Origin of the sequence: Streptomyces ficellus (assembly GCF_030406405.1) — a bacterium.
In the GTDB taxonomy this organism is placed as follows: domain Bacteria; phylum Actinomycetota; class Actinomycetes; order Streptomycetales; family Streptomycetaceae; genus Streptomyces; species Streptomyces ficellus_B.
Genome location: NZ_JAUEPL010000002.1, coordinates 57672 through 115342, shown reverse-complemented (window position 1 = coordinate 115342; position 57671 = coordinate 57672). Strand labels below are relative to the sequence as shown.

Annotated in this window: 47 protein-coding genes (1 of these 47 only partly in view); 21 read left to right on the top strand and 26 right to left on the bottom strand. The window is 71.0% G+C overall.

Going from position 1 to position 57671, the window contains the following annotated elements; all coding sequences use genetic code 11:
- Window positions 1–243 precede the first annotated feature (243 nt).
- Window positions 244–1188 (top strand): NHL repeat-containing protein, encoded by a 945-nt coding sequence (locus tag QWM81_RS01940; protein ID WP_290109626.1) that lies wholly within the window; start codon window positions 244–246, stop codon window positions 1186–1188.
- A 112-nt stretch (window positions 1189–1300) separates the two neighbouring features.
- Here the strand turns inward: QWM81_RS01940 and QWM81_RS01935 are convergent, their stop codons facing one another.
- Window positions 1301–2107 carry a bestrophin-like domain gene (locus tag QWM81_RS01935; RefSeq protein WP_290109625.1) on the bottom strand — a complete coding sequence of 269 codons (807 nt, stop codon included), beginning with the start codon at window positions 2105–2107 and terminating at the stop codon, window positions 1301–1303.
- Between the two features lie 570 nt (window positions 2108–2677).
- Between QWM81_RS01935 and QWM81_RS01930 the strand changes: the two genes are divergently transcribed.
- Window positions 2678–3646 carry a hypothetical protein gene (locus QWM81_RS01930; protein WP_290109624.1) on the top strand — a complete coding sequence of 323 codons (969 nt, stop codon included), beginning with the start codon at window positions 2678–2680 and terminating at the stop codon, window positions 3644–3646.
- 134 nt (window positions 3647–3780) lie between these two features.
- On the opposite strand, the gene QWM81_RS01925 is transcribed toward QWM81_RS01930, so the two are convergent.
- From QWM81_RS01925 to QWM81_RS01915, 3 genes are all read right to left on the bottom strand, one after another.
- Window positions 3781–4854, bottom strand: a complete 1074-nt coding sequence (locus QWM81_RS01925; RefSeq protein ID WP_290109623.1) for a carboxymuconolactone decarboxylase family protein — start codon at window positions 4852–4854, stop codon at window positions 3781–3783.
- 194 nt (window positions 4855–5048) lie between these two features.
- Window positions 5049–6704: an FAD-dependent oxidoreductase gene (locus QWM81_RS01920; RefSeq protein ID WP_290109622.1), complete on the bottom strand. Its 1656-nt coding sequence runs from the start codon at window positions 6702–6704 to the stop codon at window positions 5049–5051.
- Window positions 6701–7270: a DUF5987 family protein gene (locus tag QWM81_RS01915; RefSeq protein ID WP_290109621.1), complete on the bottom strand. Its 570-nt coding sequence runs from the start codon at window positions 7268–7270 to the stop codon at window positions 6701–6703. Before QWM81_RS01915 ends, QWM81_RS01920 begins: the two co-directional genes overlap by 4 nt.
- A gap of 384 nt (window positions 7271–7654) precedes the next feature.
- Between QWM81_RS01915 and QWM81_RS01910 the strand changes: the two genes are divergently transcribed.
- Window positions 7655–8368, top strand: a complete 714-nt coding sequence (locus tag QWM81_RS01910) for a helix-turn-helix transcriptional regulator (protein WP_290109798.1) — start codon at window positions 7655–7657, stop codon at window positions 8366–8368.
- 45 nt (window positions 8369–8413) lie between these two features.
- Here the strand turns inward: QWM81_RS01910 and QWM81_RS01905 are convergent, their stop codons facing one another.
- From QWM81_RS01905 to QWM81_RS01895, 3 genes are all read right to left on the bottom strand, one after another.
- Window positions 8414–9679, bottom strand: a complete 1266-nt coding sequence (locus QWM81_RS01905) for a cytochrome P450 (RefSeq protein WP_290109796.1) — start codon at window positions 9677–9679, stop codon at window positions 8414–8416.
- Between the two features lie 95 nt (window positions 9680–9774).
- Window positions 9775–10752 carry a DUF1702 family protein gene (locus QWM81_RS01900; protein WP_290109620.1) on the bottom strand — a complete coding sequence of 326 codons (978 nt, stop codon included), beginning with the start codon at window positions 10750–10752 and terminating at the stop codon, window positions 9775–9777.
- A 45-nt stretch (window positions 10753–10797) separates the two neighbouring features.
- Window positions 10798–11787, bottom strand: coding sequence for a DUF1702 family protein (locus QWM81_RS01895; protein WP_290109619.1), 990 nt, complete (start codon window positions 11785–11787; stop codon window positions 10798–10800).
- A 181-nt stretch (window positions 11788–11968) separates the two neighbouring features.
- Between QWM81_RS01895 and QWM81_RS01890 the strand changes: the two genes are divergently transcribed.
- The 6 genes from QWM81_RS01890 to QWM81_RS01865 all read left to right on the top strand — a co-directional run bounded on the left by QWM81_RS01890 (window position 11969) and on the right by QWM81_RS01865 (window position 23398).
- The gene (locus QWM81_RS01890) at window positions 11969–12769 is read left to right on the top strand and encodes a TIGR03084 family metal-binding protein (RefSeq protein ID WP_290109618.1); all 801 of its coding nucleotides are present in this window, start codon (window positions 11969–11971) and stop codon (window positions 12767–12769) included.
- A gap of 717 nt (window positions 12770–13486) precedes the next feature.
- Window positions 13487–15433 (top strand): CRTAC1 family protein, encoded by a 1947-nt coding sequence (locus tag QWM81_RS01885; RefSeq protein WP_290109795.1) that lies wholly within the window; start codon window positions 13487–13489, stop codon window positions 15431–15433.
- Window positions 15430–16431, top strand: coding sequence for a hypothetical protein (locus QWM81_RS01880; RefSeq protein WP_290109617.1), 1002 nt, complete (start codon window positions 15430–15432; stop codon window positions 16429–16431). Before QWM81_RS01885 ends, QWM81_RS01880 begins: the two co-directional genes overlap by 4 nt.
- Window positions 16428–22313, top strand: coding sequence for a type I polyketide synthase (locus QWM81_RS01875; protein WP_290109616.1), 5886 nt, complete (start codon window positions 16428–16430; stop codon window positions 22311–22313). The genes QWM81_RS01880 and QWM81_RS01875 overlap by 4 nt, the downstream gene beginning before the upstream one ends.
- A gap of 7 nt (window positions 22314–22320) precedes the next feature.
- Window positions 22321–22839 (top strand): acyl-CoA thioesterase, encoded by a 519-nt coding sequence (locus QWM81_RS01870; protein ID WP_290109615.1) that lies wholly within the window; start codon window positions 22321–22323, stop codon window positions 22837–22839.
- A 4-nt stretch (window positions 22840–22843) separates the two neighbouring features.
- Window positions 22844–23398, top strand: coding sequence for a flavin reductase family protein (locus tag QWM81_RS01865; protein WP_290109614.1), 555 nt, complete (start codon window positions 22844–22846; stop codon window positions 23396–23398).
- A gap of 277 nt (window positions 23399–23675) precedes the next feature.
- Here QWM81_RS01865 and QWM81_RS01860 read toward each other — a convergent pair whose 3' ends face one another.
- The gene (locus QWM81_RS01860) at window positions 23676–24323 is read right to left on the bottom strand and encodes a TetR/AcrR family transcriptional regulator (protein WP_290109613.1); all 648 of its coding nucleotides are present in this window, start codon (window positions 24321–24323) and stop codon (window positions 23676–23678) included.
- Between the two features lie 80 nt (window positions 24324–24403).
- Between QWM81_RS01860 and QWM81_RS01855 the strand changes: the two genes are divergently transcribed.
- Window positions 24404–25747, top strand: a complete 1344-nt coding sequence (locus QWM81_RS01855) for a carotenoid oxygenase family protein (RefSeq protein ID WP_290109612.1) — start codon at window positions 24404–24406, stop codon at window positions 25745–25747.
- A 44-nt stretch (window positions 25748–25791) separates the two neighbouring features.
- Here QWM81_RS01855 and QWM81_RS01850 read toward each other — a convergent pair whose 3' ends face one another.
- From QWM81_RS01850 to QWM81_RS01805, 10 genes are all read right to left on the bottom strand, one after another.
- Window positions 25792–26250 (bottom strand): hypothetical protein, encoded by a 459-nt coding sequence (locus QWM81_RS01850; protein WP_290109611.1) that lies wholly within the window; start codon window positions 26248–26250, stop codon window positions 25792–25794.
- Window positions 26251–26302: 52 nt separating this feature from the next.
- Entirely contained in the window at window positions 26303–26863 is a 561-nt protein-coding gene (locus tag QWM81_RS01845; protein ID WP_290109610.1) for a hypothetical protein, read from the bottom strand.
- A gap of 238 nt (window positions 26864–27101) precedes the next feature.
- On the bottom strand, window positions 27102–27647 hold the full coding sequence (locus QWM81_RS01840) for an SDR family NAD(P)-dependent oxidoreductase (protein WP_290109609.1): 546 nt from the start codon (window positions 27645–27647) through the stop codon (window positions 27102–27104).
- Between the two features lie 494 nt (window positions 27648–28141).
- Window positions 28142–28750 carry a DUF2306 domain-containing protein gene (locus QWM81_RS01835; protein WP_290109608.1) on the bottom strand — a complete coding sequence of 203 codons (609 nt, stop codon included), beginning with the start codon at window positions 28748–28750 and terminating at the stop codon, window positions 28142–28144.
- 164 nt (window positions 28751–28914) lie between these two features.
- On the bottom strand, window positions 28915–29688 hold the full coding sequence (locus QWM81_RS01830; protein WP_290109607.1) for an SDR family oxidoreductase: 774 nt from the start codon (window positions 29686–29688) through the stop codon (window positions 28915–28917).
- Between the two features lie 21 nt (window positions 29689–29709).
- Entirely contained in the window at window positions 29710–31233 is a 1524-nt protein-coding gene (locus QWM81_RS01825; RefSeq protein WP_290109606.1) for an FAD-binding oxidoreductase, read from the bottom strand.
- On the bottom strand, window positions 31230–32198 hold the full coding sequence (locus QWM81_RS01820) for a class I SAM-dependent methyltransferase (RefSeq protein WP_290109605.1): 969 nt from the start codon (window positions 32196–32198) through the stop codon (window positions 31230–31232). The genes QWM81_RS01825 and QWM81_RS01820 overlap by 4 nt, the downstream gene beginning before the upstream one ends.
- Complete coding sequence (gene hppD / locus QWM81_RS01815) at window positions 32188–33510, bottom strand: 4-hydroxyphenylpyruvate dioxygenase (protein ID WP_290109604.1); 1323 nt, start codon at window positions 33508–33510, stop codon at window positions 32188–32190. The genes QWM81_RS01820 and hppD overlap by 11 nt, the downstream gene beginning before the upstream one ends.
- Window positions 33488–35287 carry a non-ribosomal peptide synthetase gene (locus QWM81_RS01810; RefSeq protein ID WP_290109603.1) on the bottom strand — a complete coding sequence of 600 codons (1800 nt, stop codon included), beginning with the start codon at window positions 35285–35287 and terminating at the stop codon, window positions 33488–33490. The genes hppD and QWM81_RS01810 overlap by 23 nt, the downstream gene beginning before the upstream one ends.
- Before the next feature lie 22 nt (window positions 35288–35309).
- Entirely contained in the window at window positions 35310–36884 is a 1575-nt protein-coding gene (locus QWM81_RS01805) for a 4-hydroxyphenylacetate 3-hydroxylase family protein (protein WP_290109602.1), read from the bottom strand.
- A 208-nt stretch (window positions 36885–37092) separates the two neighbouring features.
- On the opposite strand from QWM81_RS01805, the gene QWM81_RS01800 reads away from it, so the two are divergent.
- Entirely contained in the window at window positions 37093–38418 is a 1326-nt protein-coding gene (locus QWM81_RS01800; RefSeq protein ID WP_290109600.1) for an extracellular solute-binding protein, read from the top strand.
- A 44-nt stretch (window positions 38419–38462) separates the two neighbouring features.
- Here the strand turns inward: QWM81_RS01800 and QWM81_RS01795 are convergent, their stop codons facing one another.
- Entirely contained in the window at window positions 38463–39848 is a 1386-nt protein-coding gene (locus QWM81_RS01795) for a condensation domain-containing protein (protein WP_290109599.1), read from the bottom strand.
- 179 nt (window positions 39849–40027) lie between these two features.
- Between QWM81_RS01795 and QWM81_RS01790 the strand changes: the two genes are divergently transcribed.
- From QWM81_RS01790 to QWM81_RS01765, 6 genes are all read left to right on the top strand, one after another.
- Window positions 40028–41266 (top strand): acyl-CoA dehydrogenase family protein, encoded by a 1239-nt coding sequence (locus QWM81_RS01790; RefSeq protein ID WP_290109598.1) that lies wholly within the window; start codon window positions 40028–40030, stop codon window positions 41264–41266.
- Between the two features lie 40 nt (window positions 41267–41306).
- Window positions 41307–42692: an FAD-binding oxidoreductase gene (locus QWM81_RS01785; protein WP_290109597.1), complete on the top strand. Its 1386-nt coding sequence runs from the start codon at window positions 41307–41309 to the stop codon at window positions 42690–42692.
- Between the two features lie 114 nt (window positions 42693–42806).
- Complete coding sequence (locus tag QWM81_RS01780; RefSeq protein ID WP_290109596.1) at window positions 42807–43166, top strand: YciI family protein; 360 nt, start codon at window positions 42807–42809, stop codon at window positions 43164–43166.
- 92 nt (window positions 43167–43258) lie between these two features.
- The gene (locus tag QWM81_RS01775) at window positions 43259–44455 is read left to right on the top strand and encodes an acyltransferase family protein (RefSeq protein ID WP_290109595.1); all 1197 of its coding nucleotides are present in this window, start codon (window positions 43259–43261) and stop codon (window positions 44453–44455) included.
- Window positions 44456–44486: 31 nt separating this feature from the next.
- Entirely contained in the window at window positions 44487–45704 is a 1218-nt protein-coding gene (locus QWM81_RS01770) for a cytochrome P450 (protein WP_290109594.1), read from the top strand.
- Window positions 45705–45714: 10 nt separating this feature from the next.
- Entirely contained in the window at window positions 45715–45912 is a 198-nt protein-coding gene (locus tag QWM81_RS01765; protein WP_290109593.1) for a ferredoxin, read from the top strand.
- Window positions 45913–45984: 72 nt separating this feature from the next.
- On the opposite strand, the gene QWM81_RS01760 is transcribed toward QWM81_RS01765, so the two are convergent.
- The 7 genes from QWM81_RS01760 to QWM81_RS01730 all read right to left on the bottom strand — a co-directional run bounded on the left by QWM81_RS01760 (window position 45985) and on the right by QWM81_RS01730 (window position 54006).
- Complete coding sequence (locus QWM81_RS01760; RefSeq protein ID WP_290109592.1) at window positions 45985–47544, bottom strand: MFS transporter; 1560 nt, start codon at window positions 47542–47544, stop codon at window positions 45985–45987.
- 117 nt (window positions 47545–47661) lie between these two features.
- Window positions 47662–48915, bottom strand: coding sequence for an RNA polymerase sigma factor (locus QWM81_RS01755; protein WP_290109591.1), 1254 nt, complete (start codon window positions 48913–48915; stop codon window positions 47662–47664).
- Between the two features lie 188 nt (window positions 48916–49103).
- Window positions 49104–49892, bottom strand: a complete 789-nt coding sequence (locus tag QWM81_RS01750; protein ID WP_290109794.1) for an SDR family oxidoreductase — start codon at window positions 49890–49892, stop codon at window positions 49104–49106.
- A gap of 86 nt (window positions 49893–49978) precedes the next feature.
- The gene (locus QWM81_RS01745; RefSeq protein WP_290109589.1) at window positions 49979–50344 is read right to left on the bottom strand and encodes a YciI family protein; all 366 of its coding nucleotides are present in this window, start codon (window positions 50342–50344) and stop codon (window positions 49979–49981) included.
- A gap of 167 nt (window positions 50345–50511) precedes the next feature.
- Window positions 50512–51528 (bottom strand): alcohol dehydrogenase catalytic domain-containing protein, encoded by a 1017-nt coding sequence (locus tag QWM81_RS01740; protein WP_290109588.1) that lies wholly within the window; start codon window positions 51526–51528, stop codon window positions 50512–50514.
- Complete coding sequence (locus QWM81_RS01735) at window positions 51525–52793, bottom strand: cytochrome P450 family protein (RefSeq protein WP_290109587.1); 1269 nt, start codon at window positions 52791–52793, stop codon at window positions 51525–51527. Before QWM81_RS01735 ends, QWM81_RS01740 begins: the two co-directional genes overlap by 4 nt.
- A gap of 37 nt (window positions 52794–52830) precedes the next feature.
- A complete protein-coding gene (locus QWM81_RS01730; RefSeq protein ID WP_290109586.1) occupies window positions 52831–54006 on the bottom strand; it encodes an acyl-CoA dehydrogenase family protein in 1176 nt (391 codons plus the stop codon).
- A 207-nt stretch (window positions 54007–54213) separates the two neighbouring features.
- Between QWM81_RS01730 and QWM81_RS01725 the strand changes: the two genes are divergently transcribed.
- The 4 genes from QWM81_RS01725 to QWM81_RS01710 form a co-directional block, all read left to right on the top strand.
- The gene (locus QWM81_RS01725) at window positions 54214–54630 is read left to right on the top strand and encodes an SgcJ/EcaC family oxidoreductase (RefSeq protein WP_290109585.1); all 417 of its coding nucleotides are present in this window, start codon (window positions 54214–54216) and stop codon (window positions 54628–54630) included.
- Between the two features lie 43 nt (window positions 54631–54673).
- Window positions 54674–56068, top strand: a complete 1395-nt coding sequence (locus QWM81_RS01720) for an FAD-dependent oxidoreductase (RefSeq protein ID WP_290109584.1) — start codon at window positions 54674–54676, stop codon at window positions 56066–56068.
- Window positions 56069–56080: 12 nt separating this feature from the next.
- Window positions 56081–57238, top strand: a complete 1158-nt coding sequence (locus QWM81_RS01715; protein ID WP_290109583.1) for an epoxide hydrolase family protein — start codon at window positions 56081–56083, stop codon at window positions 57236–57238.
- An 82-nt stretch (window positions 57239–57320) separates the two neighbouring features.
- On the top strand, window positions 57321–57671 hold the beginning of the coding sequence (locus tag QWM81_RS01710) for an outer membrane protein assembly factor BamB family protein (protein ID WP_290109582.1). The gene runs 1263 nt beyond the window's last position; only the first 351 of its 1614 coding nucleotides appear in the window; it begins with the start codon at window positions 57321–57323; its stop codon lies beyond the right edge, outside the window.

Genomic DNA, 57671 nt, shown 5'->3' with positions numbered 1-57671 from the left:
AGGACTCGAACCGCGGAGGAACCCATGGACCGTCGTACGTTTCAGCGAGGGATCATCGCACTCGGCGCCGCGGCAGGCGCCGGTGCCACACTCGGTCCGCTCCCCGCGGCGGCCACTACCCCCGGTCGCCCCATCACGCCGGACCGCAGCACGCCCCACGCGCCCCAGCGCCAGTCACTCATGGAGTACGCCCTGCCCAAAGCCGGGCAGACCCACGAACCGGTGAAGGTACCCGGCGCACCGATGCTCCTCATCACCCAGTGGTACCCCAGCCGCCTGCTCAAGCTCTCACTGGATCCGCGCACCGAACAGGTCACCGGGCTCGCCCAGTTCCCGCTGGGGGACGACACGGACCTGCCACACGGCCTGGCCGCCTCCACCCGCTACCCGGGCCGGATCTGGGCCACGCTCGAAGGAGCACACCATCTGCTGCTGCTGGACCCGGCCCCCCACTCGCTGAAGGCGGCGCCACGGGTGCTGCGCGACATCCCGATCCCCGACGGGGGAAAGGGTCCCCACTATGTGGGGGAGTACGGCGACCTGCTGTGGGTCAGTCTCAAAGGCAGCAACCAGGTGCTGGCCATCGACCACCGCCACCCCGAACGCCACTGGTTCTTCGACGCCCGCTCCCAGCCGATCTTCGTCGGCCGCCACCCCGCGAGCGGGGAGTTCTACGCGAGCCAGGACAAGGCCAGTTCCCTGCTGCGGATTCCCTTCCCGTCCGGCCGCACACGGCAGATCGCGATTCCGCCGGAGCGCGGCGCCACCCCGGTCGGGGTGATCGCCGGTCTGGGCGCGCTGTGGGTGGCACTGCTCGGCACCGAGCGCGGCGGCACAGGCACCTTCGGGCGAATCGACGAGCACGGCCGGATCACCTGGTACCGCCTGTCCTCTCCCATGGCACGCTCGGCCGGCCTGCTGCACATCGCCTTCGACCCTCCCGCATCCGGGCGGCGCCCGGGCCTGTGGCTCCTGGGCTCGTCCATCATCAGCGACCGCGTCCTGGACCTGATCGTGCGGGTGGAGCTGGACCGCTCGCACCGGCACATCGTCTCCGAGGAGGCGGTGGCGCTGCCCACCCAGCTGTCCAAGGCCCACCGCCTGCTGGTGACGCGGCGCAGCGTCTTCGCCACCGAGATGCACACCTCGGCGCTCGCCCAACTGGCAGTCCCCCAAGGCCACCGCTGATCCGCTCGGCAGGGTGCTGATCCGCTCAGCCAGGGCTCCTCGTCCGGCAGGCGTCTGAGGATCGTTTCAGCGGGCGTTGTGCCGGTGTGAGCCACCCCGAGTCAGTGGCCAGTCATGCAGAGGTGCTCAGTCTGGCGCCATCGCGGTCGCAGGGCAGGCGGCCGGAGCCGTAGGCGGCGGTGTAGTCGTCGGCGATGTCGGTTTCGGTCCCTTTCATTGCGGTGGGGGAGACGCGGATGACGCCGCTGAAGGGCCGCTCGATGTCCCTGATGACGAGAAGCACCGTGGTCAGCAGGGCGGTGAGGACGACCAGGCCGCCGGTGACCAGAGCAGTGTTCGTGCGCGGCAGGCACAGGCCCAGGGTGACCACGAGGAAGGCCAGGGCGGCCAGCATGAGCCAGTACACGGCATCCGGAATGGCCGGGGTGGACTCGGCGATGCGCGTCTGACGCGCCTGGGAGCGTTCTTTGTCGGTGGACACCAGCATGCCGAAGGCGGCCGCGTCGGCGCCCATCTGCTGCATCCCCGCGCGGAAGTCCGTCGTCCAGACGCTGGGTTCCTTCGCGCCCTGGCCATGGGCCATCGCCGGCCACTCGTATGCTCTGACGGCGCGTGCGTAGCAGACGACGTCCCCCTGGAGCCGCTGCCGCTGCGCGGCGGGGGCGTACTCGGCGACCTCGAACATGTGGTCCACCAGCCCGGCCTCGTTGCGGGCCGCCTCATCCGCCTTGCCGTTCGAGGTCGAGGCGGTCACGAGGACGAAGGCCAGGACGAAGACGGTCAGAGTCTGCAGGGGCAGGACGAAGTCGCGGACCGTCAGGGCCGGCGTCTCACCCGCCTCAAGACGGCCGCGAAGCACCCAGTGCCCCACGACCCCGGCAACCAGCGCCAAAGCGGCCACGATGATGGTGATGATCACGAAGGACCTGCCTGTTTCGATTTCCGCCCGCGGTTGTCGGTGCGCATTTCCCCTGGCACGGACAGGGGGTGGCATGCCGTGTCGTGCCGTGCTGGAGGTGGTCCCCTCCATCCCAGCCGTAGTGCACGCGGACCGCAGTACGGGATACTCCGAGCGGCCGACACGGCCACCCTTTCCCTCCCTCTTTCCGCGCCGATAGGTGCACTCAGTTGGACTTCCAACCAGCTGCTGTGGCTCTGTGCCGCCCCTTGTGTTGGTGGGTGGGCCGTTTGGAAGGACTGTCCGATGGCGAGGACTCTGCCGACGTCATACGGGGCGGCTCGGTGCCGGGTCCTTGCCGACGTGGCCGGTCGGGGCCGGGCCGACAGCCGCTCCTGGCGCTCAGCCCGTCGTAGAACCCGTCCCGGAAGCGTGACGTTTCCGCGAATGCTTCCTCGTTGACGAGGATGCCGATGACGGAGAAAGCGGGGAAATTCCGGAAAGGCAAGCTGGAAGTAGCTTCGACAGCATCCTTCGCCCCAGACTCGGCAGTCATGACTTGCCTATGCCGGGCCACAGGAGGGCATTCGCGTGAGTGAGACGGCCCCAGTAGCGGCGCCCACCGAGTCGCGTGCGACGTCCCTGTTCGTCGCCGACAGCTTTCCGCGGCGGCGGGGGCTCGTCGTATTGCTCAGCCTGATCGCCGGATTCCTCGCCGCTTACGCCTGGTCTGCCCAGTTCGTGGACCACGAGATCGGTTTCAACACCGCCGACGCGCTGCTGGGGCACAATCCGGAGACCACACCGATCGGCGGTGTGGCCGCCGGAGTGGTCTTCGCCTTCGTCACTGGCTTGGCGGGTTCCTTCACGGCATGCAACATCGCGGTCTTCGGAGCAGTCGGGCCGCTGGTCGGGCAGAAGGAGTCGCGACGGAAGCGCCTCCTGCACACGGTCAAGCCACTGGGCTGGATGGCCGTCGGCATGATTCCGGTATCCGCCTTGTACGGGGTGATAGTGGGCCTGGCCGGCACCCATATGCCGCAGTTCTCGGCCACCCGGGGGGCCACCGGAGAGCTCTCTCCCCGGATTGCCCAGGCAATGATCACTTTCGGTTCCATAGGGCTCGTCATGATCCTGCTCGGCCTGGCCGCGCTTGGTGTCATCAGGGATCCATTGGCCGCCGCCTCCCGGCGGTTCCGGAACGCGCCGCTGGTGCTGATGGGTGTGCTGGCCGGCGCTTTCCTGATAGGGCGCCCTTATCCTCTGTTCCGCAATCTTTTCCGGCACGCCGCGACCACGCATGATCCGCTGTACGGTGCGGTCGCGTTCACCTTGCAGTCCATCGGCAACGTCCTTGTCATGGCGGTGCTGTTCATCCTGCTGTCCTACGGACTGGGTGGGCGACTTCAGCGTTGGCTCGCCGCCGAACCGGGCAGGGCGGCCACGCTGACCGCCTCGGCATTCCTGGTGACCGGTTTCTTCACGCTGATCTACTGGACCGTGCGCATTCTCGGCAGGCTCGATTACATCTGGTTCCCGACCGCTCCCTGGAACAACTGACAGGGACGCCGCCGCGCGAGGCGGTGCCCTTGCCTCGTGGTGCGTCAATCTCGCGGCTGGGGCCGGGGAGCACGCCCGCGACCCGGGCGAGGGCGCCGAGTGCGAAGGCCGCCCCGCGCCGGACCGTCCTGCTGTCATTCGCGCCCATGCTTCTCGGCGACGGGCGCGGCCGGTCGCGGGGGCCGGAGGAGAAGAGTGCCCGCGCGGAGCGCGGCGGTGAAGGCCGACCAGGCGACCAGCGCCACGAGGTCGCCGTCGTCCGCCCCGCTCTCCCGCACCGGGGTGACGACGGACTCGTCCACCCGGTACGAGGCGCACGCGGTGAGCAGGGCGAGTCGGCCGACAGCGCGGTCACCCCTCGGCAGTGCCGTCACCGCGGTGTCGAGCCAGCCGAGGCCGAGCCCCTTGTGGCCACCGTCCCAGCCGGCCAACTCGGCTTCGACGAGCGCGCGGACGGCGGCCGGGACCACGCGATCGGCCGCGGCCGAGACGGCCGCCGCGGCGCGGGCGAACGCGCCGGCGACCGTGGGTGTGCCCTGGGCCCACCCGAGGACGGCCGGGAGCGGAGCGGCCGGCAGCAGGTCGAGGGAGCGGCCCGGCTCCCGGTGTGCCCGGGCGCTCTCGCTCAGTGCCCGGGCGAAGAGCCGGGAGGCGGTGCGCCGGGCAGCCGAAGGGAGCCGGGCCGGGAGCGGTGACGGGCCGAGGAACACGTTCACCATGCGGTTGAGGTAATGGAAGGTCACGGCCACACCGAGGGCCTCGGGCAGTTGGCGCGTGGCGGGCGGCGGGGCGGGCCGCCCGCCCCGTGAACCCTCGGCCCAGGCGGCGAGCCTTCGCAGCTCGCCGTCCCGTACGCCCGGATCGGCGCCGCCGGCGGGCGCGGCGGCACCGGCCCCGGGCACCACGCCGTTCAAGGCTGCCCCCGGCACCAGGCCGTTCAGCGTCGTCCCGTGCACATGGACGCAGTACGGGCAGGAGTTGGCGTGCGAGACCGCGGTGGCGATGGCCTCCTTACGGGCGCGCTCCAGCTCTCCGGTGGCGACGAGCGTCTCGCGGAGCACCATCCACGCGGCGGCCAGCAGAGGTGGTTCCGGGGCGTGCAGCGCGACGGGGGGAGCGAGCACGCCGAAATCTCGCTCGATCTCCTCGTAGACGGCCGCGACCAGACCGGTCGCGGCGGCCGGCGGGACGCTCCGGACGTGTCGCACGTGCAGGAGTGACCGCCGCGTGGCCGGACGGACGAGCGAGTACGGCATCGTTCCTCCCCCTACCTTTCCAGGTCTCGCCGCTGTGGGGACCAGGGCGCGTCTTTCGGGCCTGCCGGGCTCGCGTGCCCGCGGTGACACCAGCCGCTGCCGCGGCGGGCCCCTTTCCTGATCCGGCCTGGTCCCGAGGACACGCCCTAGTCGCGTGTGAGGTACGGAAGCTGCGTCCGGACGCCGCGTCGGCCGGCGCTGCCGCCGTCCGGCGCCGGCGCGCCGTAGGTGACGTCGACGCCCCGGTCACGGGCCGCCTGGACGATCCCGGGCATGGCGCGTTCGGCGAGCGCGGAGATGGTGAGCGCCGGATTGACCGTGAGCGCGCCCGGAACCGCCGAGCCGTCCGTCACGAAGATGCCGGGGTGGCCGCGCAGCTCGTGCCGGTCGTCGAGGGCGGAGGTGTGGGGGTCGTCGCCGATGCGGCACGAGGCGAGCGGGTGGACCGTGTAGGCACCCACCACGTCATTGGTCCAGGGCATCACCCGGGCCAGTCCGTCGCGTTCCAGGATGTCCTTGACGACCTGGTCCGACTCGGCCCAGCCCCGGAGGGTGTTGGCGGTCGGCCGGTACTGGATCGGGCCCCGGCCGAGCATCTGCTGCGAGATCCGGACGGCGTTCCCGGTGGGTGGCGGCGGGCCGAAGACGCCCTCGTTGTCGTCCTCCACCATCGTGAAGATCGTCAGCCAGGAGCGCCACTGCCGGACCAGCTCGGTCTTCTCCACGCCGAACCAGGTGGGGCCCTGGGATTCGGGCACCTGGGCGAGGATGGTGCCGAAGCCGGGCGGGAAGTAGAGCTGCTCCAGGGAGAACCGGGAGTGCTCGGGCAGCCGGCCGTCGAGATTGTCCCAGCTCGCCACGACCGGGCCCTTGCCGATCTGGTTGGCGAGGTAGGCCGTGCCGTCGCCGCGGTCGAGGCCGAGGAGATCGCGGGCGCGGTCCTCGTCGACGACGGCGGTGTTGAGGCGCTCGCCGTTGCCGGAGAAGTAGCGGCCGACGGCGTGCGGCATGGCGCCGAGGTCGGCGGCGGAGCGTTGCAGGATGACGGGGGTGGCGCCGGCTCCGGCGGCGAGGATGACGATCTTGGCATCGATGACGCCGCTGCCGGTGTGCACCCGGTAGTCGGTGTCGTCGATGACGTTGTAGTGCACCCGGTAGCCGCCGTCGTCGGTGCGGGTGAGCTTCTGCACCTCGTGGAGTGGCCGGATCTCGGCGCCGTGGGCCAGCGCGGCGGGCAGGTAGTTCAACAGCAGCGATCGCTTCGCGTCGAACCGGCAACCGGCCATCATCCAGTTGCAGTTGGTGCACTTCGCGGTGTCGACGGCGGTGGGAACGGGGTTTGCCGTACGCCCCGCGTGGTCGCAGGCGGCGGCGAACAGGCCACCGGCATAGGTGACGTCCTGCCAGCTCTGGGTAGTGACCGGAAGTGCCTCGCTGACCATGTCGTACCAGGGGTCGAGCGTGTCGCGGTTGATCGAGGCGGGCCACATGCGGCGGCCGATGCTGCCGGTGCGGTCGAAGACGAACCGCGGCGCACGGGGCATCGCCGCGAAGTAGACGACGCTGCCGCCGCCGACGCAGTTGCCGCCGAGCAGACTCATGCCGTCGCCGACGACGAAGTCGAAGATGCGGGTGTAGGAGGAGCCGAGGAGGAAGTCGTGTTCGAAGTCCTGGGATTCCAGCCAGGGCCCCCGCTCCAGAACGGTGACCTTCGCTCCGCCCGCCGCGAGGTGGTACGCGGCGATGGCGCCGCCGAAGCCGCTGCCCACGACGAGTACGTCGGTCCGTCCGGAGCCGCTCATGCCAGGCTCCCGGAGGGCGCGGTGTCGGGGTGGAGGCGGGCGAGCGGACGACCGTAGGAGAAGTCGGGGAAGCGCCACAGCCCGTCGGGGTCCGGGGCGGTGAAGCCCATGGCGGCCAGCCCCGGGTGCCCGGCGGCCATCGCCTCGGCGGTGTGCAGGTGGGCGGCGGTGTCGAAGGCCATGTTGCTGAACAGGGCGAGGAGGACCCAGAGGTCGCGCTCGGGATGGCCGTGTGCCGTCAGCACGGTCACCAGGCCGGTGCGTTCGGCGAAGGGCAGGGCGACGAAGGGGGGCACCGCGGGATCGAGTGCGATCGCGCGCTCGGCGGCATGGGCCTGGGCGTGGGCGTTCAGGGCGCGGACGAGCTCGTCCAGGGACTCCGTCAGCCCGGTCGCGGGATTCTGGAGCAACTGGAGGGCGCCGGCCGCCACGGCGCCCGGTCCGGAGGTGGCGCCGGCGACCGCATGGTCGTCCGGATTTCGCTTCTCACCCGGGACTATGGTGTCGGCAAAGGCTTCCAGTGTGCTAATTGTGTCCGGTTTCGGGCTTGGTTGATCCAGTCTCATCGCTGCACCTTTTCGGCCGGTGGGACGTGAAAGCATCGCTGGATTGGCACACGTGAATCCATCAGGTGTTCCGCTGCTGTCGATCGTCCACCGTCAGGGCGGCTGCGGCATCTCTGTCATTGCTGTCGGCGACTACCGGACAGAGTGGCGGTATATTCCCCGCGCATGTACCGGTCAAACATTGAGGGCCTCCTTGTTTGAATCGTAAGCCAACGCTAATAATGACGTTCGGCCGAGCAACTTCCGCTTGAGTGTGGTTGGTGCAAGTGCCACCGGCCCATGTCATGTCTACCGGCTTTTCGTCTCGACTTCGGAGGAAGAATGGCTAGTAATGGGCGTGCGATAACAGGGATCGAGAAGGCGGTGGAGCGGTCGATCGAGGACATGAAAAGTAGGCTCTCCGAGCCCCTGAGCATTGATGACATGGCACGTTTCGCCATGTACAGCAAGTTCCACTTCTCTCGCGAGTTCCAGCGGATCACAGGCATCTCGCCCAGGCGTTTTCTCTCCGCCCTGCGGATACAGGAGGCCAAGCGGCTCCTGCTGACCACGGGCATGACCGTGACGGAGATCAGCTCCACAGTCGGTTACAGCAGCGTCGGCACATTCAGTTCGCGCTTTGCGAGCAGCGTAGGGCTGCCGCCTTCGATGTACCGCAAATTAGGTGGGTTCGTTCGCAAGGTGAACGCCGAGGAAAAGAGCGGGGTTGGCGGCTCGGTATGCGGCTCGGCGAGCGCCCCGGTGGGTGCCGATCCGGGCCTCATATATCTCGGTCTGTTTCCTACCAGAGTTCCCGAGGGGAAACCCGTGAGCTGTACCGTGTTACATCGCCCGGGACGCTTCGAAATGCGGGACGTGCCCATGGGTTCATGGTATTTACTGGGGCACTCGGTGCCGGCGGCGGCGCATGAGGCGCTGACCGACGACCAGGCGGTTCACGTCGGTTCTGTCGGCCCCCTGGAAATCCGCCACCGGGCGGTCCGTGACATCGACTTCCGGCTGCGGGAAGTGAGCGTTCTCGACCCGCCGGTGCTGATGGCGCTCCAGCAGGTGCGGACGGCCACCTTCACGGCCCAGCTGGTGAAGGCGGCGGGGTGACCGGCCCGGTGCGATGGGAGGGGTCCCATCGCACCATACGGTCCATCACCCCACCGTACGGACCGTCACCACCAGCCCGCCGCGCACCCCGAGCGACAGCATCGGCTCCGGGGCCACCCGAAGGCCGGCCACCTTCTCCAGGCGAAGCTCCCGGCACAGCAGCGCCACGGTGAACACGGCCTCCATCAGGCCCAGGCTGCTGCCGACGCACACCCGAGGGCCTGCCCCGAACGGGATGTGGGCGTACCGCGGGCGGTCGCCCCGCTCGCCGGGCGAGAACCGCTCGGGCCTGAATTGCCCCGGGGCCTCCCAGAAGTCCGGGTGCCGGTGAAGCGTGTAGGGGCAGATCAGGACGTCCGCCCCGGCCGGGACGCGGTAACCGCCGATCTCGTCGGCGGCCTGCGCCTGCCGAGGCAGGATCCACACCGGCGGATACAGCCGCATGGCCTCCTCGACCACCGTGGCCGTGTAGCTCAGGCGGCGCAGATCCTCGTAGCGGGGGAGCCGGTCGCCCAGTACCTCCACAGCCTCCTCGCGCACCCTGTCCCAGACCTCCGGGTGACGGTCCATCAGATAGCAGGTCCAGCCGAGGGTGGAGGCGGTGGTCTCGTGGCCGGCCAGCAGCAGGGTGATCAGCTCGTCCCGCAGCCGCCGGTCGCCGCTCCGCGGGTCGCGCTCCCCCCGCACGGACGCGATCAACCGCGAGAGGGCGTCGTCCCCCTGCCCGATCCCGCCGCGTGCGACGCGCTGCGCGGCCAACTGCTCGACCACCCGCTGCAGACGGACGCGGGCCCGCCGGAAACGCATCTGGTGGGGCAGCGGGATCCACATCGGCACCGCGCCCATGGTGATCATCTCGAACATGGCCTGCTCCTGGACGGCCTCGAACGCATGGCCGAGGTCGGTGAACCCGTCCAGGCCCGTGTCGAGCAGCGTGCGGCCCAGCACGCCCAGCGTCAGCCCCGTCAGTTCCCGCGTCAGGTTGACCGGTCCCCGCCCTTCGTACCCGCGCAACCGCTCGACCAGGGCCGCCGCCTCCTCGGCGACGGCGCTCGCCTGCTGGGCGATGCGCCGGTGCTGGAAGGCGGGCTGGATGACCTTGCGCTGCCGGTGCCAGAGCTCGCCCTCGCTGGTCAGGAGGCCGTCTCCGAGGGCGCGCCGGGCCTGGGCCAGGCCGACGCCCTTGTGGTAGTTGGGGGCGTTGTCCGCCAGAACGTGCTTGGCGTGGTCGGGGTGGTTGAAGAAGTACAGCGTCTTCGGTCCGAGGGAGAGCCGCACCGCGTCGCCGTAACCGGCGGCGGCCGTCATCATCCCCAGGCGGTCCCCGGCCAGCTGCCGCACCAGGGACGGCACGGCGCGCAGCGGCGGCGACGGGGGCACCCGCCGGACCTGGCGTATCGGGGCGATCACCGGCGCTCCGTCTGGGCCGCGATCCGCTCGGCGATGGCCTGCCGCCACAGTTCGTACGCCGGCAGCGAGCCCGTCCCGGTTTCCCGCGGCCGGACCTCTTGGGGGATGCGGGCCGCCTCCTCCGGCTCCAGCCCGCAGAGCACCCGGGTGGCCGTCGCGGTGTGCGGCACCAGCAGCCCGGCGCGCAGCCGGGCCTCCGCGGCGAAGGCGCTGCCCTGCGCCAGCGCGTCCCGATGGGGTCCCGCCTTCTCCCGCAGCACCATCAGCTCTGTCTCGTCGCCGCCGCCGGCGTACGTGGCCGCGAGGCCCGCGCCGCTGTAGAGGTCCGAGCGGCGGGTCTCGGGGAACGTCTCGATCGTGGTGGCGACGAGCCCGGGGTCGGTGCCGCACACGAACCACAGGGCACGGCCGATGCCCTGGTCGATCGCGCGACCGGTGTAGTCCGGGAAGTCGTGCGCGGGCCAGGGGAACCGCTCGTCCCGGTACTGCCGGTGCACGTACCGGTCGGTGCGGAAGTACGCCTGGTGGAAGCCGTACCCGTCCAGGACCAGCCAGCGCAGCAGGGGATCGAGGGCCTCGACGTCCGCCCACCGGAAACGCGGCAGCCGGCCCATGGCCCAGCCGATGCCGACGTACACCATGTAGATGTGCGCACCGCCGCGGCCGGCCAGCAGACGGCCGACGCCGTTCCTGCCGCCTCCCGGTAACCCGTCGAGCACGGCGTACGCCATGCCCGCGCCCTCGTAGGCGAAGCCGCGGAACCGCTCCGGGATCGCCTCCAGTCGCGCCTCGGCCTCTGCCGTGGTGCCGGCGGCCATGGCGTGGCCGTAACCCTCCAGGAACCGGCGACCTATGGTTTCCAGCAGTTGCTGGGCCTCGGGTGTCTTCTTGTGGAAGCCACGGGTATCCAGCAGGGTCTCGGTCACGCTCGGCGTCAGTAATCGGCGTCGCAGCCTGCCCATCGTGCTCGGCATGGAACTCCCCTTCTGTCGGCTTTCTCGTATGCGTACGCCGAGGTCCTATCGGCGGGTGGCCACCTCGGGACGGAAGTGGGCACGGATCGCGCGCCGCCAGTGCTCGTAGGCCGGGACCGGTCCCGAACCGCCTTCCGGGAGGGCGCTGTCGTCGGCGAGCGCCACGGCCGCCTCGACCGAAAGGCCGGTCAGCGCCCGTGTGGCGACGGCCGAGTGCTCCGGCACGTACCCGGCGAGGTCCCGGGCGCGGATCGCGAACACCGCTCCCTGGGCCAGCTCCGGAGCGTGCTGACCGGCCAGGCGCCGCAGCACGGCGAACGTGTCCGCCCCGCAGCCTCCGGCGAAGGCGGCGGCGAGCCCGGCTCCGCTCCACAGGTCCGGCTGCCGGTGCTCGGCGAAGGCACGGATGGCGGCGTCGACGCGCTCGGGCCGGGCGCCGTGGATGAACCACAGGGCACGGCCTATGCCCTGGTCCACGGCGCGCGGGAAATAGCCGGGCGCGCCCTGCCACGGATAACTCGCGGGAACCCGTTGCTCGTCCACCCAGCGGCGCGTGTGGAAATAGGCCAGGTCGAACCCGTAGCCGTCCACCGCGAGCCAGCTCATCACCGGGTGGAAGGGCTGCCCGGTGAGATCGGGCAGCACCTTCCTCCACATCACCCGCGGCAGGCGCGCCATGGCGAAGCCGATGCCGATGTAGGCGAGGAGGATGTGGGGGCGACCCGGACCGTTCAGCAGCTCCCGCGTGCGCCGGCCCCGGCCCATCACGTCCAGGACCGTGAGCGCCATGGTGGCGCCCTCGTAGCCGAAGCCGCGCTGTTCGGGGTCCAGGAGCTCCAGGCGATGCGCGATCTCCTGGATGCCGCGTGCCTCCATGGCCCACTCGAAGCCGCACACGACGGCGCGCGGCACGTCCTCCAGCCGGGAGGCGGGACTCCGCGCGGGCAGTGGCGCGAAGCCGCGCCGGGCGAACGACACTTCGGCCAGGTCGGGGGCCAGCAGCACCCGCCGGAGCGATCTGACAGTCCTCGCCACATTGCCCTCCACACACGACTCGACGGCCAGAACCATCATCGGAACCGGGGAAAGCCGGTGCTTCTTCGCGGTTGCGCCTGCGGGGACGCGGCGCGTCAACAGCACGGTCGGAGAAGTGGCCGGCCCCCGCCTCGCCCGAGACTGGGCCCCGCGACAAGCCGCCCGGAGAGAGGAACGAGGCATGACACAGCGCAGGGACGTGCTCAGCGATCTGGTGGAGGAGGGCAACGCCCTCGACTCCTTGCTCGCGGATGTCGACGAGGCCGAGTGGGCGCGGCCGACACCGGCCGAGGGATGGTCGGTCCGGCACCAGATCGCCCATCTGACCATGGTGTTCGGCCTGGCCGAGAAGGCGGCGGCGGATCCGGCGGGGTTCGATGAGCTCGTCGCCGGGATCGGGAACTTCGGCGAGGCCGTCGAGAACGGGCTGAAGCCGTATCTGCCCCTGGACGGCAAGCGGCTGATGGACGCCTGGCGGACGCAGCGGGCGGCGACCGACCGGGCGCTGCGGGGGGTGCCGCCGGGGCAGTTGGTGCCGTGGCTGGTCCGGCCGATCCCGGCGGGGGTGCTGGCGGCCGCGGGGATGATGGAGATGTTCGCCCACGGCCAGGACGTCGCCGATGCGCTCCAAGTCACTCACCGGCACACCGACCGGATCCGGCATGTCGCCGAATTCGCCGCTCTCACTTGGGAGTTCGGCTACCAGTCACATGGCCTGCCGGAGCCCCGGAAGGGGTTCCGCTTCGAGCTGACGGCACCGTCGGGCGAGGTGTGGACGCTCGGCGCTCTCGACGCGGAGCAGCGGATCACTGGCCCCGCCGTCGACTTCTGTCTGCTCGCCACCCGGCGCCGCCACCGCGACGATCTCGCGCTCACCGCGTCCGGGCCGGACGCCGACCAGTGGCTGGACATCGCGCAGGCCTACCGGGGCCCGGCCGGCCCCGGACGCAAGCCCGGGCAGTTCGCCGCGCTCGGGCGCTGACCGCGGCACGCACACCGGCGGGTCGGTGGCACTGGGACGCGGGCGCCACCGACCCGGCCCGTTCGGCCCGGTGTCGCCATCGCGGGACCAGTAGGAGCCCTCACACCGGAACGCGAGGCCGGTACGGCAGGGCGACCGGGATGCCGCAAGGCCTGGCCGGTCGCCGGTGCCCGGCCACCACGGGCCGGGGATGGGACGCCGGTCGTCGGTCGTCGGGCGCTTGGGTGACGGAAGGCCCAGCCATGGTGGGGGCTTCGCCGTCCTCCGGGCGCGCGGCTGGCGTACGGGCGTGCGCGCTGACGCGCTCATCGGCCGGCCGAGCCGGGCATCCGGGATTCGTAACGGACCGGCCTTCTGAGAACACGCGAAGAGTTCGCAGAGCATTCCGTCGCATCCCGATGGAACGTGGTAATTCCCATAACGCCAACAGGTCTTGGGCAGCTCATAGGGCCCGGCTGATCCGGAGAAAAACAGTGGTGATTCCCGGTGAACGCCGGGCTTTCTCACGATGGCCCGGCCGTGGCGCTTCTTCGAGCTTGCCGACTGCCCGGACGTGCGGTGTCTCGGCTAGCAAGCCGGGAGATGCCCGCCGCGCAATCATCCCGGATCGTATCTGTGGAATCGACTCTCGTGATTCGCACGCCGACCCTGACATCCACCAGAGAGGGGGGCACCGTGGCATATAGCCAGCGGACTCGCAGGCTCGTGCCGGGGCTGGTGACGGTTCTCATCGCGGCGTCACTGTTCTATGCGACCCGGGTATCAGTGGCCGCACCTGACGGCACAAAGGTGGCCGCCGCATACCGCTTCAAGGAACTGCCCATCGCCATGCCGCCGGGCTATGACCAGCTGCCCAAGCGCACCGTGCGTACCGTCAACCCGGCCTACGAGAAGATCCGTTCCTGGATCTCGTCGGTGGGCGCCAGCATCGCGATCAACGACGTCACCGGCAACGGCCGGGCCTCCGGCATGTGCATCGTCGACACCCGCACCGACCAGGTGACGGTGACGTACACACCCACGGCACGTCAGGCCGATCGGTTCACGCCGTTCCTCCTCGACGCCTCGCCGCTGCCCGTGGACAACACGATGGCGCCCACCGGCTGCACCTTCGGGGACTTCAACGCGGACGGGCGCATGGACATCCTGGTCAGCTACTGGGGCCGCACCCCGATCCTCTTCCTGGCCCGCTCCGACGCGCGTACGCCGTCGCCCCGCGCCTACGTGCCGCGCGAGCTCGTGCCCTCGCAGTCGCAGGACGGCCGGTACCACGGCCCGCGCTGGAACACCGATGCCGTGCACGTGAGCGACCTCGACGGCGACGGCCATCCGGACATCGTCATCGGCAACTACTTCCCCGACTCCGACGTCCTCGACCCCCACGGTCTGAAGAACGTGGTGATGAACGACTCGCTGTCCCGGTCGGAGAACGCCGGCGGCGACCACGTGCTGCGCTGGACGTCCGCCACCTCGGGTACCCGGCCGACTGCCACCTACATCAAAGAACCCAAGGCGATTCCGTACGGCGCCGCCACGGGCTGGACGCTGGCCGTCGCCGGCGCCGACCTGACCGGTGACGTCCTCCCGGAGCTGTACATCGCCAACGACTTCGGCCACGACCACCTGCTCTACAACCGTTCCCGTCCCGGCCACATCCGGTTCACCGAGGCCGTCGGGGAGCGCACCGCCACCACGCCCAAGTCGTTCGTGCTCGGCCAGGGCTCCTTCAAGGGCATGGGCGTCGACTTCGGCGACCTGGACCGCACCGGCCGTTTCGACATGGTCGTCAGCAACATCACCGCGGCATGGGGCCTGGAGGAGTCCAACTTCGTCTGGAAGAACCGTGCCGCCGACGAGGCGGAGATGGCCCGCGAACTCGGGGACGGCGTGGCGCCGTTCACCCAGGAGGCCCGGGAGTACGGCCTGGCGTGGACCGGCTGGAACTGGGACGTCAAGATGGGCGACTTCCTCAACTCCGGCAACCAGGACGTGGTCCAGACGGACGGCTTCGTCAAGGGGAAGACCGACCGCTGGCCGTGGCTCCAGGAGATGGCCATGGCCAACGACCTCCTGCTCGCCAATCCCGACATGTGGCCGAACGTGGAGCCCGGCGACGACATCGCCGGGGACGACAAGCTGGCGTTCTACGCCCGCACCGCTGACGGCACCTTCACCAACATCAGCGAGCGGCTCGGCCTCGCGGTGCCCATCCCCACCCGCGCCCTGGCCACCGGCGACACCACCGGCACCGGCGCACTGGACTTCGCCGTCGCCCGGCAGTGGGGCCCACCCGCCTTCTACGCCAACACCGCCCCGAAGCGGGGCAATCACCTCACCCTGACGCTGGTGCGTCCCTCGGTCGGGACGGCCGCGAAGGACTCCGGCGACGGTCTGGCCGCCCTCGGCAGCCCCGCCTACGGTGCCACCGTCCGTGCCACGACACCCGACGGCACGGAGATCGCACAGCTCGACGGCGGCGGCGGACACGGCGGATTCCGCAGCTTCGACGTCCGCTTCGGGCTCGGCGACTACGACGGACCGGTGACCCTGCACCTTCGGTGGCGCGACGCGGACGGCACGGTCCACGAGGCGGAGCGCCGTCTCAACCCCGGTTCCCACACTCTCATGCTCACCGGCGACGCGCAGGAGGTACCGAGCACATGACCGCGACGGTCACCCAACCCTCCACGGGGCAGGCACCGCAGCCCGGTGCACCGCGCCTCGCCGCCAAACCGGACGCGCGTTACCTCGCGCTGCGCAACTTCGCCATCTCCATCAGTGTGTTCAACATCTTGGGCTACACGCTGCTCGGCTTCGAGCAGCCCTGGCTCTGGCCGATCCTGGCGGTGCTCTGCGGATACACCACCGAGATCGTGCTCGAACTGATCAGCGCCTGGGCGTACAAGCGCGCCCCGCGCTTCCGCGGCAGGGGTGTGCGCGGGCTGTACGAGTTCCTGCTGCCCGCCCACATCACCTCGCTGGCCGTGTCGATGCTCACCTACGGCAACGACCTGTTCCTGCCGGTGCTGTTCGGCGTGGTCGTCGGCGTCGGCGGCAAGCACGTGTTCCAGGCGCCGATCGCCGGCCGGATGCGGCACTTCATGAACCCGTCGAACTTCGGCATCACCGTCTCGCTGCTCTGTTTCGGCACCTGGTTCAGCATTGCACCGCCGTACCAGTTCACGGAGAACGCCAACAATTTCTTCCGGGTCGCCATCCCGCTGATCATCGCCACCGCGGGCACCGTCATCAACGCCATCCTGACCAAGCGTGTGGCGCTGATCGTCGGATGGCTCGGCGGCTTCGTGATCCAGGGCGTGATCCGCCACTTCGTGTGGGACGTCGCGCTGTACTCGGCACTCGGCGTGATGAGCGGAGTGGCCTTCGTACTGTTCACCAACTACATGATCAGCGACCCGGGGACGACGCCGACCAAGGCTCGCAACCAGTTCATGTTCGGCGCGTCGGTCGCGATGGTCTACGGGGTACTGATGGTCTTCAACGTCGTCTACACACTGTTCTTCGCCACCTCGATCGTGTGCGCGCTGCGCGGCGCCGGCTGGTGGGTGGACCACCTGATGCGTCGCCGGCGGGAGCGGATCGCCGCCGCGTCGCCCGCGACCGCGGGCAGCGCCAAGGGACCCGAGGCGGTGGCGGCATGACCGCAGAGCCCTCGCGCATCGCCGTCGTCGGCATGGCCTGCCGCTATCCCGACGCCGAAACCCCCGAGCAGTTGTGGCAGAACGTCCTGGCCGGGCGGCGCGCCTTCCGCCGACTCCCGGACGAACGGATGCGCCACGAGGACTACTACTCGCCCGATCCCGCCGCCCCCGACCGCCACTACGCGCGCAAGGCGGCCGTCCTGGAGGGGTTCGAGTTCGACCGGGTCGAGCACCGCGTCGCCGGCAGCACCTTCCGTGCCACCGACATGACGCACTGGCTGGCCCTCGACACGGTCGCGCAGGCCCTGAGGGACGCGGGATTCCCCGAGGGTGGCGGCCTGCCTGCGGCCACCACCGGAGCCGTCCTGGGCAACAGCCTCACCGGTGAGTTCAGCCGAGCCAACCTGATGCGGCTGCGCTGGCCGTACGTACGCCGTACGGTCGGCGCTGCGCTGCGCGAACAGGGGTGGTCGGACGCGGAGCTGGCGCAATTCCTGACCGGTCTGGAGGAGCGGTACAAGCAGCCCTTCCCGCCGATCGACGAGGACAGTCTGGCCGGCGGCCTGGCCAACACCATCGCCGGACGCATCTGCAACCACTTCGACCTCGGCGGCGGCGGATTCACCGTCGACGGCGCCTGCTCCTCCTCGCTGCTGTCCGTCGCCACGGCGTGCAACGCGCTCGCCTCCGGGCAGTGGGACGTGGCCATCGCGGGCGGCGTGGACCTGAGCATCGACCCGTTCGAGGTGGTCGGCTTCGCCAAGACAGGAGCCCTGGCCACCGGTGAGATGCGCGTCTACGACCGTCGCTCGAACGGCTTCTGGCCCGGTGAGGGCTGTGGCGCCGTGGTGCTGATGCGCAACGAGGACGCCCTCGCGCAGGGACGTTTCCGCTATGCGGTCATCGCCGGCTGGGGCTGGTCCTCGGACGGCCGCGGCGGCATGACCCGCCCCGAGGCGAGCGGTCACCGCCTCGCCCTGGACCGGGCCTACCGCTCCGCCGGGTTCGGCCTGGAAACCGTCTCCTACCTGGAGGGCCACGGCACCGGCACCGCCGTCGGCGACGCCACCGAGCTGCGGGCCCTGTCCGAGGCCCGCCGGGCCGCCGACCCCGACGCGCCGCCCGCCGCCCTCGGCACCGTCAAGGGCAACCTCGGGCACACCAAGGCCGCGGCCGGGATCGCCGGACTCCTCAAGGCAGTGCTCGTGGTGCGCCACCAGATCATTCCCCCGGCCACCGGCCACCACGACCCGCACCCCGAACTCCTCGGGGAGCGCCCCGCGTTGCGGGTGCCAAGACAGGCCGAAGTGTGGCCCGAGGGCGCCCCGAGGCGGGCCGGGGTCTCCTCGATGGGCTTCGGCGGCATCAACGCGCACATCGTCGTCGAGCATGCCGACGGGGTGCGTCGCACCGCCCTGCCACGGTCCACCGCCCGCCTGGTCCGGTCCCGCCAGGACTGCGAGCTGCTCCTGGTCGACGCCGACGACACCGCCGCACTGCGCGGTCGGCTGGCCCGGCTCGCCGCCCTCGCCGGACGCCTGTCCTATGCCGAACTCGGCGACCTGGCCGCCTCGCTGGAGGCCGAACTGGCCGGCCGTACCATCCGTGCCGCCGTCGTGGCCTCCTCCCCGGAGCAGGCCGAGGAGCGTTTCACCGAGCTGCTGGCACGGGTCGACGGCGGCGCCCGCGCGGTCCTCGACCCGGCCGCCGGGCTGTTCCTCGGCCGCCGGACCGACGCCCTGCCCCGGATCGGTTTCCTCTTCCCCGGTCAGGGCGCGGGCCGCAGCGGCGAGGGCGGCGCGCTGCGGGCCCGTTTCGCCGCCGTGGACGAGCTGTACCGGGAACAGGGCCTCCCGGTCGGCGGCGATCAGGTGGCGACCGAGGTGGCCCAGCCCCGGATCGTCACGGCCTCGGTGGCCGGGCTCCGCGTGCTGGACGCGCTCGGCGTCACGGCCACGTCCGCCGCGGGCCACAGCCTCGGCGAGCTGACGGCCCTGCACTGGGCCGGCGCGATGGACGAGGCCGGGCTGCTGCGCACGGCGGCGGCGCGCGGCCGGGTGATGGCGGCGGCGAGCGACGGCGGGGGCGCGATGGCGAGCATCGCCGCGGCGCCGGCGTCGGTGGAACCGCTGCTCGACGGCGAGCCCGTGGTGATCGCCGGGTACAACGGTCCGCGCCAGACCGTGGTCTCCGGACCCGCCGACGCCGTCGCCCGGGTGAGCGCGCGGGCCGTCGCACAGGGCCTCGGAGCGCAGCGCATCAACGTCTCGCACGCCTTCCACTCGCCCGCGGTCGCCCCGGCGGGGCGCGCGTTCGCCAAGCACCTGGCGGAGGAGCGGTTCGAGCCGCTCGCCCGTCGGGTGGTCTCGACGGTCACGGGCGCGCCGCTCCCCCGGGACACCGACGTGGCGGAGCTGCTCACCCGTCAGGTCCTCGCCCCCGTGCGGTTCACGGAGGCGGTGAAGGACGTGGCGGCCGAAAGCGACCTGCTGCTGGAGCTCGGCCCGGGGCGTATCCTGAGCGGCCTCGCCGCCGAGACGGTGGACGTTCCGGTGATCGCCCTCGACACGGACAGCGTGTCCCTCGCCGGGCTTTTCCACGGTGTGGCGGCGGCATGGGTGCTCGGCGCCCCGGTGCGCCACAGTGAGCTGTTCCGGGACCGCTTCACCCGGCCGCTCCCGCTGGACAAGGAGTTCCGGTTCCTGGCGAATCCGTGCGAGTCGGCGCCGGACGGGCACCTGCCACTCGCGGCGGACGCGGGCGCCGACGCGGATGCCGTGCGGCTGGGACCGGCGGGGGAGTCCGCCGGCGCACCGCCGGCCCCCGCGAAGGACGGCGCGAGCAGCCTCGACGTCCTGATGCGGCTCGCCGCGGCCCGCGCCGAGCTGCCGCCCTCGGCCATCTCGCCGGACACCCGCCCGCTGGACGAGCTCCACCTCAGCTCCATCACGGTCGGCCAGATCATGAACGAAGCGGCCCGTGAGCTCGGCGTCGACGCCATTGCCACGACCTCGGCGTTCGCCACCTCCACCCTGGCCGAACTGGCCGCCTTGCTGGACGAGCTCTCCGGCACGGCCCTGGCGTCCGACGCGGACAGCACGATGGCGGTGGCCGGGGTGGCCCCGTGGGTCCGCGCGTTCTCGGTCGACCTCGTCGAGGCGGAGCCCGGGAAGGCGCTCGGGCAGGCGCTGTCCGCCGAGGGCGGCGGCAAGGACTGGGCCGTGTTCGCCTCCGACCGGCATCCACTCGCCGGGCCGCTCGCGGCGGCCCTCCGCGATGCCCTCGACGGAGGCGTGCTGCTCTGCCTGCCCGCCGACTGCGACGACGAGCACGCCGCGCTGATGCTCTCCGCCGCCCGCGCCGCCCTGCACCCCACCGCGCCCGCCGCCCGGTTCGTCGCCGTCGGCGATCGGCGCGGCGCCGCCGGGCTGGCCAAGACGCTCCACCTGGAGGCGCCCGCCACCGCCACCACCGTCGTCACCCTGCCGCTCAACAGCCTGCCGCCGCTCGATGAGCTGACGCGCCGTATCGTCGCCGATGTCGCGGCGACCAGCGGGTTCAGCGAGGTGCACTACGATGCCGCGGGCGTCCGCCGGGTCCCGGTGCTGCGGGCCCTGCCGCCCGACGTGGTCACCACGGGCACCGGCACCCCCGCCCGGCCCCCGCTGACCGCCACCGACGTCCTCCTGGTCACCGGCGGGGGCAAGGGCATCACCGCCGAGTGCGCCCTGTCCCTCGCCCGCGAGACCGGCTGTGCCATCGGCCTGCTCGGCCGCTCCGACCCCGAGACCGACCGCGAACTCGCCGCCAACCTCGGCCGCATGGCGGCCGCGGGCGTCCGCTTCCACTACTCCCGCGCCGACGTCACCTCGGCCGGCGACACCAAGGCCGCCGTCAACGACATACGTGACCGGCTCGGCCCCGTCACCGCCGTACTGCACGGGGCGGGACGCAATGAACCGCGCGCCCTCGCCGACCTCGACGAGGCATCGTTCCGCCGCACCCTGGCCGTCAAGATCGCCGGACTGGAGGCGGTCCTCGCCGCCGTCGACCCGGCCGACCTGCGGCTGGTGGTCGCGTTCGGCAGCATCATCGGCCGCGCCGGGCTGCGTGGTGAGGCCGACTACGCCACCGCCAACGACTGGCTGACGGAGCGTGTCACCCGGCTGCGCCAAGACCTCCCGGGCTGCCGGTGCATCGCGCTGGAGTGGTCGGTGTGGTCCGGCACCGGGATGGGGGAGCGGCTCGGAGTGCTCGAATCACTCCTCCGGGAGGGCATCGAGCCGATCCCGGCCGATGAGGGGGTCGCGATGCTCCGCCGGGTGCTGGCCGACCCGGACGTGCCCGACACCCTGGTCGTCATGGGCCGCGCCGGCGGGCTGCCGACCATCTCGCTGCAGGATCGCGAACTGCCGCTGCTCCGGTTCGTGGAGCGCGTACAGGCCCACTACCCCGGCGTCGAACTCGTCGCCGACTCGGAGCTGTCCGCCGCCACCGACCCCTACCTCGCCGACCACCTCCTGGACGGCACCCTGCTGCTCCCGGCGGTGCTCGGCATGGAGGCCATGGCCCAGGCCGCCGCGGCCCTCACCGGCCGCACGGGAAGCGACGCGGTGCCCGCCTTGGAGGACGCCGAGTTCCTGCGTCCGGTGGCGGTGCCCCCGGACGGCACCACCACCGTGCGGGTGGCCGTGCTGGCCACCGGCCCCGACACCGTCCGGGCGGTGATCCGCAGCAGCGAGACCGATTTCCGTGCCGACCACTTCCGCGCCGTCCTGCGCTACGGGCCGCACCCGGAGCTGCCGGAGGGGCGGACACCGCCCGAGGGCGTCGCCCCGTCGCTGGACCCGGCGCGGGACATGTACGGGCCGGTGCTCTTCCAGGGCGCCCGGTTCCAGCGCCTGACGGGCTACCGGCACCTCGCCGCCAAGGAGTGTGTCGCGGACATCTCCACGTCCGCCACCGCGCCCTGGTTCGCCGGCTTCCTGCCGTCCGACCTGGTGCTGGCCGACCCCGGCACCCGCGACGCTCTGATGCACTCCATCCAGGCGTGCGTGCCGGACGCGACACTGCTGCCCGTGGGGATCGAGCGGCTGCACCTCGCCGACCCCCTCGCGGCCGGCCGGACCGGCAGCGTCGTCCTGCACGCCGTCGAGCGCTCCCGGGACGGCGACACCTACGTCTACGACCTCGACGTCCGCGACGAGCACGGCGCGATCGTCGAGCGCTGGACGGGCCTGACGCTGCGTGCCGTCCGCAAGCTGGACGGCTCCGGTCCCTGGGAGCCGGCGCTGCTCGGCCCCTACCTGGAGCGCCGCGTCGAGGCGGTGCTGGCCGCGCCGGTGCGGATCGCCGTCCACCCGGACGGCGACGGCGCCGGCCACGCCCGGGACGCCCGCCGGGCCCGCACCGCCGACGCCCTCGGCCAGGCGCTCGGCCACCCGGTGACCCTCCGGCACCGTCCGGACGGGCGCCCCGAGGTGGACGGCGGCCCGTACGTCTCCGCCTCCCACGGCGCGGGGGTGACCCTCGCCGTGGCCGGGCAGCGGCCGGTCGCGTGCGATGTGCAGCGCGTCGCGGAGCGCGGTCCGGACGAGTGGGAGGGGCTGCTGGGCACCGGCGGGCTCACGCTGGCCCGGCTGATCGCGGCCGAGTACGGCGAGGACCTCTCGCTCGCGGCGGGCCGGGTGTGGGGCGCCACCGAGTGCCTGCGCAAGAGCGGCCGGGCGCACGTCGAACTGACGGTGGACGCCGCTCCGGGGGCGCCGGACCGGTGGGTGGTGCTGCGCTCCGGCGCGGCCCGGATCGCCACCGTCCCGGCCGTGCTGGGCGGCGCGCCCGAACCGGCGGTGTTCGCCCTGCTGGCAGAGAAGGAGGGGTGAGGGACGGATGGGCGGACAACGCCCTTACTACGAGCTGCGGCACCTGGTCGGCTTCGAGGAGACCAACCTGGTGGGCAATGTCTACTACGTCAACTACGTCCGCTGGCAGGGCCGGTGCCGGGAGATGTTCCTGCGGGACCGGGCCCCGGCCGTGCTGGACGACATCCGAAAAGACCTGAAGCTGTTCACGTTGTCGGTGGGATGCGAGTTCTTCGCCGAGATCACCGCGTTCGACCAGCTGTCGATCCGGATGCGGCTGGAGGACCTGACGCAGACCCAGATCGGCTTCAGCTTCGACTATGTGCGACTGCGCGGTGCGGAGGGCGAGGACGGCGCCGGCGGGCCCGTCGCCGAGGACCTGGTCGCCCGGGGCCGTCAGCGAGTGGCCTGCATGCGCGGGCCCAACACCGACACCCGGCCGACCCGGGTGCCCGAGGCGCTGCGCCGGGCGCTGGAACCGTACGCGCTCCCGGCGACCGGCTCGGCTCCCCCCGGGCCGCTCGCGGTGGCGGCGGGCGGGGGGTGACGGCATGGCCGACGGCCCTGCGGGCGGCCCGTGCCCGCCCGCCCCGGACAGGAGGCCCGCGCTGGAGAACCACCGCCGCGAACTGCGCGGTGTGCTGGGCTCCTTCGCGACCGGCATCACCGTCCTGACGGCCGGCCGGGAACTGCCGAGGGGGATGACGGCGAACTCGTTCACCTCCGTCTCGCTGGACCCGCCGCTGGTGCTGGTGTGCGTGCTGCGCACGGCGGCGCTGCACGACCTGGTGCTGGACGAGAAGGCGTTCGCGGTCTCCGTCCTCTCCGCGGGCCAGGAGCCCGTCGCGCGCCGCTTCGCGGACCGCGGGCGACCGCGCGGCGCCCGGGAGTTCGAGGCGGTGGACACCGAGCCGGGCCGCCGCACCGGCGCCCCGATCCTGTCGGGTGCGCTGGCCTGGCTGGAGTGCGGCCTGGAGGCGGTGTACGACGGCGGGGACCACTCCATCCTGCTCGGTGCCGTGCTCGACGCGGGCCGCGGGCCGGGCGGCGACGCCCTGCTGTTCTACGGCGGAGCCTTCCACCGCCTGGCGCCCTCCGTCGCCTGAGCCGGAGATCCACCGCCTGGCCCCTCCGTCGCCTGAGCCGGAGATCCAGCGCTGCGCCCGGCGGGCCGCGGTCGTCCATCGCGACGACCGCGGCCCGCCGGCGTTCCCGCGCCGGCCGAGCCATGGCGCGGACCGGCCGCTTACGGACGGTGCGCCAGGCGGAGCGGCGTACACCTCGCCCGCGGCGCCGCGATCACCGGCGCGCGGTGATGTTCCTCGCCGCCCCTGCCGGGCGCTCTGAGTGCCGCGCGCACCGGTGCCGAACGGCGCCCTGCGATCACCCCGCCCCGACTGGTACGCCCAGGCGTTCCAGCGAGCGCCGGGCCTGCGCCGGATCGTCCCCCGCGCCCACCAGCAGCCCGTGCACCTGTGAGGCGAAGCAGCAGTCCGCGTCATAGGGCGGTTCGAGGAAGCCGCCCAGTTCCAGCGTGACCAGCCCGTGCAGCCCGATCCACAGGTGATGGGCCACCAGCCGTGCGTCCCCCTCCCGGAAACGGCCCGCCGCCATGGCCGCCGCCACCGCCCGGACCACGGGTTCCAGGGTGTAGCGGCCGTGCTGCCGGTCCTCCTCGTTGAGGCTGAACCCGCCGAACCCCGGCCCGCCGAACATCACGCCGTACAGGTGCCGGTGCTCAAGCGCGTTGCTGTGGTAGGCGAGCCCGAGTGCCGCGATGTCGGCCACGGGGTCACCGGTCGTACCGACCTCGCTCATCCGCCGGTCGAGCCTCGCGAACCCCTCGTGGACCATCGCCCGCACGAGATCGTCCATGCTGCCGAAGTGGGTGTAGACGACGGTGGTCGAGGCACCGACCGCGGAGGCGAGCCGGCGGGTCGTCAGCGCCTGTGGCCCTTCTTCGGCCAGCAGCCGCGCGGCGGCCTCCACGAGATCGGTCCTGAGCCTGGGATTCGCCTGACGTGGGCTCACCCTTGACGTCCCTTCGGTCGTCCGACACCCTGTAGCAAAACTATGTTACGTAACGGCGATACGCTACGTAGGGCGGGACGATGATCGCATCTGAAGCCGAATCGGCCAACCTCTCCGCCGCTCTTCCTCCCAGCCGGGAGATGGTCGTCTGCGCGCCCCCCGTCCGCGGTGTGCTCCCCCCGGCGCTGGACGGCACCTTCCTCACCGTCGGCCCCAACCCGCTACGACGACGGCCCGACGAGCACGTCTTCGCGGGGGACGGCATGGTGCACGGCGTGCGGCTGCGCGACGGCCGCGCCGAGTGGTACCGCAACCGGTGGCTGCGCACCGACCGCGCCGCCCGCATCCTTGGCGAACTGCCGGCCCCCGGCCCCCGGCACGGCCCGAACGACAACGCCAACGCCAACATCGTCCGCCACGCGGGCCGCACCCTCGTCCTCGGCGACGGCGGCCCGCGCCCGCTCCAGATCGACTCCGCCCTCGACACGGTCGCCCGCATCGACTTCGACGGGACACTGCCCGGTGGGTTCGCCGCACACCCGCAGCACGACCCGGTCACCGGCGAGCTCCATGCGATCACGATGTCCCACGAGCCGCCGTACGCCACCTACCTCGTGGTCGACGTGCACGGCCGGGTGCGCCGCTCGGTCCCGGTACCACTGAAGCAGCCGGTCATGACGCACGCGTTCTCCCTGACGGAGCACTACGCACTCGTCTACGACCTCCCCGTGGTGTTCAGCCCCGCCGCCGCGGCGGCCGGCTCGCGCGTGCCCTACCTCTGGAACGACGGTCACGGCGCCCGCCTCGGGCTGCTTCCGCGCAGCGGCGGGCCCGACGACATCCTCTGGGTCGAGCTGTCGCCGTGCTTCGTCTTCCACCCCGTCAACGCCTACGAGTCGGGCCGTCACCTCCTCGTCGACGTGATCCGCCACCCGCGCGTCTTCGATCGCGACCCGCACCGCCCCGGTGAGACGCCCCCCACCCTGGTCCGCTGGACGGTGGACGCGGCCGCGGGCACCGTGGTCGAGGAACAGCTCTCCGACCTCGTCCAGGAGTCCCCGGTGATCGACGAACGGGTGCGCGGCGCCCGGCACCGCTTCGCCTTCACCACGGCCCTCGACCCGACCGGCCGTGAACTGCTCGGCGGCCCGGCACTGTTGCGCCACGACCTCACTGCCGGGCGGACCGACACCCATGCGCTGCCCCCGGGCCGCACGACCGGCGAGGCCGTCTTCGTCCCGCGCGGGCCCCGCGCCCCCGAGGGCGACGGCTGGCTGCTGAGCATGGTCATCGACGGCCGGACGGGGTGCGGCGAGCTGATGGTCCTCGACACCGCCGACTTCACCGGCCGCCCGGCCGCCGTGGTCCCGCTGCCGGTCCGGGGGCCGCACGGTTTCCACGCGGTGTGGGTGCACGGCGACTGACCGGGGCGAACTCCAGCGCGGCTCACGCCGGTCACGCCCTCGCGCTAGGGAACTGGCGGCGGCCCGACTCCTGACGCCGCGCGCCCGCGGGGAGTGCTCCTCGGCGCGGGCGGTGGCATGAGATGGCGCTTGGCGAGCAGGGCGAGCAGTCCGTAACCACCGACGAGCAGCAGAGCCGTGAGGATCCATTCGCGGGATCCCCCGGGGCCGTAGACCCGCCCCGGGTTCCCCACGTCGACAGCCGCGATCTCCTGCCCGGCCGCCAGCGAGTCGCGGCCGCGTCCGTACAACCTGATCGGATCGCGCAGGTGTGTGCCCTCGGCGGAACGGAACGAGCCGACCCACTCACACGTCTCGTGACCCGGATGCCGTACGCAGGACAACTGCCGGGCGGTGAACGTCCCCGGGACGCCGTCGCCCGTCGCCGCGCGCACCGCGTTGCCCACATTGAGCAGCGAGACCCACAGCAGTACACACGCCGCCATCAGCAGCACGAGGGACACGAAGCCCGACGGTCGCCTGGCCCCCGCGCCGCTCAACGGGTGCGCTCCCCCCTCATGCCCGCGCCGCACAGGTGCAGCGGGCCGCCGCGTTGTCCGCCCGGTCCGTCCGCGTGTGCAGGATCATGGCGATCACCATGGGCAGGGTGACGAGTGCGTTGTAGAACAGGTGCAGTTCCACCCGGGGTGCGAGCAGTTGGACGATACTCGTCGGCACGGCGCGGCCGGCCAGATGCACGCCGGAGAGTGCCTGGACGAGCAGCAGCAGGTGCTCGAAGTGGTGCCAGAGCTGGATGACGAGGGTGATGTCCCACCACGTGCGGGAGGTGCCGGTGAACCCCGGGCGCAGCACCACGAAGCCGACGAGCATGATCAGGGCGTAGCCGTAGTGCATCCACTCCGAGGTGACCAACCAGGGGAACGGGACCCCGAGAACGCCCCTCGCCTCGGGTACGGGCCAGCCCATGACGTATATCTGGGCAGCCTGGGCGAGGTGCTCCCCCCAGTGCGCAAGGACGATGACGAGAAAGACCCGCAACCCGATCTTGTGTAACCGGCCGTTGAGGATGCCGATGCCTTCGCGCATCCGGTACAGCACCGCGGTGTTGGCTGACACAGGGAACCTCCGTGGCTCGCGTCCAGGGGCCCATCACAACAATCGGCACCATGCCACGTCTTCTTCGTGCGTGCCAGGTTGAGCCGGTGCACACCAGGGCGGCTGAAGGAGCACGTACCGGAGCTCAAGCGGCGCACATCACTTCGCTGTACGCGCTCGGCGGGGCCACCTCGTGAGGGTCGCGGAGCCGGGGCGTGCCGCCGGGATGCGGCACGCCCCGGTTCCGGCTCGGGAGCGGTCAGGAGAGGATCGGATGATCAATCGCCACATTGAGGCTCTGCCCCCGGTTCGGGGTACCGAAGACGGGGAGGACGGCGACGCCGTCCGCGGCGGCGCGCTCGGCGAACTGCCAGTACTCTCGCTCGGAGCCGTCGGCCGCCGACATGATCACAATGATTCCGGACCCATGGGCGGCCATCCGCTCGGCGACCATTGTGGCGGCCGTCAGCTGGGCGTCGGCATTCTCGCCCTCAAGTGCCACGACGGCGACGTCGATGCCGCCGGTCCACTCCGCCAGCTCGGCTGTGTACTCCTCGATTTGACGGTGGTCGGAAAGGTCGACCTGGGACGCCTCGGCGACGGCGCCGGCATCGATTATCTGGCGGGCTGCCGCTTCGGCTTTCGCCCGTGAAGAATCTGCGAGGAATATCAGTGCGCGCTGGCCGGCAAACGCCCTGATTATCGCGGCGCTGTGTGCTGCCGTGACACCATATACGACCACCGTCTTGTCCTCAAGGAGCACGAAACACTTCCTAACCATGTCCGGCAGTTGCGAGAACCGCACCGCTCCGACCTCGGGAGTAGCGGCTACCTTCCCATGGGGTGCTGCGGGTCTTGCTCCTTTTCGGACGGCTCGCTACGCGGCCGTCATTCGAATGGTCGTCGGAATAATTAGGGGAATGTCGGCTCGGAAGGTGGGGAGGCGCTGGTCACAGGCGATCATGTCAGCGTCAGGTGCGGTGCGTCTGCATGTGCGCGGTGGCCGGAAGGGGATTGTAAAGGAGACCGAATCAGTGCCGCAGGGAATTGAGGATCCGCTGCAAGCCCAGCCTGATAGGTGATTTTATGCGCTATCGACGTATTGCGGAAAAACCCGGGCGAGCCGCTCACTGTGAATGATCCCGCCCGCGTGGCCGGGATCGGCGCGCAGTGCTTTCTCGCATTCCCGCGTGCGGCCCTTCGGTCGGAGCACAACACAGCGAAGCTCCGGTCGACGGGGGTGACCTGGGAGTCACCCGCGTCGACCGGAGCTTCGCTCTTCGGGTCGACCAGTGCTGGCTAGCGCACCAGCTGGGCCGCTCTGGGGGCTGTCCGCTCCAGCCACCAGTGGGCGATCAGGAGGTTGATCACCCAACTCGCCCAGGTGGAGAGTTCGAGCACGAACGAGAGGGGGACCCGGAACCCCGGGAAGGCCTGCATCAGTTCCGCCAGCACTCGGCCCCAGGTGGTGCCGAGGGAGATGGCGAAGCTGTAGACCATCCAGCGGCGGTGGTCGACGTACCGGCGCCGGCGGACGGCGCGGTAGCCGAGCACGGTGGTCGTGATCCACAACACCCCCGACAGGGTCAGCCCGAACGCACCGAACGGGGCCTGGCTGAAGGGCACGAGGGCGAACGCCAGCAATGTGGTGGGCAGTACGGCGGCGAAAAGGTAGACCCGGCCGCTCACCCGGTGCACCCGCGGGTGGTGACGGCGTATCCAGGGCAGGATCTGGAGGAAGACCGTCACCAGAGCGAGGTTCCCGAGGACGGCGTGCACCACCACGACCGGGTAGTGCTGCGTGAAGTGCGGGTCCAGTGGGATGCGGGACTGCTGGGGATCGCCGCTCAGGTAACGGGGGAAGGCGTACAGCAGGTTGAACACCACGAGGACGGCCAGTGCCGCCACCCACGGACTGTGCCACCAGCGTGGCGCCGACCCCGCCGGGGGCCGGGCGCCCGGTCCGCGGTGCTCCGCCTGGGTGGCCGGAGCACCGGTCGCCTCTCTGTTCTGTGTCACCGCGGAGCCTCGACTTTCCTCTGGGGGCGGGGAGTGGGTCCGGGGCATCCCGGTCAGTGGTGGTACTCGCCGGCGTTGGCGTCCAGGCAGTGACCGGTGATGGCGCGGGCCATGTCGGACAGGAGGAAGAGCACCACATCCGCGATCTCGTCCGGTTCAGGCAGCCGGCCGAGGTCGAGGGTGGCCGCTATCTCGTCGTAGATGTCCTGCACGGTGACACCGCGCTGCTCCGCCCAGTGACCGAAGCCCTCACGCAGGGCGTCCGCCCAGATGTAACCGGGGGCGACGGTGTTCACCCGGATGCCCTGGGAACCGAGTTCGGTGGCCAGGCTCTGGGCGAGGGCCAGCAGGGCGGCCTTGCTCATCTTGTAGGCGCCGAAAAGCCGCTTGGAGTGGCGCAGCACCGCCGAATTGATCATCACGACCGAACCGCGGCTGTCGGCCAGCGCGGGTGCGAACAGCCGGGTGAGCCGCAGTGCGGCGTACACATTGGTCTCGAAACCGGCGCGCACGTCGGTGAGGTCGACATCGACGAGGTCGGTCAGCGGCGGCACGGCGAAGGCGTTGTTGACGAGCCCGTCGACCCGGCCGAACGTCTCCGACACCGCCGTGGCCAGGGCGGCGGCCGACGTCTCGTCGGTGATGTCGGTCGGCACGGCGAGGGCCCGGCGACCGGTCTTCTCGATCTCGGCGGCGATCTCCTTCAGTCGGGACTCCGTTCGAGCGGCGAGGACGACGTCCGCCCCCGACCGCGCCGCCCGGAGGGCGACTGCCCGCCCCAGACCGGGACCGACTCCGGAGACGACGATGACCTTGTTCTCAAGCACGGTGTTCCTCCGGCGGTTGGCCTAGGCGGACGGGAGTTCGATCGACAGTGCGTGACGGAAGACGTTGCGGGGGTCGTAGCGCCGCTTGACCTGCTGGAGGCGCGGATAGTTGTCGCCGTAGTAGATCGACGACCACGGCACGCCCGAGGAGTTCCAGGCCGGATCGGCCAGATCGACGTCGGGATAGCCGATGTACGCGCCGTCGTTGACGTCGTCGGGGACGGGCACTCCGCCGGTGCCGGCGTAGACGTCCCGGTAGAACCGCCGCATCCATGCGATGTTGGCCTCGTCCTGATCCTCGGACTGCCAGACTCCGCCGCTGTAGACGACCTTGAGTATGGAGTCCCGCTGGGCGGTGGCCGTGGCGTCCGGGGCGACCGTGTTGACCTTCCCGCCGTAGCCCGCGACGACGACGCACGTCGTCGGATTCGACCGGCCTGGATCAGTCAGGTAGCGGTAGATGGTTTGTCGCTGGTGCGCGGTGAAGCCCTTGCGGAAGTTGCCCGACTTGTCCTTGTAGCGGCCCTTGGGATCGTTCGGAAAGCTGTACGAGGGCATCCAGGAGCTGAACCACGGGACGATCTCCGCGCTGTGCGTCACGGGGTCGACACCGACGCCCCTGGTGACGGACCGGTACTGCTCGTCGAAGACGGTCTCGGCGTCCGGTCCGTCGGCGTCGATCACCGCCGTCATCCCGAACATCCCGGAGGACTGGTGGGTGGCGATGAGATTGCTCCAGAGTCCCGCTGCCGGACCGTCGGCGTCGTCGTTCTTCTCGTACCAGTCGCAGTAGTTGCGCAGCAGCGTGCCGAAGGCGTCCTCGGTCATGCCTTCCCAGGGCCACATGACGGTGCGCCTGCGCACCCGGGCCGGGGCCTTGGGCAGGAGTCCGGCGGGGTCGTCGGAGTCGGCGCCCGGCGTGCGCAGCCAATACCGCGTCACGACCCCGAAGTTGCCGCCGCCACCGCCGGTGTGTGCCCACCACAGGTCCCGGTGCGGGTCGTCACGGTCGGCGGTGGCGACCATGGCCCGGGCCCGGCCGGATGCGTCGACCACCACCACCTCGACGGCGTACAGGTGGTCGACCACCAGGCCGTCACGGCGCGACAGGTGGCCGTAGCCACCGCCCAGGACGTGGCCGCCGGCGCCGACCTCGAAGCAGGTGCCGCCGGGAATGGTCACCCCCCAGCGCTTGAACAGGGTGCGATAGACCTCACCCAGGGTGGCCCCGGCCCCCACCTCGACGGCGCGGAGCCGCCGGTCGTGCGCGATGCCGTTCAGCTGGGACAGGTCGAGCAGGACATCGATCCCGGGGTCGGCGGTGAAGTTCTCGAAGCAGTGCCCTCCGCTGCGGACCCCGATCCGCTTGCCGGCGGCCACCGCGTGCCCGACCGCTGTCACCACCCCCTCGGTGTCCAAGGGCAGGCACACCTGTTCGGGCACGCCCGTAAAGCGGTGGTTGTAGCTCTGGACGAGGTTCTCGTAGCGGGCGTCCCCGGGCTCGATCACCAGCAGGGACGTCGGTTCTCCGGCCGTGTGCGTCACGCTTGTTCGCGCCTTCCTGTATCCGGTGCCGCAGCAGACGTTCGCACGGCGGTGGCCCGGGCCACATCTCGTGCCTTGCGCAGCTCCTCCCGTGGCGTGTCCTGCGGACCGAGTGGCTGCGGCCGCTCTCCGCCGCGGCCGGCGAGTGACGTCGCCAGCGCCAAGGCATCGGTGCGCACCTGGCCTTGGAGCCTCGGCCGCTGCCCGGTGTCCGCATACTTCCTGGGTGCGGCGCCACTGGTACGGCGGAGCACGGTCATGCTGTTCTGCCGCAGCTTGTGGCTCTCCAGCAGGCTCAGCACCTCGAACTCGCCGGGACGCAGCCGCTGGCTCTCCGCGATGTACTGGAGGATGGCCTCCCCCTCCGGGTAGGTCATCAGGTAGTGCATGACCACGATCCCGCCATCGGGATTGATCAACTCCCAGCAGTTCTCGAAGAAGTAGAGGCAGTCCCAGGCGTCCACCCAGGCGAAGTCGATGGGCCGGAATGCGTCGGGGAGGCGTTCGACGGCGCTGCGCAGATCCGCGTTGACCACGGTGACCCGGTCGGCCAGGCCGAGGTCGGCCAGTGCCCGCGTCACCTGGGGGGCCGACGAACCGGCGTCGGAGAAGTCGTCGATCGCAACGAGCCTGGGCCGGTAGGGCTCACGGTAGTGGGAAGGCACCAGCAGCGCGGGCTCGGCCTGTATCCAATCCTCGTCCAGTTCCCGGCCGTCTTCGAGGTACGGCACGGTCTTGCGGGCCAGCCCTTCGGCCTCGGCCGCGGCCAGCTCCTCGGCCTCGGACAGCGCACGCGCCAGGAACGGGGTGGTGTGCCCCATGCCGATCTCCAGCACCCGGTGCGGCCGCACCAGATGGATCAAGGAGGAGAGGAGCGGCGCCACCACCTCGGTTCCCATGCCGGGCATCCGCAGCCGCTCGACCACGTCCCGGAACCGCCGGTCGGCCGACGCCTCAGGTGCCATGGCCGGTACCCCTGCCCTGCTCGTACTCGACGGCTTGGTAGAGCGCCTTGACGTTGCCGCTGCCGAAGGAGCGTGCCCCCATCCGTTCGATGATCTCCAGGAAGAGGGTGCCCTTCGGGTGCACGGACCGGGTGAAGATCTGGAACAGCTGCCCGTCGTGATCCTCGTCGATCAGGATGTTCAGGCGCTCCAGCTCGGACACCGCATGCCTCATCGGCGTCAGGCGGTCGGCCAGGACGCGGTAGTAGGCCCCCGGGGTGGGCAGGAAGTCCACGCCATGGGCGGCGAGCGAGTCCACCGAGCGCACGATGTCGTCCGTGGTGAAGGCGATGTGCTGCACCCCGGGCCCGTTGTGACTTTTCAGGAACTCGTCCAGATGGCCGGTCGCCTTGGACGGATCGGGTGTGACCAGTGTGAAGGTGACCCCACCGGAGCGGCTCTCGATCGCTTTGGTGATCATCACCTGGCCGTCGACCTCGATCCGCTCGGTGAAGATCGGCTCGAAGTCCAGCACCGTCCGGTAGAAGTCGACCGTCGAGTCCATCTTCCCGGGCTCGATGACGATGGCGAAGTGGTCGATCTCGCGCAGACCGCGGTCCGGTCCGGTAGGACCCTGCTCGACCGGCGCGAGGCCGGGCAGGGCGAGGCCGTCGCCGCCCTCGGAGCGCTGGACGAACGTGTGCGCGATATCGCCGACGCCCGTGATGGTCGCGGTGACCAGGTCGCCGTGAGCCGTCGGAGCCGACACCGGCCGGGCGCCGCGGCGGACCGCCTCGGCGAAGGCGGCGCGCGCGTCCGGGACGCGCAGCGCGATGTCGGCCACCCCGTCGCCGTGCTTGTCCAGGTAATCCGCCGCGGGATGAGCGCCCGCGACGGGCTGGCTCAGCACCAGCCGTATGCCGTGGCGGCCCAGCGCCACCGAGCGTGCCCCGGCCGTCTCCGGCTCGCCGTCCGAGCGCGCGTACACCGTCAGGCCATAACCCCGGGACAGCCACTCGGTCGAGCCGGGGAGGTCCGTGACATGGAACGTGACATGGTCGACGGCCATCCCCGAGAAGGCCGAAGCCGCCGCATCCGTTCCTCCGCTCATCGTCGTCTCCTTGTTCCTGCGCAGGCGCTGCGCGAGAGAGCGCGGCCTGAGGTCCGTCCAGTGCTCGTTGACGTAGGCCAGTGACGTGGCGCGGTCGGCCGGAGGGTGGGCGACGGTCCACCCTTGTGGCACCGTCGCGGCGGCCGGCCAGAGCGAGTGCTGGCCCTCCGCGTTGACCAGTACGGAGAACGCGGCGTGCTCATCGTCGAAGGGATCGGTCATCGTTGTCTCCTTCCGTCCGCCCCTCCGGCACCCGCCCGGTCGACCCCAGGAGGTCGTCCAGGGCGAGCACCGTCGGCGCGTCGAAGAACTGGGTGATCGTCAGGTCCGTGTCGAACACCGACCGGATACGGCTGACCAGGTGCATCGCCGCCAGAGACTGCCCGCCCAGGTCGAAGAAGCTGTCGTCGATCCCCACCCGGGGCACCGCCAGCGCCTCCGCGAAGAGCGCGCACAGCGTCTGCTGCCGCTCGTTCAGCGGCGCCCGGCCGGTGGGGCCCGTCTGCGGCCCGGGCGGCGGCAGAGCCCGCCGGTCCACCTTGCCGTTGGGGGTGAGAGGCAGTTCCGGTACGGCGACGAAGGCTGTGGGCACCATGTAGTCGGGCAGCAGCCTGGCCATGTGGGCCCGCAGTGCGGCGGCGTCGACGTCGCCCCCCGCCGGCACGTGGTACGCCACGAGTTGCCGGTCCCCGGCTGCCGACGCCACCCCCGCCACCGCGGCGTGCCTGATGCCCGGAAAGCGCGCCAGCGCCGCTTCCACCTCGGCGAGCTCGACCCGGAAGCCCCTCACCTTGAGCTGCTGGTCGGCCCGGCCGAGATACTCCAGCACACCGTCGTGGCCCAGGCGCACCAGGTCCCCGGTCCGGTACATCCGCTCTCCGGGTGCGCCGAACGGGTCCGCCACGAACCGCTCGGCCGTCAGGTCGGGCCGGCCGAAGTACCCGCGCGCCACACCGCGCCCCGAGATGTGCAGTTCACCGACCTCGCCGGCCGGAACGGCGCGCAGCTCCGCGTCGAGGACCCGGAGTCGTACGTTGTCCATCGGCCGTCCCACCGGCACGGGACCCTCGATCCGCAAGGGTGCGGTCATCGGCAGATGGGTGCTGAACAGTGTCGCCTCGGTCGCGCCGTACATGGCCCGCACCACCAGATCCGGGTTGTGCTCAAGCGCGTGCCGGACGGCGGCCGGTGCGATGACGTCGCCCCCGGTCAGCACCTCGCGCACCCCGGCGAGACACCCTGGGTCCTCCTCCATCAGAACCCGGAACAGACCGGCGGTCAGATGGACGCCGGTGATCCGCTCTTCGGCGATCAGCCGGCGGATGACGGCCACGTCGAGGTCGCCCGGCGGTGGCACCGCGATGCGCCCGCCGTGCAGCAGCGGAACCCAGAGCTCGTAGGTGGAGACATTGAAGGCGTAGGGCGCCAGCATCAGCACCCGCTCGTGCCGGCCACCGTCCCAGATCGAGTCGAGCACCAGGCCGAGCGCCTCCTTGTGGGTGACGGCGACCCCCTTGGGCACGCCCGTCGAGCCGGAGGTGTGGATCACGTACGCCAGTTGCGCCGGGTCGACGGGGACGGCGCAGTCCCCCGCCGGGTACTCGGCGAGGCCCTTGTCACCCTCGACGGTCACGACCGCGGCGCCCTCCGGGATGCCGCGCCCGCGCATCGCCTCGTCCACCAGCAGGACGGGCGCCGCGCAGTGATCCATGATCAGCTGCATGCGCCGCAACGGGTACGCGCTGTGCAGCGGGAGGTAGCAGCCACCGGCCTTGAGCACCGCCAGGATCGCCACCACCACGTCCACGGAGCGCTGCATCAGCACCGCCACCGGCGTCTCGGTCCGTACCCCGAGCTCTCCCAGCCGGTGTGCGAGCCGGTTCGCGCGCTCGTTCAGCTCCCGGTAGGTCAGGCGGTGGTCCCCGGACGAGACCGCGATCGCATCCGGCGTCCTGAGTGCCTGTTCGGCGAGTCTCCCGTGCAGGGAAGGGGAAGCCATGATTCGTCTCCGATGTGTGGAATCAGCTGTCGAGGAGTTCCTGAACGGATTGCCGCAGGTCGGGGAACGAGGAAAGGTCCGGTGCCGTCCATCCGTTGAGGTCGTATTCCGCCAGGCACTCGTCGACGAGACCCTTGTAGGAATCCACCTGTCCATTGGCCATCTGTGAGAACAGCAGCTCGATGCGGGTGTTCTCGTGATTGCCCGCGTAGTTGCGCTCGTAGAGTTCATGGCGCCCGCCGAACTCGCTGCCCACGGCGTCCCACAGCAGTTTCATCAGCTTGACGCGCTCCACCGCGTCGACGCCGCCGGAGCCGCGGACGTACTTGTCCAGATAGGGCCGGATCTCCGGATTGGCGAAATCCCTGGAACTGGAGTTGACATAGATCAGCCCGCTGGCCACGTCCTGCAGCACGATCTCCCTGATGCGTGGATAACCGACCTGCATGAACCAGCGGTAGGCAAGGCCGTACTGCGGGTTGGGGAGCACGGCGCCGTTGTGCCAGGCAACCGGGTTCCGGGCCGCGGCGTCCGAAAGGCCCCAGAACAGGTTGCGCCACGCCAATACCTCACCGATACGGCTCTGGACACCGCGGAAGTCGCTCGTGCCGGTGATCTCCAGGGCCTTGGCCAGCAGTCCGGCGATGAATTCCAGCTTCACCGCGAGCCTGGTGCAGCCGTGGAAGGTGAAACGCTCGATGAAGCCGGACTGGCCGGTGAACATGCGGATCTTCTCCGGCCGGCCGTAGACGAAGACGTTCTCCCAGGGGATGAGCACCTTGTCGAGCACCAGGATGGTGTCGTTCTCGTCCAGCCGTGAGGAGAGCGGGTAGTCGAAGGGGCTGCCCGTCGCCGCCGCCGTCGCGGTGTAGGAGGTGCGGCAGATCAGCTTCATACCGGGGGCGTTCATCGGCACCGTGGCGACCAGCGCGAACGTGCGGTCCTTGATCGGCAGGCCGTAGTGGGCGATGAAGTTGTAATGCGTCAGAGCCGAGCCGGTCGCCACGACCTTGGCCCCTGACACCACCAGGCCGGCGTCCGTCTCCCGCTCGGCATGGACGAAGACATCGGCCACCTGGTCCGGCGGCAGGCTGCGGTCGACCGGTGGGTGCACGATCGCGTGGTTCCAGTACAGGACCTTCTCCTGCGATTCGGCGTACCAGCGGCGTGCGTTGTCGGCGAACGGCTCGTAGAATTCCGCGTTCGCGCCGAGCGTGCCGAGAAACGATGCCTTGTAATCGGGGCTGCGGCCCATCCAGCCGTAACTCAGGCGCGCCCAGGCGGCAATGGCCTGCTGGGCGCCGACCAAATCCTCGCTGCTGTGCGGGGTGGTGAAGAACCGGTGCGTGAAACCGTCGCTTCCGGTATCGGTCGGTGCCGTCAGCACCGGTTGCTGCCGCGGATCGTGCAGGGCGTCGTAGAGCCGGGCGACCATCCGGGCCGGATTGTGGAATGCGGGATGCCTGGTGATGTCCTTGACGCGCTCTCCGTAGAGGTAGATCTCACGGTCGTCGCGGAGGCTTTCCAGATATTCCTGACCGTTCAGCGGGCGGGTCTTCCGTCCGGTTCCGTCACTGGTGCCCCGACCCTCGGTCACAGACGCCTCCCGTTGCCGCAGTCTCGAAGGAACATCTCAGAGCGTGGCATCCCGAGCGCCCGCCGAGCTTCTTTCAGCATGCGCGGCCCGAACGCCGCGCCACGTTCAACTGGGCAATCTCGAAGATGCTCAGACCGGGAGCCGCGCAAATCATGGGCAGGGCCGTCCGGCAAGACCTCCAAAGGAGAACACCCGAATGTGGAACCGCATGGACATTGACATCTGGGTGCCGCTCTACCCCTTCATGCCGTACTTCCTCGACCGAACCCGTGAGTTGGCCGAGCAGTTCACAGCCGCACACCCCGAATACCGGATACGGGTGAGGGGTGAGGACTGGCTGACGCTTCCGCAGGCCGTGCACGACGCGGCCCGCCAGGGTGCCGCTCCGACCATCGCGCAGTACTTCTACACCTCGACCCAGGAGGCCCTCGACGCGCGCAAGCCGAACGGAGAACCCCTGTTCACTCCGGTGGAGCGAGCGATCGCGGGCCGCACCGAGATCCTCGGTGAACCCGTGGTCCTCGACGACATCACCCCGGCGGCCCGCCGGTACTACACCTTCGACGGCGAAGTGGCGGCCATGCCCCCGCTCACCTCGACCACCCTGCTCTACGCCAACACCGACCTGCTGGCCCGCGCCGGTATCGACGACGTACCGCGGACCTGGGCGGAGCTGGAGGCCGCCTGCCGGGCCGTCGTCAGGGTGGCGGACGGCCCGACCCACGGGATCAGCTGGCCCAACCACGGGTGGCTGTTCCAGCAGGCGGCGGCCCAGCAGGGCGCGCTGCTCGCCGACCACGACAACGGCCGGTCCGGCCGGGCCGCGACCATGTACCTCGACTCGGACGCGATGCTGGCCTACTTCCACTGGTGGCGACGGATGCACCGGGACGGGCTGTACCTCTACCGCGGCAGGCCGACGTCCACGCAGAGCGACTGGGAGGCCAACTTCCGCGCGTTCGCCGACCAGCGGGTCGCCTTCACCCTCACCACCTCGGTCGAGGCGGAACGCATCGTCGGAGCCGGCCGGGACGGCGGCTTCACGGTGCGGGCCTGCCGGATGCCGTACAACGAGCAGGTGCCCTACGCGGGCAACGTGATCGGCGGAGACGCACTGTGGCTGGCGGACGGTTTGGACCCGGACACCATGGACGGTGCGCTGGCCTTCATGCAGTACCTCAACGCCCCCAGGGCCGCCGCCGACCGCCACCGGGACACCGGGTTCATCGCGGTCACCGACGGCGCGGCCCAACTGCTCGACCAGGAAGGCTGGTTCAAGGAGAACCCGCACTTCCGCACGGCCCTGGACCAGCTTGCCGCCAACGACGGATCCCCCGCCGCGCGCGGCGCGGTGCTCGGGGACTTCGCGGAAATCCAACGCGTGCTGACCCAGGCCATGCACGACGTCCTGGTCTCCGACGTGGACGTGCGGGACCGGCTGGCCCGCGCCAACTCCCAGGCCCAGCGTGTGCTGGACGACTACGACGCCGCCTGCCGCGGGCTGCGGCCCAGGGGCCCGATCACCGTCGGCTGAGCCCGGGGAGGGCGGGGCGAACCCGGTCGCCCCGCCTGCCGGACCTACGGCTCACGCCGCGGATCCAGCGGAGCGTCCGGCGCGGTGACCACCTCGGAGAGGACCTGCCGGAACCGGTCCACCATCCGGGCCACGGAACTCTCGTCATAGAGGTTGCTGTTGTACTGGATGCCCGCCACCACATCGCCGGCCGGATCCAGGTTGAGCGTCCACAACGCACCGTTCGGCACGTCCGAGCCCACCGGCTGGGAGTCCAGCCGGCGCCGTATCTCGGTGTACTCCAGGTCGCCGATCTTCTCCCCGTCCAGAACGAAGGGGAACGGGAACACCTGGAAGACGCAGGCGGCCCGGGCGTCCTCCATGACCGGCAGCATCAACTCCGGTGCCTCCGCGAGGATCTGCACGGTGGGAATGTCGTACGAGTAGGCCTCCAGGCAGGTGGCCCGGACCCGGGCCACCACCTCGCGGAAGTCCCGGCAGCCGGCCAGCTCGGCGCGCAGCGGCAGCAGGTTGAGGAACGGTCCGACCGTGTGCTGGAACCTCTCCTGGTCGCGCCCGGGTGAGAAGGTCGGCACCACGACGTCGGTGCTGCCGGTCGTCCGCTGGACCATGAGGGCGAACGCGCCGAGCAGCACCATGAAGGGCGTGCTGCGCAACGCCTTGGCCAGGTCCACCGCGCGCGACACCAAAGGGCGCTCGATGGTGAAGCGGTACACCGCCGTGGACTCCCGCAGCCCGGCCGACTTCGGCCGGTCGGTGGGAACGGAGATGATCCGGGCGCCCGCGAGTTTCCGCCGCCAGAAGTCGCGCGCACGCTGCGCCTCGGCACTCTCCGAGTAGGCGCGCTGCCAGGTCACGAAGTCGCGGTAGGGGAGTGCCGACGGCGGTTCGGGTACGTCGCAGCCGCGCCGCGCGGCATAGCGGACGGCCAGGTCGCGGATGATCCGCCGGACCGACCAGCCGTCGGCCGCGGTGTGGTGCACGATGAGCACCAGGACCGCGGACTCCTCGTCGAAGCGCAGCAAGGTCGCCTTCATCAGGGGCAGTTCATGGGCGTCGATGGTGCCGGACTCGACCTCGGTCAGCAGCCGCTCCGCGGCAAGGTCCTGGGCGTCCGCGTCGGTGCCCGCCGCCTCGCGTACGTCCAGCCGCACCCGCGTCGGCGGTCGGACCCGCTGGTACCACTCGGCATCACCCCGGACGACGACCGTGCGCAGTGCCTCGTGGCGTGCCACCACGTCGTCCAGAGCCTGTTGCAGGGTGTCGACGTGCACCTTCCCGCGCAGCCGCCAGCCATGGACGATGTGGAACCGGGGGCCGAACGGCCCCTCGTCGTCACCCCGGTCGAATCCGTAGAGGAATTCCTGGTTGTAGGAGAGCGGAAACCGGCCGTCAAAATCGCCGGCCCGTGGCGTGCTGTCAGAGCGCATGGGGGTCGTGTCCTCCCACCGAGATCGGCCGAACGTCCCGGGGAACCCTAGCCTCTGCTTTTTTCCCGGGGTTCTTCCGTCGTGCTGGCAATCCGGGAGATGTGCCGTCCCGCCGCCGCGTGTGACCGTGGCTGGCAGCCCATCCATCCATGGAAGAACGGCTAAGGAGCTGCGCTGGAATGACGGCCGCCACTATTCGCGCTTCCGAACCGCCGTCCCCTCCCGAACCCGGTCTGACGCCCGCTGAGGTCATCACCAGGGCGGAGACCATCGCGCCGACGCTGGTGCCCCGCCAGGCCGAGACCGAGCGGCGCACCTATTACGCCCAGGACACTCATGAGGCGTTCGCCGCCGCGGGCTTCTACCGCATCCTGGTTCCCAGGCGCTACGGCGGCTACGAATTCGGCATCGACACCTTCCTGCGGGTGTCGACGGCCCTGGCCCGGGGGTGCCCCTCGACCGCGTGGATGTTCTGCCTCGGGGCCACGCATGCGCTCCCGGTCGCCTCGCTGTTCGGTGAGCGCGCCCAGGCCGAGGTGTTCCGCGGGGGCGACTTCATCTGCCCGGCGACCATCATGCCGAGCGGCTCGGCGAAGCGGACACCGGACGGCGGATGGGAGCTCAACGGCACCTGGAAGTACTGCTCGGGATCACCGTACGCGACGCACTTCCTCGGCCATGCCCTGGTCCCCGGCGCAGACGGAGCGCCACCGTCACCAATGCTCTTCATCGCCCCGCGCAGCGCGTTCCGCCGGCTCGACGACTGGGGCGGTCAACTGGGACTCAAGGGCAGCGGATCGCACAGCATCGTGATCGAGAACGGCAGGATCCCCGAGCACTTCGCGTTCCCCGGGACGCACATGAGCGAAGTCGACACCGCGGAGGGCACGCCGGGCAGCCGGTTGCACGGCAACCCCGAGTACGGCGGCGGCCCCCTCAGCTTCATGCTGCTGGAGGTCGCCTCGCTCGCCGTCGGCATGGCTCAGGGCGCGCTGGACGCCTACGAGGAGCTGATGCGCTCACGGACCACGATGTTCCCCCCGGTCGTCACCCGGGCCGAGGACCCGGACTACCAGTTCTGGTACGGAGAGGCGGCCGGGCTCATCACGACCGCGGAAGCCGCCGTGCGACAGGCGGTCCAGCAGTGGCGCGACCTGTGCGCCGCCGGTCCGGGCGCCTTCACCCGCGAGCAGGACCTGCGTATCGCCACCATCTGCCGCGAGGTGCTCCGGCTGTGCTGGCGTGCCGTGGAGGGACAGCTGTTCCCCACCGCCGGTTCCAGCGCCGTCCGGCACGGTGAGCGGATCGAGCGGGTCTGGCGTGACATGTCCGCGCTGCACAGCCATGCCGGGATCGGCGTCCTCCTGAGGTCGGTGACCACACGCGAGCTGGCCCGCGCCCGATTCGGCATCGCGTAGCCATCCACACCGTGTAGCCATCCATGAAGGGAACCGCCGCATGACCCGGACCGAGCTGCCGGCGGTGACGATCGCGCGCCCCGGCCAGGCGCCGTTCGCCGCGGCGACCGCCGTGTTCAACCTCGCCGCACCGGTCCGACCGGCCGCGGCGGTCACGGTCCGCACCACCGCGGAAGTACGGGCCGCTGTCCGCCACGCGGTGTCCGAACGGCTGTGGGTGCGGCCGCTCACCAGCGGACACGCCTCCTCCTCGGGCCGTCCGATGCACGACTCGCTGCTGATCCGCACCGAGCCCGCGGGGCCGGTGGAGATCGACACGACGACCCGTGTGGCCCGCGTGCCGGCCGGGACCCGCTGGGGAGCCGTCGTCGAGGCGGCCGCCGAGCACGGATGGGCCGCCCCGCACGGCACGTCGCCGACCGTGGGGGTGGTCGGCTACCTGCTGCGCGGCGGAATCAGTGTCTACGGGCGGCACACCGGGCTTGCCGTCAACGCCGTCCGGGCGATCGAACTGGTCACCGCGGACGGTGCGGCCCGCCGGGTCGACGCCACGACCGAACCGGAGCTGTTCTGGGCACTGCGCGGAGGCGGTGGCGGCTTCGGCGTCGTCACCGCGGTCGAGGTGGCCCTGTTCCCGGCCGCCCGGGTGCTCACCGGTGCGGCGTTCTGGCCCGCGGCGCACGGCCCGGAGCTGCTTACCCGATGGGTCCGATGGACCCGGGACGCCCCCGCGACCGTCACCACGGCGATGCGGGTGATGAACCTGCCGGACGCGCCCGGCGTCCCGCCCGAGCTGACCGGGGGGCCGGTGGTGTGCCTGACCGGTACGGTCCTCGGCCCGACCGAGCGGGACCTGGTGACCGCGCGGCTCCGGGCCGATCAGCTGCTCGGCCCGCTCCGTGACGTCGCCGAGCCGCTGCTCGACACCTGGAGCGTCGCGACGCCGCCCGCGGTCGTCCACGCCCATATGGACCCCACCGACCCCGTCCCCGTGGCCGGTGACCACCTGTTGCTCTCCGGGCTCGGTCAGGACGGCATCGAGACCTTCCTCCGGCTGCTCGGTGAGGGGTCGGGGTCGCCCCTGGTCAACGCCGAACTGCGGCAGCTCGGCGGCGCGCTGGCGGAGCACTGTCCGAACGGCGGCGCACTCAGCCGCCTCCAAGCGGCCTTCGCCTTCACGGCCGGCGGCCTGGTGGTCGGTCCCGGCGACGAGGCCGCGATCCGGGCACACTGCGCCAAGGTCCGCGCGGCCCTTGCCCCATGGGACACCGGGTGGACCGCGCCCACGCTGGTCGAGCGCCTCGACCAGCCCCAGCGACACCTTCCTCCCGACGCGGTCGCCCGTGCGGATCGCGTCCGCCGCCGGATCGACCCGTCCGGGATCTTCCGCCACGACATCCCTCCGGGCGCCTCGGCCCGGTACTGAGAAGGGCCGACGCGGAGCCGGAACGATGTCGAATCCTGTCCACCGGCGCCGACTTACCGGCGAGTGACGTCTGCAGGGGGCGTCAGTGACGTCAGGAGCGCAGGTGTGAAGTACATGCTGATACTGCACATGGACCCCGCCGCGTGGGAGGCACTGGAGGACGCTGCCCGCGAGGAGTTCGTGCAGGGCCACCGCTCCTTCCAGAGGACCGTCGCGGAGGCGGGCGAGCTGGTCGCCGCGCACACCTTGGCCCATGTGTTCCAGAGCACGGTGGTCCGCGTGGTCGACGGCACGGCGTCGGTCTCCGACGGTCCGCTCCTGGCCTCCCCGATCCAGTTCTCCGGCTTCTACCTGATCGACTGCGAAACCGTCCAGCGCGCACACGAGCTGGCCGCCCTCCTCCCCGAGGCCCGCATGGCGGGGCTGGGCATAGAGGTGCGGCCGATCATGCTGCCGTCCGGCAGCGAGATGTGACCGGTGGGCGCGCGCTCGCCCGGCGGCGCGCGTCCACCGGGGGACCGGACCGTGTCGCCCAGCCTTCCCCGTTCTGGAGAAAGAGGTTGCACATGAGTTCGCCGGCACCGGCCCGTACGGCCACGCTGCCTTCGCTGACGGGCTTGCGGGCCATTTGCCTGGTCTTCGTCTTCGTCGGCCATTCGCTCGCCCTCGGGGCGTTCTCCGACCCGGAGGCCGCCGCCGGCTACAACACCCTGACCGGCAGCGGGCGCATCGCGTTCCTCGCAGTCTCGTTCTTCTTCGTCCTCAGTGGATTCGTGCTCACCTGGTCGGCGAAGCCGGGTCAGAGCGCGCGCCGTTTCTGGCGGCGCAGGCTCGTGCGCATCGGACCCTGCCACCTGCTGATCGCGGCCATCGCCCTCGCCCAGTTCGCCGCCGCCGGGGAAACGATCAGATGGGGCCCCGCGCTGGCGAACATCTTCCTCGTACAGAACTGGTGGCCCGACCAGGACCTGATCATGTATCAGCTCAACGGCGCGACCTGGTCGCTCTCGGTCGAGCTGCTGTGCTACGCGATGTTCCCTCTGCTGTTCCGGCTGATCAGCCGTCTCGACCCCCGGGCACTGTGGTACTGGGCCATCGGCCTGGGCCTGGCCGCCGCTCTGATACCCCTGGTCAGCTATCCGCTGCTCTCGGGATTTCCCCCCAGCCAGTTCTATCCCGAGGGGTCGTGGCCCCAGCTGTGGGCGCTGTACTTCTTCCCGCCCGTCCGGTCGATCGAGTTCGTCCTCGGCATGCTCCTCGCCCGGATCATCGCCACCGGGCGGTGGCCGAAGATCGGCATACTGCCCGCCGCCCTGATCAACCTCGCCGCCTACCTCCTGCTGTACTTCCTGCCCAGCCCCTTCGGGAACGCCGCGCTCTATCCGATTCCGTCCGCGCTGCTGATCGGGGCCGTGGCCACCCGCGACCTGTCCGGGCGGGGCTCCGTGCTCGCCGGGCGGTTCATGGTGTGGCTCGGGGAGCTGTCCTTCGTCTTCTACATCTCCCACCTCGTCGCGATGTTCGCCGTGCACGCCGCATTGGCGGGCGACGTGGTGGGCTACGCCCGCGGCTACACCCGGGTGACGTTCAGTACGCCCGTCGCCATCGTGTTCATGGTCGGTCTCTTCGTCCTCTGCGTCGCGCTCGCCTGGGTGCTGCGCAAGACGGTCGAGCTGCCGGCCATGCGGCGCTGGAGCCGCCCGGCGTCCGAACGTGCCGCCCGCCGCCCCGATCCACAACCCCAACCGCAACCCCAGCCCTGATCGAACCCTTACCCCACGATCGGAGACGTCCATGACCGAAGCGCCCGACATCACCGCGTCCCCCGAGCCCCCGTCCTACCCGATGCGCCGGACCTGCCCGTACGAAGTGCCGGACGGCTACCGCGAACTGCGTGAGCGCCCCGCGCCGGGCAAGGTCAGGCTGCCCAGCGGGAAACTCGCCTGGGCCGTGACGCGCTACGAAGACGTCAAGGCGATGCTGGGAGACAACCGGTTCAGCTCCGACCTGCGCCACCCCGGGTTCCCCCTGCTGATGGACCATCAGGTCCCCGCGCCCGAGTTCTCCACATCGCTGGTGGGCATGGACCCGCCGGAGCACACGCTGGCCCGGCGCGCCGTGGCCAGTGACTTCACCCCCCGGAGCGTCGAACGTCTGCGCCCCCGGGTCCAGGAGATCGTGGACGAGTACGTCGACCGGCTGATGGAGGGACCCCGTCCCGCCGACCTCGTCGACGCGTTCGCCAACCCGGTGCCGCTCCTGGTGATCTGCGAGCTGATCGGCGTTCCCTTCGACGACCGCGACTTCTTCCTGCGCATCTCCTTCACGGTGATGAACGCCACCACACCCGAGGCCGGCGCCCGCGGCATGGCCGAGCTGATGGGCTACATGGACAAGCTGGTCACCGACAAGGAGCGGGAGCCGACCGACGACGTGATCGGGCGGCTGGCCGCGCGGCGTGGTGAGCCGGGCGTCCCCGACCACCGCGACCTCGTGGCGATGGCCTTCATGCTGCTGATGGCCGGCCACGAGACCCCCGCCAACATCATCGGGCTGGGCGCCATGCTGCTCCTGGACCGGCCGGACCTGCGCAAGGCGCTGCGCGACGACCCGTCACGCTGGCCGGCGGCCATCGACGAACTGCTGCGGTTCTTCACCATCGCGGAGATCGGCAATTCGCGGGTCGCCCTGGCGGACGTCGAGCTCGGCGGTGTCCGGATCGGGGCCGGCGAGGGTGTGCTCGGCCTGACCGTGGGCGCCAATCGGGATCCGGAGCGGTTCCCGGACCCGGACGTCTTCGACATCGACCGCGTGGATCGGCGCCACCTGGCCTTCGGGCACGGCGCGCACCAGTGCCTCGGCCAGCACCTGGTGCGGATCGAGCTGGAGGTCGCCCTGGCGACGCTGTTCGCGCGCATCCCCGAGCTGCGGCTCGCCGAGCCGGTCGAGGCGCTCCGGTTCAAGGAGGAGCACGTCAACTACGGCCTGCACGCGCTGCCGGTGACCTGGTGAGGGGGAGGGCATGCGGATCCGGGCCCACTCGGACACCTGCGTCGGCGCGGGCCGGTGCTTCCTCGCGGCGCCCGAGCTGTTCGACCAGAGCGACGACGACGCGACAGTCGTCGTGCTGGTCGACCAGGTGGCGGGCGTCCACCTGGAGAAGGCACGGGACGCGGTCGACGACTGCCCGACGCGCACGCTGTACCTGACCGAGCAGTAGGTACGTCACAGCCGACGCGGGGCCCGAGGGCCCCGCGTCGCTCATCGGTTCAGTCGCTGCTCACCGGCTCAGTCAGTCGCTGCTCACCGGTTCAGTCGCCGCCGGGCGGCCGGCCCGCTGGAAGTGAACCCCCGCCAGGACCGCCAGCAGGACGAAGACGGCGGTGGAGATCACGGCGACCACGTTCAGCCCGTTCAGGAACGCGGAGTGCGCCGCCTGCAACAGCGCGGCCGAGGCGTCGGACCCCAGGTGCGACGCCTCGGCGGCGGCCCCGGCGACGGTCTCCTGCGCGCGCTCCGTGGCGGCGCCGCCCAGCCCCGTGGGCAGGGCGTCACTCACGCGGTGGCTGTAGACCGCGGAGCTGACCGTGCCGAGCACCGCCAGCCCGAGCGCACCGCCGAGGTAGTTGGCGGTTTCCGCCATCGACGCGGCGGAACCCGCGCGCTCCGGGGGCACCGAGTCGACCACCAGTCCGGTGCCGAGCGCGAACAGCGGACCGGCTCCCAGGCCGACGACCGCGGCACCGAGCACGGACGCCCAGGCACCGTGGCCGTCGTCCACCAGAATCAGCACCGCCGCTCCGATCGCGGAGAGGAACATGCCGCCGATGATCGCGGTCCGCGGCGTGATCACGCGCGTCAGCGCCGGTGTGGACATCGTCCCCACCGCCATGAACAGGCCCATCGGCATGAACCACACGGCCGAGGCCAGCGGGGAGTACCCGAGCACCGTCTGCAGCAGCTGGGTGACGGTCAGCGCCGTTCCCGCCAGGACCATCCCGGCCAGCGCCAGCGCGGAGAGGATGAGCGTGAACGAGCTGTTCGCGAAGAGCCGGAGGTCGAGCAGCGGGTCGTCGACGCGGAGCTGACGGCGCACGAACAGGGTGCCGAAGACCAGGCCCACGATCAGCGCCACCCCGGCGGACAGGGCGCTCCCGTTGCCCAGCGAGAGCACCTTGACCGCGAACACGACCGGAAGGATCCCGAGCAGGGAGAGCACGACACTGGTGATGTCCAGGCGCCGTGCCTTCTCGGGGCGGAACTCCGGGAGCAGCACGGGCCCGGCGATCAGCACCACCGCCGCGACCGGGATGGCGAGCAGGAACACCGCGCCCCACCAGAAGGGGACGAGCAGCAGGCCGCCGAGCACGGGCCCGAGCGCGGCGCCCGTGAAGGTGCAGGTCGCCCAGATGGAGATGGCCTTCCCGCGCTGCCTGTCGTCCCGGAAGATGTTGCTGATCAGGGCGAGGGTGGACGGCATCAGCGTGGCACCTGCCATGCCCTGCACGGCCCGCGCCACGATCAGCATGATCGGGTCGGTCGCCCAGGCGCAGGCGAGCGAGGCCAGGGCGAAGACCGCCATGCCGATCATCAGGAGCCGGCGGCGCCCGATCCGGTCGCCGAGGGTGCCCATGGTGATCACCAGGCCGGCGACCATGAAACCGTAGGCGTCGGTGATCCACAGCTGCTGGACGTTGCTGGCGCCGAGGTCGGCGGTGAGCTTGGGCAGTGCCAGGAGCAGGACATTGGCGTCGAGCGCGACCAGCAGCGTCGGCAGCGCGAGGACCGCGAGCGCCCACCAGGGCCGTGCTCCGGTTTGTGTGGGGCTTGTTACCGCCGCAGTGACGGTCATGTCGTGTTCGTCCTCTCGCTCGTAAGGATGTCGTTCACGACGTCGTCGGAGCGGGGAGGGGATTCTTGCGCCACATCGCGGAACTTTTTTCCCGGGAGGTCCGCGGGGCGCGGCGTGTCACCCGTTCGGCTTGCTCAAACGATCGGCCCGGGATTCCAGGAAGCGCCGCTCCGGGAGGCTGGCCGTGCGCCGCGCCGCTTCCCGATAGCTCTCGCGGGCCGCGGGAAGGTCGCCGGCCATCTCCAGCAGGTGGCCACGGACGGCGTGGAGCCGGTGGTGGTCGGCCACCCGGTCGTCCTCGTCGAGCGGGCGGAGCAGGTCGAGGCCGGCCCGCGGTCCGTGGGCCATGGCCGCCGCGACGGCGTGGTTCAGCGTGACCATGGGGTTGGGGGACACCTGTTCGAGCAGGCGGTACAGGATGACGATCTGCCGCCAGTCGGTCTCGTCGGCGCTCGACGCGTCGGCGTGCACCGCGGCGATGGCGGCCTGTAGCTGGTAGGGGCCCATCGGCTCGCGGGCGAGCGCCTCGGTGGTGAGTGCGACGCCCTCTTTGAGGGCTGCCGTGTCCCAGCGGGTCCGATCCTGTTCGGCGAGCGGGACGAGGTTCCCGTCGTCGTCGGTCCTTGCGGGCCGCCGGGCATCGGTCAGCAGCATGAGCGCGAGCAGGCCCGTCACCTCCGGGCTGTCGGGCATCGCGCGGCGCAGTGCGCGCGTCAGCCGGATCGCCTCGCGGGTCAGCTCCACCTGGTGGAGGTCGGCACCGGAGGTGCTGGTGTATCCCTCGTTGAAGATCAGGTAGAGCACGTGCAGGACCACGCCGAGCCGCCCCGGCCGGTCCTCGGGCGGCGGCAGTTCGAACTTCGCGCCCGCGTCCCGGATGCGTTGCTTCGCACGGCTGATGCGCTGCGCCATCGTCGCTTCGGGCACCAGGAAGGCGCGCGCTATCTGACCGGTGGTCAGCCCACCGCACGCCCGCAGGGTGAGCGCCAGTTGGGACGACGGGGAGAGACTCGGGTGACAGCAGAGGAAGAGCAGGATGAGCGAATCGTCCTGGTCAGACGGGTGGTGGCCGGCGGGGCCGGACTCCACCGGTTCGTCCGCGCGGACCATGGCCGCCACCGTGGCCTCCCGGCGGCGGCGGGCGATGTCGCTGCGGGCACGGTCGGCGAGCCTGCGGTGGGCGACCCTCGTCAGCCAGCCGAGCGGATTGTCGGGGACGCCGTCCCTGCGCCATTGCACGGTCGCGTCGAGCAACGCGTCCTGGGCGGCGTCCTCGCACTCCTCGAACCGGCCGTAGCGGCGGACCAGGGCGCCCACCACCTGGGGGATCAGGTCTCGCAGCTGGGCGCCGACGTCGGTGTCGCGGTTCACCGGGTTCCCCGGCGACGAGCCGGAAGCGCGGAGAGGAGAAGCGCTGCGGCAGTCATACGAACTCGGACCATCCCCTGTCGTGCGGCTCACGGCACTGCCGATCGCCCGGCAGCCGGTGCCGACACCGTACCGCAGGCCGCCCGGGGGGCGGGCCCGCGAAGCCCGCCGGGGCGAAGGGGGTTGCCGGCTCAGTGGTGGTACTCGCCGCAGTTGACGTCGAGGCAGTGGCCCGTGACGGCACGCGCCATGTCCGAGGCCAGGAAGATCACCGCGTCGGCGGTCTCCTCCGGGCTCTGCAGACGGCGAAGGTCCATGTCGGCGGCCACCTCGTCGTACCCCTCCTGGAGCGACATGCCACGCGCGGCCGCGAGCACCCCGATGAAGGCCTGCACCTTGTCGGTCCACATCGGGCCCGGAGCCACGCTGTTGACGCGGATGCCCCGCGGGCCCAGCTCCGTGGACAGGCTCTGGGCCAGCGCGAGCAACGCGGACTTGGCGATCTTGTAGGCACCGCAGGCGCGCTTGGAGTGGCGCAGTACCGACGAGTTGACCATGACGATCGAACCCTGGCTGTCGCTCAGCGCCCGGGCGAACAGCCGCGACAGGCGCAGCGCCGCGTAGACGCCCACCTCCATGCCGGGGCGGATGTCGTCCAGAGGGGTATCGAGCAGCTCGGTGTGGGGTGGCTCCACGAGCGCGTTGTTGATCAGGGTGTCGACCCTGCCGAACGTGTCGAGCGCGGCGGCGGCGAGTGCTTCGGCGGCGACCGGATCGGTGATGTCGGTCGGGACCGCCAGAGCGCGGCGCCCGGTCTCCTCGACGGCCTTGGCCACCTCGTCGAGGCAGGACGAGGTACGCGCCGCGAGGACGACGTCGGCCCCGGCCTGGGCGCACCGTACGGCGAGCGTCCGGCCGAGCCCGGGGCCCACACCCGACACGACGACGACCTTGTCGCGAAGCAACTCCGGAACCTTCATCTGCACGTACGTCCTCTCGCTACGGAGGCGGGCGGGGTCCCGAGGGGGAGCGGGGCCCGGGGGCGCGAAGGCCCCCGGGCGGGGAGTCACGCCGACGTGTCCTCGAAGATGATCGGCCGGACCTCGATTCCCAGGCCCTCGACCGCCGCGTCCGGGATCATCGCGGCGACCTCGTGGGCGCGGTCCCGGTCCTTGACGTCGACGACGTAGTAACCGCCCATGAACTCCTTGGACTCGGCGTACGGACCGTCCGTCACCGCCGGCACCCCGTCGCGCACGCGCACCACGGAGCTCTCGTCGGTTCCGGCCAGGGCGACGGTGCCGACGAACTCACCGGTCTCCTTGATCTTCGTCATGAACTCGCCGTGACCCTGGAATACGGCGTTGCGCTCCTCCTCCGACAGCGCGTCCATGACCTCGGCGTTCGGGTACATCATGATCAGGTACTTCATCGTGTTGCTCCTTGCGACGTGAGACGTCCAGCGCGCCTCTTCACCTCTTCGTCGGTGCCGATGCGCCCTTCTCGACATCGGCGCTCAAGATTTTTTCCCGCCTCCCACCAGCGGTCCAGCGGGGCGCGCCTGAAACGCGCCCCGCTCCGGGGGTGCGGGCCGCCGGGTCAGTAGGTCACGACCGCCCGGAACCGGACCTTGCCGGCCTCCGCCCTCGCGACGGCTTCGGAGACCTCTTCCTTCGGGAAGACCTCGTAGACCGGTGTGACGGATCCGCTGCCGACGAGGTCGAGGGCCTCGGTCAGGTACCGCAGGCCGTTGTGCGTGGCACCGATGACCTGCTGGCGCAGTGACCAGAACGGAGTCGCCGGGTCGATGGTGAACGAGTTGCTCGGGTCGATGGTGGCCAGGACGATACGGCCGCCGGGGCGCAGTCCCTGCAAGGCGTCCGTGGCGGACCGGTAGGAGATGCCGGTGACCAGGATGACGTCGGCGCCGCCCGCCTTGCGCAGCTCGGTTCCGTCGGCCACCACCGTGCCGGCACCGAGCTGGACCGCCAGGTCGTGCTTGTCGGGCGAGCTGGTGACGGCCACCGTGTCGAAGCCGCAGGCGCGGGAGAACTGGACGGCCATGTGCCCCAGTCCTCCGATGCCCAGCACGGCGACCCGCTCATGGGGCTGCGGCTGTGCCGCCCGCAAGGCACTCCACGAGGTGTAGCCCGCACACAGCACCGGCGCGGCGGTCGTGTAGTCGAGCCCCTCCGGGAGCAGCACCGTGCTCGCCGCCTTGACGCAGAGGTACTCGGCGTGGCCGCCCTGGGTGTTGAGCCCGGTCATCACCGACGCGGCGCAGTTCATCCCCGACTGGCCGGTGAGCGGGAGATTGCGACGGCAGTAGGCGCATCGCCCGCAGGTCTCCTGCACCCACGTCGTTCCGACCCGGTCGCCGAGCCGCCGGCTCGTCACCCCGGGGCCCAGCCCCACGATCTCGCCCGCGGCCTCGTGCCCGGTGACCGCCGGGCTGAAGGAGGGGAACGGGAAGACGCCCTGTGCGGTCCAGATGTCGTTGTGGCAGATGCCGCAGGCGCGCACCCTGACCAGGACCTCGCCCGGACCCGGCTCGGGAGTCGGGACCTCCCGGATCTCCCAGGGCGCCTTCGGCGCCGCGATGACGGCGGCCTTCATCCGCGACCACCCATCGGACGACCACCCACCGGACGACCACCCACCGGTCCGAGCCGTACCGGCAAGGACTCCAGCCCGTTCATGATGAACGTGCTCTGCGGTCTGATCCGGTCCGGCGGGACGGCCAGTTCGATGTCCGGGAAGCGCTGGAACAGTGCGGGCAGCGCGATGGCCAGCTCGGCGCGGGCCAGTGGCATGCCGATGCAGCGGTAGATCCCGTGCCCGAACGAGAGGTGGGTCTTGTCCTCCCGGGACAGTTCGAACCGGTCGGCACTCGCCCCATGGACCGCCGGGTCCCGGCCGACGGCGGCGAACGCGACGAGGACCGGGTCGCCCTGCCGTATGGTCACGCCTCCGACCTCCACGTCCTCCGTGGCGAACCTGAACGGCAGGTGTGCCACCGGTGCCTCGGCGCGGAGCGTCTCCTCGATCACGTCGTCCCAGTCGGCGTCTCCCTTCCGGACCTGCTCGTACTGCTCCGGGTGGGTGAGCAGCGCGTGGACCGCGTTGCCGATGAGGTTCATCACCGGCTCGGTGCCCGTCGCGAGCATCAGGTGCAGGGTGCCCACGAGCTCGGACGGGCTCAGCCGGCTCCCGTCCGCCTCCTGAGCGGCGATCAGGTCGCTGGTGAGGTCGTCTCCCGGCGCCCGGCGCTTGCGCTCCACGAATTCGTGCATCTGCTGGTGCCAGCGCTCGACGTTCGCCGCCGCGTCTTCGGGGCTGGTGGTCGTGTCGACGTTCACCTCGCCGCCGCGCAGCAGCTCGGTGCGCTCCTCCGGGGGGACGCCGAAGAGGTCGGAGATGACCCGGGCCGGCAGCGGATGGGCGAAGCGCTTCTTCAGGTCCACACTCTCGCCGGGCGCCACGGCGGCCAGCTCGTCCAGCAGCTCCGTCGCCGCCTGTTCGATCACCGGACGCATCGCCTCGACCCGGCGAGGAGTGAACGCCTTGGCCGTCAGCCGCCTCAGCCTGCTGTGGTCGCTGCCGTGCGCTGTGGTCAGGTTGTCCATCAGCACCCACCCGATGAGCGGGAAGTCCGCGCCGATCTCCCCGTTGCGGAACGCGGGCCAGTGCTTCCTGGGGTCCTTCGAGAACCGCGGATCGCCCAGAACGCGCAGGGCGGCGTCGTAGCCGGTCACCGACCAGGCCGGAACGGACCCGGGCAGCTCGATGCGGGACACCGGGCCCCGGCGGCGCAGCGCGGCGAGTTCGGCGTGGATGTCGGCGCCGGTACGGTCGATGGCGATCGGGGGGTGGTGTGGCACAACGGCCTCCAAAGATGGGGGCAGGACCCCGTCGTGGCTACACGTAGAGGGTGTTCGGTTCGAGCCCGCAGGCGACCCGCCCGTACAGCTCGAGGTTGGTGTTCGGGTGCAGGATCGCGTGCAGGTTGAGCGTCTGGACGTCGCGCTGGATGCGCTGGATCGGCACCGTGGTGAAGACCGACGAACCACCGCTGGCGGTGTTGAGGATGTCCACGGCCTCCTTGGCGCGCAGGCAGACCGCGCCGAGGTCGAGCCGGACACGGGCGCGCTCCTCCAGCGACCAGGGCTTGGCGCCGTAGGCGTTGGTGTCGACCAGGTCGGCCGCCCGCCGGGCGTGGAACTCCGCCTCGTCGATCCTGGTGATGGCCTCGGCGACCTGGAGGTGCGTCACGGGGGCCTCGGCCTGGTTCTCATAGGTGGTGTAGCTGATCTTCCGCCCCGGCAGTCGCTCGAAGAAGCTCTCCTTGGCGGCCCTGGCCAACCCGACGGCCGGCGCGGACACCGTGGCGCACGCGGTGGCCATGAACGGCGCCCGGAAGATCGGCGAGTCGGCGTTCGCCCGCGAGCGGTGCTGCCCCTGGAGGACCGGACCCATCGGCAGGACCCGCGGCTCGGGGACGAACAGGTCACGGGCCACGGTGGTGACGCTCCCGGAGCCGCGCAGGCCCGCCGTGTGCCAGTCGTCGATGATCTCCAGGTCCGCCATCGGGAGCGCCACCATGATGGGCTGCGGCCCCTCCGGCGTGATGAGCACCGCCGCGTTGGTGTTCCACGAGCTGTGCAGCGCACCGGAGTTGAACGACCACTTGCCGTTCAGGACTACGCCGCCCTCGGTCGGTACGGCGGTGGCGGTCGGGCTCAGGATTCCGGACACCCGTACACCGGGCTCCGCGAAGATCTCGTCCTGCACCTCGTCCGGGAACAGGCCGGCCATCCAGGTGCTGATGGCGTAGACCGACATGACCCAGGCGGTCGATCCGTCGCCGCGGCCCAGCTCGGCGATCACGTCGACCACCGTGCGCATGTCGGACTCGTAGCCTCCGTACCGGGTGGGAACCCGCAGATTCAGCAGTCCCGACTCGGTCAACGCGTCGAGGGTCTCGTCCGGCAGACGCCGGTTCTCCTCCCCCCGGAGCGCGTTCTTCTGCAGCAGCGGCACCAGCTCCGCGGCACGGTCGACCAGTTCTCGCCTGGACGGGATCTCGTTCGGCATCGGCGGTTCTCCTCCGGGGTGACATGGCCAGGTGATCGGCCCCGTCGAGGCTGGCATCCGTGCGGGGCACCCGCATCTCCCTGATTGCGGCCCGAGGGGGTGAGCCGCGTGTGGCCGGTGGGCGCAATCGGGAAGATGCAGCGCTTCGCGGACGCGTGTGAGCCTGATCGGCATCCGCAACCCCGACCCGCTGCCGAAGGAGAGGCCATGGCCGCCACCCCGTCGCTGGACACCGGCGACACCGAAGCCGTTCGCGCCGTACCGCAACGCATCATGGACGCCTGGGCGGAACACGACGCCGACCGGTTCGCCGAGGTCTTCACCGAGAACGCGACCCTGATCCTGCCCGGTGACGTCTTCCTGACCGGTCGCGAGGACATCCGGTCCTTCATGCGGAACGCCTTCGCCGGCCCGTTCAAGGGGACCCGGGTGACCGGTGAACCGCTGTCGGTCCGCCCGCTGGCCGCCGGCGCGGCCGTGCTCGTCACCCAGGGCGGGGTGCTGGCCCCCGGGGACACCGAGCCCACGGCCGAACGCGCGATCCGCGCGACCTGGGTCCTGGTGAAGGAGGCGGTCGGCTGGCGCATCGCCTCCTACCAGAACACCCCCATAGCCGCCGCGTGATCCGTCCCGGTCGGCAAGCCCGCGGGAGAAGGAGGTACCGGTGATGAGCCGCGGTGCAAAGGGTCGCGCGGTCGTGCTCGGCGGGAGCATGGCGGGGCTGTTGGCCGCCACCGTCCTGGCCGAGGCGTACGCGGAGGTCCTGGTCGTCGACCGGGACGAACTGGACGGTGTCACCGGGGCACGGCGCGGCGCTCCGCACGGACGCCACGCGCACGGTCTGGTGGCCCGTGGCCAGCAGATCTTCGAGGAGCTCTTCCCCGGTCTGACCGAGGAACTGCGGACGGCCGGTGTCCGGCCGGGTGACTTCAGCAGCTCCATCCGCTGGTACTTCAACGGCCGCCGGCTCGCCTCCGGCCACTCGGGGCTGCTGTCGGTGCCCGCCACGCGGCCGGTGCTGGAATACCACGTCCGCCGCCGGGTCCAGGCCATGCCCCGGGTCACCTTCCTGGAGCGGTACGACATCCTCGGCCTTCAGACCGACGCCGACCGGCGCCGGGTCACCGGCGCCCGGGTCCAGCGCCAGGACGGCGGCTCTCCCGAGGTGCTGCCGGCCGATCTGGTCGTCGACCTCACCGGACGGGGCTCGCGCACCCCGGTCTGGCTGGAGGAGCTCGGCTACGAACGCCCGGAGGAGACCAGGATCAAGATCGACCTGGCCTACACCACCCGCCACTTCGCCCTGAACAGCGATCCGTTCGGCAAGGAACTGGCGATCATCCCGGTGGCCACCCCGGCGCATCCGCGGGGCGCGTTCTTCTACCGGGTGCCGGGTGACGACGGCCAGGTGCAGCTGTCGCTCACCGGCATCCTCGGGGACCATCCGCCGGCGGATCTCGACGGGTTCCTGGCCTTCACCCGGTCCCTGCCGGTACCGGACATCTACGACGCCGTCCGCCGGGCCACACCGACCCTCGACTCCGGGACGTTCAAATTCCCCGCCAGCGTGCGGCGCCACTATGAGCGGCTGACCCGTTTCCCCGAGAACTTCCTGGTCATGGGTGACGCCGTGTGCAGCTTCAATCCGGTGTACGGGCAGGGGATGTCGGTCGCGGCCCTGGAGGCGCTCGCACTGCGGCGGCACCTGGCCTCCGGCGCGCCTCCGGATTTCCGGCGCTTCTTCCGGGAGGTCGCAGCGGCCGTCGACGCGCCCTGGGAGTTCGCGGCCGGCGCCGATCTCGGCTACCGCGGCGTCGAGGGGCGCCGAACGCCCCGGATACGTCTGGCCAACGCCTACGTCGACCGGCTGCACCGCGCCGCCACCCACGACGCGGAACTCACCTCCGCCTTCATCCGCGCGGCCGGGCTGATCGACCCCCCTGCGTCGCTGATGCGGCCCAGGACACTGCTCCGGGTCCTGCGGCACTCGCTGCGCCCACCGACGGGTGCGGCCGCCACCGCCGGACCCGCGCCGACCGACGTCGTACGACGGCCCAGCTGAAAGGCACCCGCCATGCGTCCCTTCCGTATCGCTGTCGGGCAGGAGGCCCTGGACGACCTGGAGCGCAGGCTCGCCGCAACCCGCTGGCCGGAGGAACTGCCCGGCACCGGCTGGCAGCGCGGTGTCCCTGTCGGCTGTCTGAGGGAACTGGCCGAGTACTGGCGCACCGGCTTCTCGTGGCGCCGGGCCGAGGAACACCTCAATGCGTTCCCGCAGTTCCTCACCGAGATCGACGGTGTCGACATCCACTTCCTGCACATCCGCTCACCCGAGCCGGACGCCATGCCGCTGATCGTCACGCACGGCTGGCCCGGTTCGGTGGCCGAGTTCCTCGACGTGATCGGGCCGTTGACCGATCCGCGCGGCCACGGCGGAGACCCCGCCGACGCGTTCCACCTGGTCATCCCCTCGCTGCCCGGCTACGGCTTCTCGGGCCGGCCCCGGGAGGCCGGGTGGGACACCGCTCGGATCGGCCGCGCCTGGGCCGAACTGATGCACCGGCTCGGCTACCGGCGCTACCTCGTCCAGGGCGGCGACTGGGGGATGCCGGTCTCGCTTCGGACGGCACTGGCCGATCCGGAGCACGTCGCGGGCGTCCACCTCAACATGCTGGTCACCCTGCCGCCGGAGGATCCGGCCGAGCCGGCGCGGCTTGAGCCGCAGGACCGTGCCCGCCTGGAGTTCGCGGCCGCGTTCGAGCAGGACGGCGCCGGGTGGCGGAAGATCCAGTCCACCCGGCCGCAGACCCTCGCGTACGGCCTCACCGACTCCCCGGTCGGCCAACTCGCCTGGATCGCGGAGAAGTTCAAGGAGTGGTCGGCGGCCGGGCCGGCGGCGGAGATCCCGGTGAGCCGCGACTGGCTGCTGACCAACGTCTCGATCTACTGGTTCACCGCCTCCGCCGGTCCCAGCGCGCAGCTCTACTACGAGTCCAACCGGCTGGACGCCGACTTCCTCCGGACCTGGGCGGGCCCGTGGCCGCTGGCGATGCCCGTCGGGGTGGCCGTGTTCCCCGGCGACGCCGTCCGGCCGATCCGCCGCTGGGCGGAGCGGATCCTCCCCACGCTCACCCACTGGTCCGAATTCGACCGGGGCGGGCACTTCGCCGCCCTGGAACAGCCGGAACTGTTCGTCAGCGACGTCCGGGCGTTCGCGCGCACACGGCGCTGAGGCCGCGGCCGACCCCCGCGAAGGAAGACCACTTCGAGCAGCCCGGCTCCGCGAACCGGTACCGGGCGGAAAAGAGGCCAGCTTGACAGCCAACGCAAGCGCGCGCGCCCGCGGGACCCGCCGCGGCAGACGGATCGCAGCGGGCCGCACCGGGCTGACGGGACTGGCCGTCCTCGCCCTGCTGGTCGGATCGGGAAGCACCGGTCCGCACAGCGCGGGGGCGGCGGCACCGGCGAAGCCGCACCTGCGCGGGCACGAGCCGGCGGCCGACTGGCCGATCGCCAACGGCGATCTCTCCAACACCCGGGCCACGACCCGGACACCCATCAACTCCAAGACCGTCCGCGACCTCAAGGTGAAATGGCGGCTGCCGCTGACAGGCAAGCCCACCTTCGCCGGCCTGATGGCCTCCAACCCGATCGTGGTGGGCGGG

What these genes read in the sequence shown, in the direction of transcription:
- QWM81_RS01775 (WP_290109595.1), top strand. Translation starts at nt 43,259, where the DNA reads ATGAGTTCGCCGGCACCGGCCCGTACGGCCACGCTGCCTTCGCTGACG.
- QWM81_RS01740 (WP_290109588.1), bottom strand. Translation starts at nt 51,528, where the DNA reads ATGAAGGCCGCCGTCATCGCGGCGCCGAAGGCGCCCTGGGAGATCCGG.
- QWM81_RS01940 (WP_290109626.1), top strand. Translation starts at nt 244, where the DNA reads ATGCTCCTCATCACCCAGTGGTACCCCAGCCGCCTGCTCAAGCTCTCA.
- QWM81_RS01800 (WP_290109600.1), top strand. Translation starts at nt 37,093, where the DNA reads ATGGACATTGACATCTGGGTGCCGCTCTACCCCTTCATGCCGTACTTC.
- QWM81_RS01720 (WP_290109584.1), top strand. Translation starts at nt 54,674, where the DNA reads ATGAGCCGCGGTGCAAAGGGTCGCGCGGTCGTGCTCGGCGGGAGCATG.
- QWM81_RS01715 (WP_290109583.1), top strand. Translation starts at nt 56,081, where the DNA reads ATGCGTCCCTTCCGTATCGCTGTCGGGCAGGAGGCCCTGGACGACCTG.
- QWM81_RS01730 (WP_290109586.1), bottom strand. Translation starts at nt 54,006, where the DNA reads ATGCCGAACGAGATCCCGTCCAGGCGAGAACTGGTCGACCGTGCCGCG.
- QWM81_RS01770 (WP_290109594.1), top strand. Translation starts at nt 44,487, where the DNA reads ATGACCGAAGCGCCCGACATCACCGCGTCCCCCGAGCCCCCGTCCTAC.
- QWM81_RS01910 (WP_290109798.1), top strand. Translation starts at nt 7,655, where the DNA reads ATGAAAAGTAGGCTCTCCGAGCCCCTGAGCATTGATGACATGGCACGT.
- QWM81_RS01865 (WP_290109614.1), top strand. Translation starts at nt 22,844, where the DNA reads ATGGCCGACGGCCCTGCGGGCGGCCCGTGCCCGCCCGCCCCGGACAGG.
- QWM81_RS01875 (WP_290109616.1), top strand. Translation starts at nt 16,428, where the DNA reads ATGACCGCAGAGCCCTCGCGCATCGCCGTCGTCGGCATGGCCTGCCGC.
- hppD (WP_290109604.1), bottom strand. Translation starts at nt 33,510, where the DNA reads ATGACCGATCCCTTCGACGATGAGCACGCCGCGTTCTCCGTACTGGTC.
- QWM81_RS01905 (WP_290109796.1), bottom strand. Translation starts at nt 9,679, where the DNA reads ATGATGACGGCCGCCGCCGGTTACGGCGACGCGGTGCGGCTCTCCCTC.
- QWM81_RS01765 (WP_290109593.1), top strand. Translation starts at nt 45,715, where the DNA reads ATGCGGATCCGGGCCCACTCGGACACCTGCGTCGGCGCGGGCCGGTGC.
- QWM81_RS01780 (WP_290109596.1), top strand. Translation starts at nt 42,807, where the DNA reads ATGCTGATACTGCACATGGACCCCGCCGCGTGGGAGGCACTGGAGGAC.
- QWM81_RS01785 (WP_290109597.1), top strand. Translation starts at nt 41,307, where the DNA reads ATGACCCGGACCGAGCTGCCGGCGGTGACGATCGCGCGCCCCGGCCAG.
- QWM81_RS01790 (WP_290109598.1), top strand. Translation starts at nt 40,028, where the DNA reads ATGACGGCCGCCACTATTCGCGCTTCCGAACCGCCGTCCCCTCCCGAA.
- QWM81_RS01745 (WP_290109589.1), bottom strand. Translation starts at nt 50,344, where the DNA reads ATGAAGTACCTGATCATGATGTACCCGAACGCCGAGGTCATGGACGCG.
- QWM81_RS01750 (WP_290109794.1), bottom strand. Translation starts at nt 49,892, where the DNA reads ATGAAGGTTCCGGAGTTGCTTCGCGACAAGGTCGTCGTCGTGTCGGGT.
- QWM81_RS01920 (WP_290109622.1), bottom strand. Translation starts at nt 6,704, where the DNA reads ATGAGCGGCTCCGGACGGACCGACGTACTCGTCGTGGGCAGCGGCTTC.
- QWM81_RS01795 (WP_290109599.1), bottom strand. Translation starts at nt 39,848, where the DNA reads ATGCGCTCTGACAGCACGCCACGGGCCGGCGATTTTGACGGCCGGTTT.
- QWM81_RS01870 (WP_290109615.1), top strand. Translation starts at nt 22,321, where the DNA reads ATGGGCGGACAACGCCCTTACTACGAGCTGCGGCACCTGGTCGGCTTC.
- QWM81_RS01890 (WP_290109618.1), top strand. Translation starts at nt 11,969, where the DNA reads ATGACACAGCGCAGGGACGTGCTCAGCGATCTGGTGGAGGAGGGCAAC.
- QWM81_RS01855 (WP_290109612.1), top strand. Translation starts at nt 24,404, where the DNA reads ATGATCGCATCTGAAGCCGAATCGGCCAACCTCTCCGCCGCTCTTCCT.
- QWM81_RS01820 (WP_290109605.1), bottom strand. Translation starts at nt 32,198, where the DNA reads ATGGCACCTGAGGCGTCGGCCGACCGGCGGTTCCGGGACGTGGTCGAG.
- QWM81_RS01915 (WP_290109621.1), bottom strand. Translation starts at nt 7,270, where the DNA reads ATGAGACTGGATCAACCAAGCCCGAAACCGGACACAATTAGCACACTG.
- QWM81_RS01725 (WP_290109585.1), top strand. Translation starts at nt 54,214, where the DNA reads ATGGCCGCCACCCCGTCGCTGGACACCGGCGACACCGAAGCCGTTCGC.
- QWM81_RS01900 (WP_290109620.1), bottom strand. Translation starts at nt 10,752, where the DNA reads ATGCCGAGCACGATGGGCAGGCTGCGACGCCGATTACTGACGCCGAGC.
- QWM81_RS01760 (WP_290109592.1), bottom strand. Translation starts at nt 47,544, where the DNA reads ATGACCGTCACTGCGGCGGTAACAAGCCCCACACAAACCGGAGCACGG.
- QWM81_RS01880 (WP_290109617.1), top strand. Translation starts at nt 15,430, where the DNA reads ATGACCGCGACGGTCACCCAACCCTCCACGGGGCAGGCACCGCAGCCC.
- QWM81_RS01810 (WP_290109603.1), bottom strand. Translation starts at nt 35,287, where the DNA reads ATGGCTTCCCCTTCCCTGCACGGGAGACTCGCCGAACAGGCACTCAGG.